General features: G+C 66.2%; 49 protein-coding genes (2 of these 49 running past the window's edge). 6 read left to right on the forward strand and 43 right to left on the reverse strand.

The window, feature by feature from the left end; translation table 11 throughout:
* The 17 genes from ACCQ01_RS18640 to ACCQ01_RS18720 form a co-directional block, all read right to left on the reverse strand.
* Positions 1-1518, reverse strand: the 5' portion of a protein-coding gene (locus ACCQ01_RS18640; RefSeq protein WP_228431290.1) for an alpha-N-acetylglucosaminidase. It extends 858 nt beyond the left edge of the window; only the first 1518 of its 2376 coding nucleotides appear in the window; the start codon lies at positions 1516-1518; the stop codon falls past the left edge of the window.
* Entirely contained in the window at positions 1515-4409 is a 2895-nt protein-coding gene (gene galA / locus ACCQ01_RS18645; RefSeq protein ID WP_228431292.1) for a beta-galactosidase GalA, read from the reverse strand. The genes ACCQ01_RS18640 and galA overlap by 4 nt, the downstream gene beginning before the upstream one ends.
* A 165-nt stretch (positions 4410-4574) precedes the next feature.
* A complete protein-coding gene (locus ACCQ01_RS18650; RefSeq protein WP_228431295.1) occupies positions 4575-7283 on the reverse strand; it encodes a TonB-dependent receptor in 2709 nt (902 codons plus the stop codon).
* Positions 7284-8014: 731 nt separating this feature from the next.
* Complete coding sequence (gene gspN, locus ACCQ01_RS18655; protein WP_228431297.1) at positions 8015-8734, reverse strand: type II secretion system protein N; 720 nt, start codon at positions 8732-8734, stop codon at positions 8015-8017.
* A complete protein-coding gene (locus ACCQ01_RS18660) occupies positions 8731-9183 on the reverse strand; it encodes a type II secretion system protein M (RefSeq protein ID WP_228431299.1) in 453 nt (150 codons plus the stop codon). The genes gspN and ACCQ01_RS18660 overlap by 4 nt, the downstream gene beginning before the upstream one ends.
* Positions 9180-10244, reverse strand: a complete 1065-nt coding sequence (gene gspL, locus ACCQ01_RS18665) for a type II secretion system protein GspL (RefSeq protein ID WP_228431301.1) — start codon at positions 10242-10244, stop codon at positions 9180-9182. The genes ACCQ01_RS18660 and gspL overlap by 4 nt, the downstream gene beginning before the upstream one ends.
* Positions 10241-11233, reverse strand: coding sequence for a type II secretion system minor pseudopilin GspK (gene gspK / locus ACCQ01_RS18670; protein ID WP_228431303.1), 993 nt, complete (start codon positions 11231-11233; stop codon positions 10241-10243). The genes gspL and gspK overlap by 4 nt, the downstream gene beginning before the upstream one ends.
* Complete coding sequence (gspJ, locus tag ACCQ01_RS18675) at positions 11230-11829, reverse strand: type II secretion system minor pseudopilin GspJ (protein WP_014508972.1); 600 nt, start codon at positions 11827-11829, stop codon at positions 11230-11232. The genes gspK and gspJ overlap by 4 nt, the downstream gene beginning before the upstream one ends.
* The gene (gspI, locus tag ACCQ01_RS18680) at positions 11829-12200 is read right to left on the reverse strand and encodes a type II secretion system minor pseudopilin GspI (RefSeq protein ID WP_228431305.1); all 372 of its coding nucleotides are present in this window, start codon (positions 12198-12200) and stop codon (positions 11829-11831) included. Before gspI ends, gspJ begins: the two co-directional genes overlap by 1 nt.
* Positions 12184-12657: a GspH/FimT family pseudopilin gene (locus ACCQ01_RS18685; RefSeq protein WP_228431307.1), complete on the reverse strand. Its 474-nt coding sequence runs from the start codon at positions 12655-12657 to the stop codon at positions 12184-12186. Before ACCQ01_RS18685 ends, gspI begins: the two co-directional genes overlap by 17 nt.
* Before the next feature lie 60 nt (positions 12658-12717).
* Positions 12718-13182, reverse strand: a complete 465-nt coding sequence (gspG, locus tag ACCQ01_RS18690) for a type II secretion system major pseudopilin GspG (RefSeq protein ID WP_119960521.1) — start codon at positions 13180-13182, stop codon at positions 12718-12720.
* Positions 13183-13208: 26 nt separating this feature from the next.
* Positions 13209-14405, reverse strand: coding sequence for a type II secretion system inner membrane protein GspF (gspF, locus tag ACCQ01_RS18695; protein WP_228431309.1), 1197 nt, complete (start codon positions 14403-14405; stop codon positions 13209-13211).
* Entirely contained in the window at positions 14392-15891 is a 1500-nt protein-coding gene (gene gspE, locus ACCQ01_RS18700; RefSeq protein ID WP_228431311.1) for a type II secretion system ATPase GspE, read from the reverse strand. The genes gspF and gspE overlap by 14 nt, the downstream gene beginning before the upstream one ends.
* 4 nt (positions 15892-15895) lie before the next feature.
* The gene (gspD, locus tag ACCQ01_RS18705) at positions 15896-17977 is read right to left on the reverse strand and encodes a type II secretion system secretin GspD (RefSeq protein WP_228431313.1); all 2082 of its coding nucleotides are present in this window, start codon (positions 17975-17977) and stop codon (positions 15896-15898) included.
* Positions 17974-18786, reverse strand: a complete 813-nt coding sequence (locus tag ACCQ01_RS18710) for a type II secretion system protein N (RefSeq protein ID WP_228431315.1) — start codon at positions 18784-18786, stop codon at positions 17974-17976. Before ACCQ01_RS18710 ends, gspD begins: the two co-directional genes overlap by 4 nt.
* Positions 18787-18944: 158 nt before the next feature.
* On the reverse strand, positions 18945-21599 hold the full coding sequence (locus ACCQ01_RS18715; protein ID WP_103700246.1) for a TonB-dependent receptor domain-containing protein: 2655 nt from the start codon (positions 21597-21599) through the stop codon (positions 18945-18947).
* 79 nt (positions 21600-21678) lie between these two features.
* Positions 21679-23157 carry a beta-helix domain-containing protein gene (locus tag ACCQ01_RS18720; protein ID WP_228431317.1) on the reverse strand — a complete coding sequence of 493 codons (1479 nt, stop codon included), beginning with the start codon at positions 23155-23157 and terminating at the stop codon, positions 21679-21681.
* 186 nt (positions 23158-23343) lie between these two features.
* Between ACCQ01_RS18720 and ACCQ01_RS18725 the strand changes: the two genes are divergently transcribed.
* A complete protein-coding gene (locus ACCQ01_RS18725) occupies positions 23344-24204 on the forward strand; it encodes a 2OG-Fe(II) oxygenase (protein WP_228431319.1) in 861 nt (286 codons plus the stop codon).
* 44 nt (positions 24205-24248) lie between these two features.
* On the opposite strand, the gene ACCQ01_RS18730 is transcribed toward ACCQ01_RS18725, so the two are convergent.
* Entirely contained in the window at positions 24249-24653 is a 405-nt protein-coding gene (locus ACCQ01_RS18730; RefSeq protein WP_267130633.1) for a VanZ family protein, read from the reverse strand.
* Positions 24650-25903 carry a class I SAM-dependent methyltransferase gene (locus ACCQ01_RS18735; RefSeq protein ID WP_228431321.1) on the reverse strand — a complete coding sequence of 418 codons (1254 nt, stop codon included), beginning with the start codon at positions 25901-25903 and terminating at the stop codon, positions 24650-24652. The genes ACCQ01_RS18730 and ACCQ01_RS18735 overlap by 4 nt, the downstream gene beginning before the upstream one ends.
* Between ACCQ01_RS18735 and ACCQ01_RS18740 the strand changes: the two genes are divergently transcribed.
* Complete coding sequence (locus tag ACCQ01_RS18740; RefSeq protein ID WP_228431323.1) at positions 25902-26639, forward strand: pteridine reductase; 738 nt, start codon at positions 25902-25904, stop codon at positions 26637-26639. The genes ACCQ01_RS18735 and ACCQ01_RS18740 overlap by 2 nt on opposite strands.
* A gap of 6 nt (positions 26640-26645) precedes the next feature.
* On the opposite strand, the gene folK is transcribed toward ACCQ01_RS18740, so the two are convergent.
* The 5 genes from folK to ACCQ01_RS18765 all read right to left on the reverse strand — a co-directional run bounded on the left by folK (position 26646) and on the right by ACCQ01_RS18765 (position 31914).
* The gene (folK, locus tag ACCQ01_RS18745) at positions 26646-27152 is read right to left on the reverse strand and encodes a 2-amino-4-hydroxy-6-hydroxymethyldihydropteridine diphosphokinase (protein WP_115530372.1); all 507 of its coding nucleotides are present in this window, start codon (positions 27150-27152) and stop codon (positions 26646-26648) included.
* A 92-nt stretch (positions 27153-27244) separates the two neighbouring features.
* Positions 27245-28747: a hybrid sensor histidine kinase/response regulator gene (locus tag ACCQ01_RS18750; RefSeq protein ID WP_011038532.1), complete on the reverse strand. Its 1503-nt coding sequence runs from the start codon at positions 28745-28747 to the stop codon at positions 27245-27247.
* Between the two features lie 3 nt (positions 28748-28750).
* The gene (locus ACCQ01_RS18755) at positions 28751-29191 is read right to left on the reverse strand and encodes a response regulator (RefSeq protein ID WP_011038533.1); all 441 of its coding nucleotides are present in this window, start codon (positions 29189-29191) and stop codon (positions 28751-28753) included.
* Positions 29188-30999 (reverse strand): CHASE3 domain-containing sensor histidine kinase, encoded by a 1812-nt coding sequence (locus tag ACCQ01_RS18760; protein WP_228431325.1) that lies wholly within the window; start codon positions 30997-30999, stop codon positions 29188-29190. Before ACCQ01_RS18760 ends, ACCQ01_RS18755 begins: the two co-directional genes overlap by 4 nt.
* Before the next feature lie 543 nt (positions 31000-31542).
* Positions 31543-31914, reverse strand: coding sequence for a BON domain-containing protein (locus ACCQ01_RS18765; protein ID WP_014508988.1), 372 nt, complete (start codon positions 31912-31914; stop codon positions 31543-31545).
* Positions 31915-32063: 149 nt separating this feature from the next.
* Here ACCQ01_RS18765 and ACCQ01_RS18770 point away from each other — a divergent pair, with 149 nt between their 5' ends.
* A complete protein-coding gene (locus ACCQ01_RS18770; protein ID WP_014508989.1) occupies positions 32064-33122 on the forward strand; it encodes an oxidoreductase in 1059 nt (352 codons plus the stop codon).
* Positions 33123-33243: 121 nt separating this feature from the next.
* On the opposite strand, the gene gnd is transcribed toward ACCQ01_RS18770, so the two are convergent.
* The 8 genes from gnd to ACCQ01_RS18810 form a co-directional block, all read right to left on the reverse strand.
* Positions 33244-34185 carry a phosphogluconate dehydrogenase (NAD(+)-dependent, decarboxylating) gene (gene gnd, locus ACCQ01_RS18775; RefSeq protein WP_228431327.1) on the reverse strand — a complete coding sequence of 314 codons (942 nt, stop codon included), beginning with the start codon at positions 34183-34185 and terminating at the stop codon, positions 33244-33246.
* 22 nt (positions 34186-34207) lie between these two features.
* Positions 34208-35581: a hypothetical protein gene (locus ACCQ01_RS18780; RefSeq protein WP_228431329.1), complete on the reverse strand. Its 1374-nt coding sequence runs from the start codon at positions 35579-35581 to the stop codon at positions 34208-34210.
* 83 nt (positions 35582-35664) lie between these two features.
* Positions 35665-36042, reverse strand: a complete 378-nt coding sequence (locus tag ACCQ01_RS18785) for a glycine zipper 2TM domain-containing protein (RefSeq protein ID WP_011038539.1) — start codon at positions 36040-36042, stop codon at positions 35665-35667.
* 125 nt (positions 36043-36167) lie between these two features.
* The gene (locus tag ACCQ01_RS18790; protein ID WP_228431331.1) at positions 36168-36935 is read right to left on the reverse strand and encodes a DUF2242 domain-containing protein; all 768 of its coding nucleotides are present in this window, start codon (positions 36933-36935) and stop codon (positions 36168-36170) included.
* 74 nt (positions 36936-37009) lie between these two features.
* Positions 37010-38074 (reverse strand): DNA methyltransferase, encoded by a 1065-nt coding sequence (locus ACCQ01_RS18795; protein ID WP_228431333.1) that lies wholly within the window; start codon positions 38072-38074, stop codon positions 37010-37012.
* A complete protein-coding gene (locus tag ACCQ01_RS18800; RefSeq protein ID WP_161960586.1) occupies positions 38067-39212 on the reverse strand; it encodes a hypothetical protein in 1146 nt (381 codons plus the stop codon). The genes ACCQ01_RS18795 and ACCQ01_RS18800 overlap by 8 nt, the downstream gene beginning before the upstream one ends.
* Positions 39190-40596, reverse strand: a complete 1407-nt coding sequence (locus ACCQ01_RS18805; RefSeq protein ID WP_115575876.1) for a nicotinate phosphoribosyltransferase — start codon at positions 40594-40596, stop codon at positions 39190-39192. Before ACCQ01_RS18805 ends, ACCQ01_RS18800 begins: the two co-directional genes overlap by 23 nt.
* Before the next feature lie 60 nt (positions 40597-40656).
* Positions 40657-41712: a bifunctional nicotinamide-nucleotide adenylyltransferase/Nudix hydroxylase gene (locus ACCQ01_RS18810; RefSeq protein WP_011038544.1), complete on the reverse strand. Its 1056-nt coding sequence runs from the start codon at positions 41710-41712 to the stop codon at positions 40657-40659.
* Between the two features lie 181 nt (positions 41713-41893).
* Here ACCQ01_RS18810 and ACCQ01_RS18815 point away from each other — a divergent pair, with 181 nt between their 5' ends.
* The gene (locus ACCQ01_RS18815) at positions 41894-42760 is read left to right on the forward strand and encodes an endonuclease/exonuclease/phosphatase family protein (RefSeq protein ID WP_228431336.1); all 867 of its coding nucleotides are present in this window, start codon (positions 41894-41896) and stop codon (positions 42758-42760) included.
* A gap of 81 nt (positions 42761-42841) precedes the next feature.
* Here ACCQ01_RS18815 and ACCQ01_RS18820 read toward each other — a convergent pair whose 3' ends face one another.
* Positions 42842-43747: a LysR family transcriptional regulator gene (locus ACCQ01_RS18820; protein WP_228431428.1), complete on the reverse strand. Its 906-nt coding sequence runs from the start codon at positions 43745-43747 to the stop codon at positions 42842-42844.
* Positions 43748-43835: 88 nt separating this feature from the next.
* Here ACCQ01_RS18820 and ACCQ01_RS18825 point away from each other — a divergent pair, with 88 nt between their 5' ends.
* A complete protein-coding gene (locus tag ACCQ01_RS18825; RefSeq protein WP_228431338.1) occupies positions 43836-44579 on the forward strand; it encodes a sulfite exporter TauE/SafE family protein in 744 nt (247 codons plus the stop codon).
* Between the two features lie 109 nt (positions 44580-44688).
* Here the strand turns inward: ACCQ01_RS18825 and ACCQ01_RS18830 are convergent, their stop codons facing one another.
* From ACCQ01_RS18830 to ACCQ01_RS18845, 4 genes are all read right to left on the reverse strand, one after another.
* On the reverse strand, positions 44689-46872 hold the full coding sequence (locus ACCQ01_RS18830) for a carboxy terminal-processing peptidase (protein ID WP_011038548.1): 2184 nt from the start codon (positions 46870-46872) through the stop codon (positions 44689-44691).
* 223 nt (positions 46873-47095) lie between these two features.
* Positions 47096-48109 (reverse strand): lipoyl synthase, encoded by a 1014-nt coding sequence (gene lipA / locus ACCQ01_RS18835; protein WP_040940637.1) that lies wholly within the window; start codon positions 48107-48109, stop codon positions 47096-47098.
* Positions 48110-48123: 14 nt separating this feature from the next.
* The gene (gene lipB, locus ACCQ01_RS18840) at positions 48124-48822 is read right to left on the reverse strand and encodes a lipoyl(octanoyl) transferase LipB (protein ID WP_228431340.1); all 699 of its coding nucleotides are present in this window, start codon (positions 48820-48822) and stop codon (positions 48124-48126) included.
* Positions 48810-49088 (reverse strand): YbeD family protein, encoded by a 279-nt coding sequence (locus tag ACCQ01_RS18845; RefSeq protein ID WP_016944387.1) that lies wholly within the window; start codon positions 49086-49088, stop codon positions 48810-48812. The genes lipB and ACCQ01_RS18845 overlap by 13 nt, the downstream gene beginning before the upstream one ends.
* A 243-nt stretch (positions 49089-49331) precedes the next feature.
* Here ACCQ01_RS18845 and ACCQ01_RS18850 point away from each other — a divergent pair, with 243 nt between their 5' ends.
* Positions 49332-50393 (forward strand): lipid A deacylase LpxR family protein, encoded by a 1062-nt coding sequence (locus tag ACCQ01_RS18850; protein WP_228431342.1) that lies wholly within the window; start codon positions 49332-49334, stop codon positions 50391-50393.
* Positions 50394-50522: 129 nt separating this feature from the next.
* On the opposite strand, the gene ACCQ01_RS18855 is transcribed toward ACCQ01_RS18850, so the two are convergent.
* From ACCQ01_RS18855 to mrdA, 6 genes are all read right to left on the reverse strand, one after another.
* Positions 50523-51734, reverse strand: coding sequence for a D-alanyl-D-alanine carboxypeptidase family protein (locus ACCQ01_RS18855; protein WP_014509007.1), 1212 nt, complete (start codon positions 51732-51734; stop codon positions 50523-50525).
* 128 nt (positions 51735-51862) lie between these two features.
* A complete protein-coding gene (locus ACCQ01_RS18860; RefSeq protein WP_228431344.1) occupies positions 51863-53209 on the reverse strand; it encodes a septal ring lytic transglycosylase RlpA family protein in 1347 nt (448 codons plus the stop codon).
* Positions 53206-54345 carry a lytic murein transglycosylase B gene (gene mltB / locus ACCQ01_RS18865; protein WP_228431346.1) on the reverse strand — a complete coding sequence of 380 codons (1140 nt, stop codon included), beginning with the start codon at positions 54343-54345 and terminating at the stop codon, positions 53206-53208. Before mltB ends, ACCQ01_RS18860 begins: the two co-directional genes overlap by 4 nt.
* Positions 54346-54699: 354 nt before the next feature.
* Positions 54700-56100, reverse strand: a complete 1401-nt coding sequence (locus ACCQ01_RS18870; protein WP_228431348.1) for a glycoside hydrolase family 28 protein — start codon at positions 56098-56100, stop codon at positions 54700-54702.
* Between the two features lie 406 nt (positions 56101-56506).
* A complete protein-coding gene (gene rodA, locus ACCQ01_RS18875) occupies positions 56507-57625 on the reverse strand; it encodes a rod shape-determining protein RodA (protein WP_042597087.1) in 1119 nt (372 codons plus the stop codon).
* Positions 57622-57671, reverse strand: the 3' end of a protein-coding gene (gene mrdA / locus ACCQ01_RS18880) for a penicillin-binding protein 2 (protein ID WP_115541047.1). The gene runs 2011 nt beyond the window's last position; only the last 50 of its 2061 coding nucleotides appear in the window; the start codon falls outside the window, past its right edge; its stop codon occupies positions 57622-57624. Before mrdA ends, rodA begins: the two co-directional genes overlap by 4 nt.

Here is a 57671-nt window from a genome sequence, read left to right on the forward strand (position 1 = left end):
CGCACGCATGTACTGCGCAAGCCATTGCGACCAGGACTGCTGCCGCCCTTCCCAAGCCAGCGCGTAGAGATATTCATAGACCACCGAGTTGCTGTGCAGGCCCTCCGGGAATACCCCAAAACCGCGCAGATTGCGCTTGTCCGGATCGGCCAGCAACGCCTGCAGATCCTGCCGATAAAACGCAAAGTCGCCGTACAACGGATTGCTGGCGCCGTAGTTGTGCACGTAGCCGTAGATCCACTGCTTGTTGTCGAAGGCCTGGGAGGCCTTCCAGGTACCGGGATAGCGATCATTGCCAATGTCCAGCACCATCAACCGCGCGTCCGGCACCTTTCCGAGAAACGCGGCAATCGCCTGCGGTTGCCAGAAGTCGCGGTCGGCCCCGAATAGCCAGCCCTGCATCACCCAGGTGGCCTGCGGGTTGACCTGCGCGATGGAGCGGTACAACGCCTGCCCATACTCGGCCAGGCGTGCATCGCGTTGCGCTGGCGGCACCGCTTTGGCGCGTGCGGCATCGGAGTTGGCGGTGCTGTCGCCGTACTTGGCGGCGGCCACGTCGCTGCCATCGTCGGCTACTGGCGGCAACATCTCGTTGAAGGCATCGGCCAGATAGAATTCGCCTGCGCCATAGGTCTGCGTGTACAGCTCCAGGAAGCGGCGTGCGACTTTAGCGAACAGCGGATCGCGCGGATCCAGCCAATAGGTTTCGTGAAACCCCTCCCAGGCGCGCATCCGGTAGATGCGCGCCTTCGGATGCGCCTGTGCGAACGCCTTGGGCACATAGCCGGCAAACGCCGGCAGCACCGGGTGCATGCCCAGTTCGCGCATGCGGGTGAGGATCTGCCCCTGCAGCACGCGTTTACTGTCGATCCATTGCTGCGGCAACGGCGCACGATAGCCTTCGATATTGCCCATGCGCTGCCACGGGGTGAATGCCGGACCGGAGAAATACTCCGCCAGCGCAGCATCGTCTACATCGAACTCGCGCCACAGCGCCTGCCAGATGGCTTCCTGCCCTTCCATCGCCAACGGCATGTCGATGCCGTGCAGCGCCATCCAGTCGATCTCGCGCTGCCAGCGCGGCCAGTCCCAGAACGGTGTGGTGTACCCGTAGGTGCAGGTGTTGAGATAGGCGCGATGGGCAAACGGCGTGCGCACCTGGCCGCTGGTGTAGGCAGGCCATTGCGCCGGCAGTGCAACGCGGTCGCCCTCCCAACTCATCGAGGCCGCACCAGCCTGGCCGAGATACGCGTAGGCGCCACGCGCCAAAGCCACCTGCGAGGAACCGGCAATGCGCACCGTGTCGCCACCGGCGTCGATGCGATACCAGTCTGCACCGTCTCCGCGCGGTGCCAGGGTCATTTCGAACTGTGCGGCGCGCGCGCCGATCAGGCGCTGCAGCACCGCCTGTGCAGGCGGTGCGGCCAGCACGGTGACGGGAATGGCGAGCAACGCGCTCAGCACTGTGCCGGCGAACAGGCGCGCAAGCGACGACAAGGAAAATGGTGTGGCAATCATGGCGAGTTCCGATAATGCACGGTGACAACGTCGTGGAATCCAAACGGTTGATCGGCAGCGACCTGCAGGATCACCGCCAGCGTGCGTGCGCCGCTTGCCGGCCCGAGTGCCAATTGGATCGGCATGCCGGCCGCTGCCTGCGCGACTGCGCGACCATCCAGAAACACCTGCGCCGGCCCGCTGAGCCGGCCCAGATCGAGCATGCCGCCGTGGGCCTGCACGCCTTGCCAGGGCGTGAACTGGGTGCGGTACAACACATAGCCAGCGCGTTCGGGTGCCGTTTCCAAGGTGCCGGGCAGCGTGTTGCTCCAGCTGTTGTTGTCATTGGGACGACGCGACAGATCCGGTGCCGGCGGCTGCGCAAACGCGGCGGTATGGCGCCAGCTTTCGACCACCATCACTGGTGCGGTCACTGCCACAGTCGCTGGTAGCGGCACCGCCGTGCAGGTGATCTCGGCCACCGCTTGTTGCAGTCCTGATGCACGCGCCTGCAGGCGCAGTACGCCCGCGCCACGGCCGGCCTGCACGATGGCCTGCGCCAGCCCGTTGAACAAGGCCACCTGCGTGGCCTGATCGGGTGCATGCGCATTCGGGTCGCCATTGCCCACGCCCAGCAGACGTCCGCCACTGATGTGCAGTGTCAGCGTTGCATCGCAATCGGGCACGTGGCGGCCTTGCGCATCCACCGCTTCCAAGGTCACCGGCTGCGCGTCGCGGCCATCGCCGCGCAGCTGTGTGCGGTCAGGCGTCAATCGCAGCGCGACCGCTGCGCCGGTAGTCGCCACGCGCGTACGCGCCACCTCGTGGCCATCGCGCCAAGCCACCGCTTCAACGACGCCCGGCACGTACTCCACCTGCCATTGATTCATCTGCGCGCGATCCACTGCCTGTCTGCCAAGCGAGCGGCCGTTGAGCCACAGTTCCACCTGCGCGGCATTGCAGAACGCCATCACCTTGATCGGCTGGCCTTCGCGGCCCGGCCAGTTCCAGTGCGGAAGCAGGTGCAGCACCGGCGCATCATCGATCCACAACGCGCGGCGCAGCCAGTAGGCACCTTTGGGAAATCCGCACTGGTCCATGATGCCGAAGAACGAGCCCACCGACGGCCACTCGAACGGCGTGGGTTCGCCGCGATAATCGAAACCGGTCCATACGAAACCGCCGGCAACGAACGGCCGCTCGGCAATCAGCTGCCAGGCGCGGCGATGGGTATTGCCCCAGTCGGCGGCTAGGCTGTCGTCTTCGGCCACCACGTGCGCGCCCAGGTCGGTGAACCATGCCCCGCGGGTCTGAAAGGCGCTGGTGTCCTCGCTGGACAACATCGCCGTGCGCGGGCGCGCGGCATGCACACGGTCGTAGTTGTATTGGCGATAGTTGAAGCCGAGCACATCCACCACATCGGCCGCGCCACGCGTGGCGAACATGCCATCGTTCATGCCGGCGGTGATCGGGCGGGTGTCGTCGAGCGCGCGCACGGCGCTGGCGGCGCGCGCCATGATCGCGTAGCCGGTGGCGGTGCCCTGCAGCGGCTCTTCGTTGAGTAGCGACCACGCAAACACGCTAGGATGGTTGCGCTGGCGCCGCACCATGTTGCGCAGCAGCGCCACGTAATCGGGCGCAGGATTGAACAAGCGGTTCTCCGCCATCACCAGCATGCCGAGCCGGTCGCAGGCCTGCAGCAGTTCCGGCGCCACTGCATGATGTAGACGGATGGCATTGCAGCCCATCGATTTCAGGCGCCGCAGTCGAAATGCGTGCAAGGCATCGGGTAGCGCCACGCCAACGCCGGCATGGTCCTGGTGCAGGCAAACGCCCTTGATCTTGAGTGCGCGTCCATTGAGAAAGAAGCCGTGGTCGGCATCGAACCGCAAGCTGCGAAAGCCGATGTCGCATTCGGCACGATCTCTGCGGCCGTCTGCGCCGCGCACGCTGGCCTGCACGTGATACAGCACCGGCGTGTCTACACTCCAGCGCTGCGGCTGCGGCACCGACAGGTTGATCGCGGCCTGCGCGTTACCGAATGCAGCGACGCGCACTTGCGTCGCGCCGTGCGCCACCACCACACCGCCTGCGTCACGCATCGCGACGTCCACCCACGCATCGGCAGGCTGTTCGCTGCTGTTGACCAGGTCCAGCTGGACCGGCACCTGCCAGACGTCGCCCGGCCCCTCGCGCGGCACCGCCGCCAGGCCATCGCCAGCGATATGCAAGGGTGTACGCACCACCAGCCACGTGTGCCGATAGATGCCGCCACCTTCGTACCACCAACCGTCCATCGCTTCGGCATCGACACGGATGGCGATGCTGTTGACGGCATTGCCGTAGCGCGCGACCGGCGTGAGGTCGATGACCAGCCCGTTGTAGCCGCTCCAACTGCGTGCCATCAGCATGCCGTTGACCCACACGGTGGCATGGCTGGCGATGCCATCCAGACGCAATTCCACCGCCTGGCCGCGCGCGGACTCTTCCAGCCGCAGTGTGCGCCGATACCAGGCAATCCCGCGCGGGCGATAGCCCTGCGCGATATTGGCGTTGGCGCGCACCGCTTGTTCCACCACAAAATCGTGCGGCAGTTGCAGCTGCCGCCAGCCGGTGTCGTCGAAGTCCGGGGCCGCCGCGCCCCAGGCACGCCCGGCCTTGGCGTTGTCGTAGGTCTCATCTTGCGCAAGCAGGCGCGGAAACGGGAGATCGCCGGCATGGAAACGCCAGCCTTCGTCCAGATCCAGACATTGGCCACTGCCATCTTCAACCGATGGCGGCGGCGTGGGACGCGGCGTTCCGGTAACACCGGTGCGCGCAGTTGCGGCGCCCGCCATGCCTGGAGTCAGCGCCGGCACACCGAGCAATGAGGAGGCGCAGACGCTGCTGGCGAGAAAGTCACGTCTGCGCATGGCAGCGCCCGATCGACAGCGTTGCATACGTGCGCTCCAACAGGCGCAGAGCCGCAACTCCCGCAGCGCCTTTAAACTGCGCTTCCACAACATCGACAGCAGGGCATTCACTGTGTGCCGCAGCGCGCAGCCATGCGCCCTGGCGCCGCGCCGAATCTCCCGCCATCAGAGCATGTCCCACTGCATCGACAGGTAGTAGCTGCGGCCGGTGACGCCAGTCATCTGCCAGCGGCTGGCGATGTCCTTGTACGCCTTTTCGGTGCGGTTGGTGAGGTTCAAACCACCTAGCTGGAAGCTCAGCTTGTCATTGACCTGATAGCCAAGCACTGCATCCAGCTGGGTGCGCGCCTTCATGGTGTGGCCTTCGCGAGCGAAGAAGCTGTCGCTACTGTCCTGTTCGTACTCGCTGCGGTGGTTGAGTGAAATACGCGCCGAATAATGCTTGCTCTCCCAGTATGCGGTGGCGTTCCAGGTCTGTTCGGACAGGTTGCGGATCTGGAACGCGGTGCCGCGCTGCGGAATCACCCGGGTGAAATTGGTGGTCACGCCGAAGCCGTCGATCGGCAGCCAGGCATCCAGCGATTGCGTCCAGCCCAGTTCGTAACCGCGGATCTTGACCTTGCTCGGATCGTTGGTGGTGGCGGTGATCTCGTAAATGTCGCCTCCACTGTCCACACAATCGCCGGCCGCATTGCTGGACAGCGCAGTGCCGTTGAAGGTCGTCGGGCAGACGATGCTGTTGAACGTGCCGTTCTTGATGTTCTTCCAGAACCCGGCCACGGTCAGCGCACCGCCGTTACCGTAGTACCACTCCAGGCTCAGGTCGGCCTGGTCGGCGGTCAGTGCCTTCAGATCGGTCTGCCCCTGGGCGACGATATACGTGGTGGTGCCGCCGGTATTGGTGCCCGCGGAGATGGTCGAGGCGATGGCGGTATTGCTGTCCAGAATTGGCCGCACCAGCACTTTGGCCGCGGCAAACCGCAGCAGCAGGTCCTCGCGCATGTCCAGCACCAGATTCATGCTGGGCAACCAGTTGGAATAGTCATACGGCGCACGCGCGGTGCCGATCACCAGGTTGGCGTCGTCGCTGGCCTCCTGCGTCTGGGTCAGGTAGGTGTCGGTGGTGCGCTTGGTGTTCTCGTAGCGCATGCCGACATTGCCGCGCAGGCGCATGCTGCCGAGATCGGTATCGATGCGCGCCATCACATACGCAGACGTAATATCGTTTTCGATGCTGTAACTGCTTTGCGGCGCGAACAAGATCGGCACGGTGATGCCGGCGGCCGCCAGCGAACGCGCATAGGCGCCGATGTCCGGAGTGACCCAGCTGTCCTGCGAGGCAAGCTGCCCGTCAAGGAAATTGCTCACTGTGCTATTGGCGGCCGACAGTTCCGGGAACATGTCGAACCCCGACACGGCACCGGTCCTGATCAGATACAGAAAATCGCGCCGGCGCACGTCGCGCTCGAACGTTTCGCGGCGGTATTTGGCACCGAAGCGCACCGCATTCAACGCGCCCATCTCCAGATACCGTTCGGCATCCAGTTGCAGCGACCATTCCTTGTTGCTGAGCGACTGGATGGAGCCATTGGGATACTCGCTACGCACCAGATTGGCCTTGTCCCAGGCGCTGGCATCGTTGGCGTCGGCATCGGTGGTCAGCGAGATCGCGTCGGGATTGGAGGTATCCAACAGCGTCGCCGAGGGAATACGCCCCAAAATTGCGGCGCGTTCGTTCTCGTCGGTCTTGCCCTGGGTGTAGTTGGCCGCGCCACTGAGCGTCCAGGCATCGCCCTTCCATTTGAAGTCGTAGGTGAGCAATTGCGTCGACAGATCGTGTTGTTCAATCTGGCGATTGTTTTCCAGCCAATAGTCCGATGCCGACACCTGGGTGGCGGTCAGCCCGTTGGTTTGCAGCACCGTCAGCGGATTACGCTCGAATGAATACACCAGCTGATTCATGTCGTTGGCGGTCTTGTCCTGCGAATACAGCGCCGTGAGGTTCATTTCCACACTGTCGTTGGGCTTCCACTGCAGGCCGCCGTTGAACATCTTGCGCGTGGTTTCACGTTCGATCGAGCGATAGCGCGGGCGGCGCGGGATATACAACGTCCCGGCATCGGTTTCCTGCGTGTACCACCGGTCGATCCACAGATAATCGGCGCGGTCCTTGAGCTTCTGATAGCCGGCACTGAGGAACACGCCCACATCGCCGCCGCCGACCTTGAACTGGTCGATATAGGTCAGCACGCCCTTGGGCGTGGGCGCGCCACCGGCGAATTCGGCGTATTGGGTCTTGGCCGAGAACAGCAGCTTGGTCTGTTGATAGTCCAGCGGTTTGGTGGTGTTGATGTTGACCGTGCCGGACAAGCCGCCGGCGTCCATGTCGGCCGAGGGCGACTTAATCACCTCGATCCCGGCAGCCACTTCCGGCTGGATGATGTCGTAGCGGAAACCATCGGTGAAATCGGCGCTCTTGATCACCTGGCCGTTGATGGTGGTGGCCGAGTACTGCGGCCCCAGGCCGCGCACGCTGATGGTGGAGCCACGCCCGTTGATGGTGGAGATCTGCACGCCGGGAATGCGCTGGATCGCCTCGGCGATATTTTCAGCGGGAAATTTGCCGATGTCCTGCGCCGAGATGCCATCGGTCATGCGCACGTCGTCGCGCTTGTTGTCCATCGCGGTGATCAGGCTCTTCTGGTACGAGCTGGTGACCTTGACTGTGTCGAGCTGGGAGATGGCCGCAGGATCTGCAGGCGGCGACTCCTGCGCCTGTGCGGCGCCACCGCAGGCCAGCAGCGACAGTGCAATGGCAATGGACAGCGAGGAGGGAGAGCAACGGCGCATGGCGGCACGGGACACGGACGGCATAGGAGTTCCTGGTTGGAATGGCTGGGCGACAACGCGACTGGCATTCCGATTGACCAGCAATCAACAGACCCACGCGGCAGCAGGCGCTACCCAACACGCACAGCTCTGCGTCCCGGATATCCGAAAAGTACCTGCGATCTGTTGTTTGCAAACACCCCGTACGGCCCCCCGTGGGTGCCGATGCCACGCCCCCTCCCAGGACAGGGCACCGCAAACCGTTGCTGATCAACGGTCCTGATTGGCAAATACCAATTCAGTGGTTTCGAGTTTTATGGTCTTTAAAAGATCGTGTCAACAGTCACTGATGAAAACGTCTTTCTAAAAACTGGACGCACGCTAATGGTGCATCTTTCTGCGGATTTATCGCCAAGGCGCCTACGAGAAGGCAAATCGACGCGGGCACCGTTGTCATGGGACCAGTCAGCGACCAATCGCCGTGGACCAGACCAATCGTGGCGTCGCGACCGGCGCCAAGCACGCCGTGGTTGAGGCAGGCAAAACCAAACTGCACGCATTACATGCATCAGCACGCTTGAATCGGATGCGCATGCCTCGCTGCCGGAGCGCGCCTGAGAACGGATGACTCAAGCGCATCAGTCCCCCGACAACGTTGTCGGCGGTCGCGCCGGTGCGTGGCCGTTGCAGACCACCGGCAAGCTCCATCCCGGCGCAGCGGGCGCTTACTGCAGGCAGCGACGGCAGTGCACAGTGGCGCACCACGCAAGCTCGCCTCAGTAGAGCTGCCCTAGATCGGTGCGCACCAGCACGCGTTCGGGCGTAGCGGCAAAGCCGAGCAATTGCAGGCCCATGCCCAGCGCTGCGTCCTGGCCCGGGTCCACGCGCGACTGCAACTGCCAGCGGCCATCGCGCTGCAGGCGCAACTCGGCGTTGAGCTGCATGCCGTCGGGCATCCCTCCATCGGGCTGCAGTGCAAGCTCCACCGCAGCGTCATTGCAGCGCGGGCTGCCGCGCAGGCGCAGCGGCAGCAGGCCGACCGCTTCGCCAGCGCTGGTTGGCACGATCTGCACGGTCACCTCTCCTGCGGCCTGTACGCAGCGGGTGGCGTCGAACAAGGCTTGCACCTGCCGCAGGTCCACTGCCAGATCCAGCAAGGTGATGCCACCGGGTTGGCGCAGCAGTACGCGCCCATTGCCTTGGTCGATGCCATGGCGCGCACCTTGCAGGGCGATGAGCGCTGCCGTAGACGTGGCGAGCCGCACGTGCTGCTCGCCGCGCACCAGCGGCCACGGCTGCAGGGCCACCTGCACATCGCCGATGGGCTGCGCCTTCCAGGTGACGCCGCGCAAGCTGCCGTTCCAGATCGAGCCTTGTGCCTCCAACACCGCGATCGGCAGCGACTGCGCAGGCAGCATCCACCGCAACGGCAAGGTGGCAATGACAATGGCGATCAGCACACCGAGCACCAGCAACGACCAGCCCAGCAGCCTCATGGCGTGATGCCCTCGAAGCGACAGCGAACCTGCAACTGCTGCGCGTGGCGGTTGATCTGCAGTTGCGTGGGGGCTAAGCCATGCGCAGTGCGCAGGCGTTCCAGCCAGGCGAATAACGCCGGGCTGTTGACAGCATCGATCTGCAGTTCGACTGCGCCGGCGACCGCACGCGGCGCCGGGACAATGGCCACGCCGGCATCGCGCGCGGCCTGCAGGATGTCCGCCAAGGTCACCACCGCGCTGCGTTGCCGGCCCTGTGCGTCGAGCAGGGCTTGTGCGGCGGTGTCATAGCGCGCCTGCGCTGCACTGCGCCACTGCCGCAGCGGCATGAGGATGGCGTACCACGCGATGAAGGCGGCGATTGCCGCGCCCATCACGGCCAGCATCACGCGCTCGCGCGGTGCGCGCTGTTGCCACCAACGATGGCTGCGGTGTCGCAAGGCGGTCATCGGGGTGGCTCCAATTCCAAGGGGGTCTGCAGCCTGGTCTCGACCGCCTGGCTGCTGGCCGGGCGCACCTGCCAGCCGGCGCTGCGCAAGCGTGCCAGCAATTGCTGCAATTGCGCGTCATCGTCATGCACCAGCATTGCGCGCACTGGCTGCGCTTGCTGATACGCCAGCATGTCGAGCTCGGCGCCGGGCACGCTATCGACCGCGGCGATCACCGCGGCGAGCTGCGCTGCGAATGCATCGGCCAACACCGGCGTTGCGCCGGTGGCTTGCACGCCCTGCACCGCCACAGCGCGGCGCTGCAACAGCTGCGCGCCGATCTCATAACGCAGTGCCTGTGCACCCAGCAACAGCATCGGCGAGATCAGCAGCAACACGCCAAGCCATGCGAGCCTGCGCGGCGTCAGCCCGCGCCGCTGCGGCGTGACGCGTGCGAAGGCGTGCTGACGCAGTTCGATCGGTGCCTGCTCCACATGGCGGGCGAAGACGGCGATGACTTGCGCTGGATCCTCCAGAGGCGGGTCAGACGGCGGATGGCCTTGTGCATCGAGCACCAGCTGCGCGGTCTCCGGCTCCAGGCTGCAGGCCAGGCGTGCGCCACGCACCAGCCAACGCCCGTCCCACTGCACAACCGTCGGTGGCGCATCGGCGTCCACCGTGGGCAGCAGCAGACACTCCGGCACCACGCTATCGGGCACGAAGCCGAGCTGCGCGGCACGCTCCAACCACTGGTGCAGGGTTGCCTGCTCCACTGCGGCCACCAGGCGCGTGCCATCGGCCTGCGCGTTGGCGGCAATCACCACATGCAGCGTGCTGACATCGCTGGCCAGATGCTCAGCCAGTTGCAGCCGCGCAGCTGCCAACGATTGCGCCGGGCTGCGCCCGGGCAGGGCCAGCCAGCGCAAGTGCACCTGCGTGCCCGGCACCACCAGCACCGTGCGCGCCGCGGGTGGGATCGACGCAGCTGTGCCATGGACGCGCACATGCCCCTGCGCATCCACATGCACGGCGGTGGCGGCTGCGCCTGCATCGGCCGGCAGCAACAGCAAGGTGGTACTCATTGATCGGAACTCCATTGGCGCGCCACCAGGCGGATCCGCCCGGCTGGCGCTTGTTGCAGCAACGCTTCCAGCATGACCTCGGCACCCGCGTAGTCGACCTGGCTGTAGAGCGCAAAATATTCAGTACGCAGCACGATCTGTTCGTACATCGCATCAGGCACGGTGACCTGCAGCAATGCCGGCTGGCGGAAGAACGCCTGCACGTCGCGCCACCCGCCGGCCGGGCGCGCGGCAATGAGGCGGCGCGCCGCGCCCAGGTCCAGCGTGCCTTCGGCGATGGCCACCAGCACGGCCGCATCGGTGGCGCGCAGCGTGTTGATGTTCACCTGCGACAGGCGCCCGCTCGGCAGCGCGCACACATGCGGCTGCACGCGCGTCAGCAACGCAGGTGTGTAGCCGGCGATGGCGCGTAGTTCGCTCACGCCCGCCAGCAAGGTGTCGCCGGTGCGCAGCGGCAGCGCAGACTGCAGATATGCGGCGTCCTCTGCGCCCCGTGCGCCGGGTTGCTGGTCGCTGTCGATCCAGTCCACGAGTGCATCGGCCAGCGCATCTGCCTGCGCGGGCGCGATGCCGAGCGTGCGCAACAAGGCCACGTACTGGCGCACGCCTTCTTCGCTGCGTTGCCATTGCTCGGCCGCGCCGAACACCACGCTGTTGAGGTTGAAGCAGCTGCCGCGGTCGCGCAGGCGCAGTTGCACGCTGCCGCCCTCCAGCGGAAAACTGAGCGGTTGGTTGTCCCACCCGCCGTCCAGCGTGGTGCGCAGCGGGTCGCGCCTGGACAGGGTCTGCAGTCGCTGGCGCGCAAACGCTTCGCTGCCCAGCGCGTACCACTGCGCCTGCGTCATGGCCTCGCCGTTGCCGCTGCGGCGCAAGCCAAAGCGCAAGTCATCCAGCACCGCAACCATCAGCACGGTCATCACTGCCACCAACAGCAACACGGTGAGCAAGGCCACGCCGCGCTGCCGGTGAGCCCCCCCAAACCTGCTCATTCGCGCCCCTCCGGCACCAGGAACAATTGCCGCACGCGGCCCCAGTCCTGCATTTCCAGCTCCAGTGCCACCGCATCCGGCAGCGCCGCTACACCACCGCTCCAGCCATCGCTCCATTGCGCGCGGTAATGAAACCCCACGGTGGCCGCACGCACGCCACGCAGCAGCACCTGTGGTGCGCCGGTCACTGCACCGTCCAGCGCTGGACGTGCGCTGCGCTCGAGCCGGTCCTCCACCAGCCGGTATTCCACGTACTGCAGCGACGCACGCGGCGCCTGGTCCGGATTGCTCCAGCCGCGCCGCACGAATGCCAGCAACGGGCCTTGCGCGCCGGGTGGTGTGGCCACAAAGGCAGTCCGCGCAGGCACGCCATCACTGCCACGGGTGCGCCGCACCGCAGCCTGTTGCAGATCACTGCGTAGCAGGCCGTGCGCAATCTGGAAATCGCGCAGCTGCTGCAGCCGCGCCTGCACCGCAGCGCGCTGCTCGATGCTTTGCCGCAACACCCCTACTGCCGCGGCAGCCACCAACGCAAACACCGCCAACGCCACCAGCAGTTCGATCAATGTGAAACCAGCGGCGCGGCGCAGGCGCATCACTCGGTACTCCGCACGACTTGCAGGCTGGCCAATTCCTGCGCCTGCCCGGCCGCGTGCACGCTGATGGCGATGCGCAGCATGCCCTGCCCGGCGGGTGTTGCCGTGCGCTTCCAGTCCCAGTCGCGTGCACCGGCCGATTCCTGCCCTGCGGCAGGTACCGCGGCAACGGCCGCCGGTACAAGCAGTGCTTCAATCGCCTGATTTTCCGCTACCACGGCCGCGAGCGCGCGCTCTTCCAGAATCACCGCGGTGCGGGTGCTCTCGCCAGACAGATTCAACAGCCCTACCACCGCCATGCCGAAGATCGCCAACGCGACCAGCAATTCCAGCAGCGAGAACCCTGCCTGGGTGTCAGCGCGCCGCTGCATCGACCCGCACCGTGCCCACTGCATCCACTACCACCTGCACGCGTTGCTGGCCCTGCCCCAACGCCAGGCGCTGCGGCGTGGCAGCGCCAGTCGGGTCGAAACGCACGCTCACCTGCGTCGCACCCTCCGGCAGCTGCGTGCGCACCCCTTCCGGCCACTGCACGGGCGTAAACGGCACCTGGTCCAGCGCCACCCAGCGCTCACGTGTCTGGCGGCGGAAGGCATAGCCCCTGGCGCTGAGCACCACCTCGGTCATGCGCAGACTCAGGATGGCCTCATCGCGCGCATGCGACAGCGCGGTGGCCAGCGCATCGGCCTGGCCGGGCAGCGTGCGCCGCGTGTCGGGCAGGGTCAGCAGCACCACGGTGCTGGCCAGCGCGGTGATCACCAGCACGGCCAGCACTTCGAGCAAGGTGAAGCCCCGTGCATTGCACGCGCACGGCAGCGTGGCGCGCATGCGTGTTTGCGGCGCACGGGAGCCACTCGATGCCAGGACGCGCGCGGCCATCCCTGCGACTCAGCGCCAGTTGCCGATATCGGCGTTGTCGGCATCGCCGCCTTCGGCACCATCGGCGCCGAACGAATACACATCGAAACCGCCGCTGCGCCCGGGACGGCGGTACTGGTAAGCGTGACCCCACGGGTCTTCCGGCAGCCGGCGGATGTAGCCGCCCTGGCGGTAGCGTTCCGGCCGGCTCAGGCCGCCGGGCGCGCTCAACAAGGCCTGCAGGCCCTGCTCGGTGCTGGGATAGGTGAGGTTGTCCAGGCGATAGGTTTCCAGCGCCTGCTCCAGCACGGCGACATCGGCGCGCGCCTTTTCCACCATGGCGCGGTCCTGGCTGGGCATTACGTTGATCATCACCACCGTGGCCAGCAAGCCGATGATGACGATGACCACCATCAACTCGACCAGGGTGAACCCGCGCGCCGTACGGCGTGAGGCAGTGCAGGGGGAAACGCGGCGAAACGACATACGCGACATGAGACTCTCCGAATACGCGGCTGCCATCAGCCGAGTGCCAAGGTGTTGAATTGCAAAATGGGCAACAGGATGGACAACACGATCACTGCCACTACGCCGCCCAGCAGCACGATGATCAGCGGCTCCAGCAGGCTCATCGCCGCAGTGGTGAACGACTCGAATTCGCGCTCCAGATAGTCGGCGGCACGTTCCAGCATCGGCGCCAGACGCCCGCTGTTTTCACCGCTGGAGGCCATGTACAACAAGGTGGGTGGAAACACGCCCGCGCGCTTCATCGCCGCGCCCAGGCTGCCGCCTTCGCGGATGGCGGTGACCATGCTGTCGGTGGCCAGGCGCAGCGCACGGTTGTCCACGGTGCGTGCGGCGATCATCAGCCCTTCCATCAACGGCAAGCCGCTGTTGACCATGATCGCCAGAGTGCGCGCCATGCGCGCGGCATGCAGGTCGCGCAGCAAGCGCCCCAGCAGCGGCGCGCGCAGGATTGCCCGGTCGATCGCCAGCCGTACCGGCGGGCGCTTGCGCAACTGCATGGCAACCACCGCCGCGATCACGCCGGCCACCAGCAGTGGAATGCCGGCATGCAACAGAAACTGCGAGAGCGCGATGACCGCGCGCGTGAGCCACGGCAGTGCGCGGCCCATCGAATCGAACTGGTCCAGCACCTTGGGCACCACAAAGGTCATCAGCACGATGACCACCACGCCGGCGGTCATTGCCAACGCTGCCGGGTACACCAGTGCGGATTGCAGCTTGCTACGCACCTGCGCCTGGCGCTCGAGCAGGTCGGCCAGACGCTCGAGCACCTGCGGCAAGGCTCCGGCGCTTTCGCCGGCCGCCACCATCGCGCGGTACAGCGGCGGGAAGGCAGTGCCCTGGCGCGCCATCGCATCGGAGAGGCGGAAACCTTCGACCACCAATGCATGCGTCTGCCCGGTCACCGCGCGCACGCCGCGGCGCTCGGACTGGGTGCCGATGGTGCGCAGCGCTTCTTCCAGCGGGGCGGTGTCCACCAACGTGGCGAGCTGGCGGGTGAACAACACCAGATCCTTGCCGCTGAAGCGCGCTGCGCGCATCGGCGTGGTGGCCGCTGCCGGCTCCACCCGCAACGGCACCCATTGGCGCTGCTCCAGCAAGCTGCGCGCACTGCGCACGCTGTCGGCGCTGATCACGCCGTGGCGATTGCGGCCGTGCAGATCCAGCACGGTGTAATCAAACTTCGCCATGCGCCTCGTCCTGCTGACGGGTGACGCGCAAGGCTTCTTCCAGCGTGGTCACGCCTTGCAGCACGGCCGCGCGCGCGGCGTCGCCCAGGCGTGGCGCACGTACGAAGGCTGCGGCGGCCAATGCGTCTTCGTCGGCGTTGTCGCCGATCAGCCGGCGCAAGGTGTCGTCGACGGTGATGGCTTCGTAGATCCCCACGCGCCCGGCATAGCCACTGTGGTGACAGGCCGCACAGCCGGCGGCGCTGTAGATCACCGCATCGGTAGACGCGCCCAGCATCTGCGTGGTGGCCGCATCCAGCGGCCGTGGCGTGCGGCACTGCGTGCACAACCGGCGCACCAGCCGCTGTGCCAGGATCAGGCGCAGGCTGGAGGCCAGCAGGAATGGTTCGATGCCCATGTCGCGCAAGCGCGTGACCGCGCCCACCGCATCGTTGGTGTGCACGGTAGACAGCACCAGGTGGCCGGTGAGGCTGGCCTGCACGGCGATCTGCGCGGTTTCGGTATCGCGGATCTCGCCGATCATCACCACGTCCGGGTCCTGACGCAGGATTGCGCGCAGGCCGGCGGCAAAGGTCATGCCCACGCGTGCATTGACCTGGGTCTGGCCAACGCCGTCGATGGCGTATTCCACCGGGTCTTCGACAGTAAGGATGTTGCGCGAACCGTCGTTGAGCAGGCTCAGCCCGGCATACAGCGTGGTGGTCTTGCCCGAGCCGGTGGGCCCGGTCACCAGCACGATGCCATTGGGCACCTGCAGCGCACGTTGCACTGCGCCCATCACACCGGCTGGCATGCCCAGCTGGGCCAGCGACAAGGTGCCCTGCTCCTTGTCCAGGATACGCAGCACCACGCGTTCGCTGCCACGGGTGGGCAAGGTAGAGACGCGCACATCCAGCGCCTTGGCACCCATGGCCAACGACACCCGGCCATCTTGCGGGATGCGTTTTTCGGCGATATCCAGGCGCGCCATCACCTTGACGCGCGAGACCAGCAACGGCGCGATCCGCCCCGGCAAGGTGGCCGCTTCGCGCATCACCCCGTCCACGCGCAAGCGCACGCGCAGGCGCGACTCGTACGATTCCAGATGCACGTCGGACGCGCCCAGGCGTGCGGCCTCGGCGATGATGCCGTTGATCAGGCGGATGATCGGCGCATCGTCCTGGCTGTCGAGCAGATCGGCAGTGGGGATGTCTTCGATCAGCGAATCCAGGCTGCCGTGCAGGTCCAGCGCTTCCACCGGCATGCCCTGCTCCAGCCCGGCATCGGCGTAGATTTCCGACACGTGCCGGTCGAACACCGCCGGTGCCAATGTGCGCACCTGCAACGGCACGCCAAGCACGCGGCGCACTTCGATCAAGGCCTGCACGTCGCCACCTGCGCGCAGGCCGACCTGTGCCTGCGCGGTGCTCTCGCCGCCGAGCAGCACCACGCCGTGGCGCTTGGCAAACGCGTACGACAGCGTGGCCGTGGGTGTGGTGGTCGACATGGTGTCAGCGTGTGCGCGGCGCGGCGGTGGGAGCCGGCGGCTGCGGCGCGGGCTTGGCGGGCGCGGACGCCGGCAGCTGTGGCGGCTGTGCACGCAGGTAGTCGCGCACCAACGCATCCAGGGCCGCTTCCGGGTCGCCATCGGCCAGCTGCCGGTCGCGCAGGTAGTTGTAGCGTGGCGCGGTCATGCGCTGCGCATCGGCGGCGTCGCGGATGATGGTGGGGCGGATGAACACCATCAGGTTGGTCTTGTCGCGGTTACGCGACTTGTGCCGGAACAACGCGCCCAACCCGGGCACATCGCCCAGCAGCGGCACCTTCTCCACGGTCTGCCGGTCGTTCTGATCCAGCAAGCCGCCCAGCGCGACGATGGCACCGTTCTCCACCACCACGCGGGTTTCGATCTGGCGCTTGTTGAACACCAGCTCGGAGGATTGCGTGCTCACCGGCCCGGCAATGGCCGAGACTTCCTGCTTGATCGCCAGCGTGATGCCACCGGCGGTATTGATCTGCGGGCGTACTTCCAGCTCCACGCCCACATCCTGGCGCTGGATGGTGCGGAACGGATTGTCGTTGGCCGCGCCCAGTACCTCGCCGGTGGTGATCGGCACTTCCTGGCCCACCAGGATGCGTGCCTGCTCGTTGTCCAGGGTCATGATCGACGGCGTGGACAACAGGTTGGAGCCGGTGTCGCTCTTGACCGCATCGATGATCATGCCGAACACCGCATCGTTGCTTTGCCCGGCCAGGCCGATCAGCCCGCCGCTCAATCCGAGCAGCGATTGCGCGGCCACGTTGCGCGCCTGCTCCAGTACCGAATCGTCTTCCCCGTTATTGCTGCGCGTGCCGGCGGCCGCGGCGGCCAGCGGCACGATGCCCGGCGCTGCGCCGCTGTACTGCGTGGCCAGTAACGGCACGGTGCCATTGCGGCCGGCCAGCAGCAGCTGCACGCCCAGACGCTTGGCGGCGGTGTCCGAGATCTCCACCACGATCGCTTCCACCAGCACCTGCTCGCGGTGCACGTCGAGCTGGCGGATCACGTCCATCAAGGCACGCTGGGTTTCCGGGTCGGCATTGATGATCAGGGCATTGGAACCGGGGTAGCGCACGATCACCGGGCGCTTGCCGGCGGCCGGTGCAATCACTTGCGTCTGCGCAGCGCCAGCACTCGCGGCCACATCCACGGCGGTGGGGCGCGCCTCTTGCCCGGGCTGCGCCTCGTTACCCGGGGTTTGCCCGACCAGTTGCTGCAGCACCGGCAGCAGTTGTTCGGCGCTGGCGTGCTGCAGGCGCACCACGCTGACATCGCCACGGCGCTCGGCCCGCCCATCCAGATCCAGTGCGGTGCGCACCACACGCTGCACCAATGCCGGGTCGCCGCGCACGATCAACGAATTGCTGCTCTCCACCGGCAACACCGACAACACTGCGCTGCGCTCGCCGGCCTGGCCAAACAGCGTGGTGAGCGTGCGTGCCAGTTCCTGCGCGGAGCTGTTGCGCAGCGTCACGGTGTCGATGGCGGCGCGGTCGGTGTCGATCTGCGCCACCAGGCCACGGATGCGGCGCAGGTTGTCGGCGTAGTCGGCGATCAACAGGCTATTGCCCTGCGGCATCGCCATGATCACCCCGCCGCGTCCCACCAGCGGCTTGAGGATCTCTGCCGCACTGCGCGCATCCACGCGCTGCAGCGTGAACACCTGGGTGGCGAAGCCGAGATTGCCGCTGGCCGCGCTGCCGGGCTGCTGCGCGGCGGTGTCGTCGGGGATGATGCGGTAGGTCGATGGCCCGCTGGAGACTGCAATCAAGCCATTCGCACGCAGCACCGCCAGCAGCATTCCCAGCAGGTCGGCTTCGGACATGGCCTGCGCACGCGCCACGTTCACAGACCCCTGCACGCGCGTGTCGACGATGAAGGTGATGCCGGTGGCACGCGAGACATCCTGGATGAAGGCGCGCAGGTCCACGTCCTGCATGCGCACCGCCGATGCATCGGCGGCGTGCAGCGGCAGCAGCGGCAGCATCGTCAACGACAGCAGCGCAAGCAACAAGGTGGCGGACAACAGCCAGGGGCGACGGACGACGATCATTGCGGGCGCTTCAAGGTCATGGTGTGGGTCTGGCCGTCACGGCGGTAGGTCAGCGTGGCGGTCTGGCCATCGCGCAGTTCGTCCTGCAGCTCGCGCAGGTGTTCGGCGTCGAGCGTGCGGCCATTGAGTTGGGTAAGCACATCGCCGGGCGCCAGGCCGGCCTGGCGCAACAGCGCATCATCGCCGCGCGGCATCACCGTGAAGCCGCCGCCATCGGCATTGGCACGCAAGCCGGTGGTGCGCAGCAGCTGTTGCGGGTCGACCGCCGTGGTGCCGGCCGCTGCCGTGCGCGCGCCGACATTGGACGCCACCGCCGCGGCTGCTGCGGGAGCGCCACTCGCCGGCAATGGTGCCGTTATTGCTGCGCTCGCCGCAGCGTGTTCGATCAACGGCAGCCGGCGCAGTGCACTGCCTGCACGCACCATCACGTGGTCGGCTGCGATCGCCTGCAGCGTCAGCCCTGGGGCCACCGCATCGCCAGTGCGATACGCGCCCTGCCGGCCATCGCCAGTACTGAGGTACGCCGCTGAGTCCGCACCGCCCACACGCACACCATGCAGCACCAGGCCGAGGTCGCCGCTGTCGGCTGGCGCGCGAAAAAACACGTCGCGCTGCAATGCAGGCAAGGGTGCAGCAGTGGTTGCGCCTTGTGCGGTGCCCAGCGGGCCCAGCGGCGTCACCAGCAGCCACACCAGGCGCACGCCCTGCACGGCAAGCAGCACGAGCAACACACAGACAGCGGCAGTGCGCACGGCGCGCGCCGACATCAGGTCATTCAACGAGGGCGAAACGCGCTGCAAAGCGGACATCCGTCTCAGGATTGCTGTCGGATGACAGAATGCGGCGGAATTGTGTCAGTTCGAAGAAAGTGATGACACGCATTGCCACACGCTGCCAACACGCCCATGCAAAACGCCCGCCGTGCGAGGCAGGGCGGGCGTTTGCGTTCATCGGCACTTGGCGCAGATCAGAAGCGCGCTGTCACACTGATGTCATAGGTGATGCCCGGCTGATACTCGTACAGGTCCACGCGGTTGCCACCGCGCGATTGATATTCCTGGTACTTGGTCTTGAGCAGATTGCGCGCGGCAAAGTTCAGCGAGAGCTTGTTGCCCGACCACACCAGTCCCTTCTTGATCACCAGATCCAGCTGCGTGCCCGGCTTGTCGATGTAGTCCGGCTGGCCCGGGCGGCCACGTGCGGAAATCCGCTCGCCCACGTAGTTGGCAATCAACGTGGCCTGGCTGTTGGTGCTTTCGCTTTCCACACCGATCTGCAGGTTGGCGATGTCGTCGGACTGCCCCTGCAGCGTGCTGCCATCGCGCACGAACAACGTCGCCTGCACCGGTGCGGCAAACCCGAACGGCTGTACCGTATCGCCGTCGCTGGCACTGACCTCGGACTTGGTACGCGTGTAGTTGCCCGAGACGAACATGCGGTTGTCGCCCCACCAGTTGGCAGCGATCGGCAGGTCCAGATACTTCTTGGCTTCCAGCTCGATGCCGTACAAGGTGGCTTCCGGTGCATTGATGAAGCTCTGTACGATGCCGCCGCCGGGCGCGTCATTGACGATGGCTTCGATCGGCTTGTCGATCTGCTTGTAGAACAGGCCGGCGGTGACGTACTCGCCCGGTTCGAAGAACCACTCGTAGCGCGCATCCAGATTGACCAGTTTGCTGTCGACCAAGAACGGGTTACCGAAGAACTGGCGGTCGATGTCCGGGTCCAGATACTGCTGCGGCGCCATCTCGCGGAACTGCGGCCGCGCGATGGTCTTGGACGCACCGAAGCGCAGCTGCTGGTTTTCGGCGAAATTCCAGGTCACCGTGGCCGAGGGCAGCGCGTAGCTGTTCTCCAACGGTGCCACGCTGTCCTGGCGCGTGCCGCTGAAGATGTCGTACGGATGCACTGCCTGGGTGGCGTCTTCATAACGCACGCCAACGGTGGCACGCAGGGTCGGCACGATCTCGCCTTCCATCTGCAGGTAGGCGGCCTTGACCTTGAGCGTGGCGTCGTAGGCGGCCGCACCGAAGCTGCCAGTGGTCTCGCGCAGGCGCAGGAAATCGTTGCTGAGGTTGTAGTCGGAGATCAGGTAGTCCACGCGCTGGTACTGGTTGTAGAACGGCAGCGGGCCGTCCAGCGCCAGGAAGCGGAACTCGCGATTCCATGCGGTACGGTCGTTGTCCAGATACGCCAGGCCACCCTTGACGGTGAGGTCGTGCTCGATCGGCAGGCGCCAGGTCACGTCCACGCCGCCGCTGGCCACCTTGTCGTCGACCTTGCTGAAACGCGTGTAGTTCTGCACGCGCGAGGCATCGTGCGCCCAGTAGCCGTCCAGCAGTTCGTAACGGATGCCGGTTTCGTACGGCACATCGCGGCTGGCGTTGGCCAGCGCTGCACGCCATTCGATCTTCAGATCGTCGTACTCGCCAAACGCATGCGTGCCGCGCAGTTGGTTGTTGATCAGTTGGCGCTCGTACCACTCAGTGTTGTCGTCGCGCACATCGAAGCCGGCCAGTTCATCGCGGCCGGCACGGCTGCGCGCCACCTTCAAGGTGTCGTGCACGTACAAGGTGGTCCAGCCGATGGTGTGGCGGCCATATTCCCAGCCCAGGCCCAGCATGCCGTTGCTGCGCACGTTGTTGCGGGTGGTGGCAAAGTCGTAGTTGGAATTGAACTCCACCGTGTCGCCGGTGAAAATGCCGTCCTGCTGCTTGCCGGTCCGCGTGCGCCATTCATTGTCGTAACTGGCCACGGCCAGGATGCCCAGCTTGGCCTCGCCAATGTCCATGCTGTAGCCGGCGCTGGCGCCGACATTGACGTCCGGGTCGATGCTGTCCTTCTCCTGCAGCACATACAGGTTGGCGTTGTTCATGCTGCGGCCAATGCGGCGGATGTCCTCGCGCGAGAAGCTGCCCAGGTCCACGCGCCGGCCGGTGGCGATGGCATCACGCAGCGCGCCCGGTTGCTTGCGCGCGCCATCGTCGAAGCCCCACTCGTCATCGCCGGAGCCGTAGTAGGTCAGGCCCTTTTCACCGGTACTGACACTGTTGGCGCCGCCACCGACGGTGAGCGAAAAGAACGGTTTTTCCGGCACCGCCATCGATTGCAGATCGATCACGCCGCCGCCGAATTCGCCGGGATAATCGGCCGAATAGGTCTTCTGCACGGTCACGCTTTGCAGCACGTCGCTGGGAAACAGATCCAGCGGCACCACGCGCTGCATCGGCTCGGGGCTGGGCAATGGCGAGCCATTGAACAGTGCCGAGGAATAGCGCTCGCCCAGGCCGCGCACATAGACATATTTACCGCGCGACAGGCTCAGGCCGGTGACACGCGTCAGCGCGACCGCGGCACTGCTGTCGCCGGTGCGCTCCATGTCCTCGCGGGTGACGAACGACGCCACTTCGGAGGTCTGCAGCATCGGTTCGGGAATGTATTCACCGCGCACCACGACCTGGTCGAGTTGCTTGGGCGCAATGGCGGCAGCACTGGAGCTGCTGGTGCCGCCGGCGGCATCGGTGGTGGTGGACTGCGCCATTGCTGCACCGGAGGCGAGCAAAGCGGAAATGGAAAGAGACAAGCCCGTCCGCGAGAGACGGGCAACAGCGAAGGTTCGCATCGTGGGAGCCCTGGCAACAGAAAAATGAAGGCGTGGATGCAGCGCGGAGCGGCCGGATGCCGCTCCGCGCTGCCCGGCCTCAGCAGGGGCGGTCGGCGGTCAGGCCGCAGGTCCAGCCCTGCCACCAGGTGTCGTTGGCATCACGCACGCCACCGATGTAATTGACCTGCTGGAAGAAGCTACTCACCCCGGTCAGGCCCTGGAACGCCGGCACTGCAGACTCGTTGGCGCCGTTGATGAAGGTGTTCTGCAAGGTGGACACACCGTTAGTCACGTTGTTGGTGCCGGCCGCGAACGAGGTCGCTGCACGCGGGTCGCTGCCGAAGGCGGTCGGGCAGGCAAAGAACACCGACTGGAACACGCCGGCGGTATCAGCATCGGCCATGTTCAAGCACACCAGGCCATCGCCGGTGCCGCCTGCAGGACGGGTGAACACCGAGTTGTAGAACGCCGCCTGGGTGCCCTGGTTGAGCATGATCGCCGCACCGGCACGCGCATTGCCCACGTAGGTGAAGTTGGCCACCTTCGGGCGCGAATACGGCTGCCGACGCAGGCTGCTCCACTCGTTCATGCGGTCGCCGCCGCCGGCGCGCTGCACCACGATGCCGAACTGCAATGCACCGCTCCAGCCGGCATCGGTATCCAGCGAATCGTCGTCGGCGCCGGTGATCACCACGTGGCTACCGTTGACCGTGCCACCGAACCATTCGATGCCGTCGTCGGAGCTGTTGTGGATCTGCACATAATCCATCCGCGTGCCGCTGCCCACGCCGGCCATGGTGATGCCCTGCAGCTCGTTGTTGGGCGAGATTTCAAAGCCCGAATACATCACGCGCAGGTAGCGCAGCGTGCCGCTGTTGTCGGTGGCGTTATTGCCGCCGTAGAACGCGTTGGTGCCTTCCACCTGTGCCTGGCATTCCGGCGTACCGGACACCGTGGCGGCCGGGCAGTTATTGATCGCTGCGCGACCCAGCACCACGATGCCGCCCCACAGACCGATGGTGTTGGCACTGACCTGGCCTTCCAGCGCCTGGCGTGCGGTGAACACGATCGGTGCGGTGGCGCTGCCTTCGGCAAAGATCTGCGAGCCACGGTTGACCACGATGTAGTCGCTACCCGACGAGCCGTACAAGGTCACGCCCGGCTCGATGGTCAGCACGCCCTGCACGCTGCCGGCGGCCGGCGCGGTGGCGTTACCGCCACGGTCGGTGCCGACATTGACGCGGCCGCTGATTGAATACGCCGTGCCGACGCGCGCAGGCACCACCAAGTTGCCACTGACGGTTTCCGGCAACTGGCAGGCGCGCAGCGTGTTGTTGGCGATGGTGCCGACGTTGGAAAAACCGGTGGGGCAATCCGCAGCCGGGCCGGTCGGCGCCGGGGTTGGTGTCGGAGCCGGCGTTGGTGCGGGCGTGGGCGCCGGGGTCGGTGCCGGTGCGGGTGGAAACGCGCCTTCGCCCGGCGACGCAACACGGTCGGCACCGCCACCGCAGGCGGACAACGCCAGCGCGGTGCCGAAGGTCATGAGAAGGGTTTTACTGCTATTGCGAACGGACATGCGGCTGATCTCCAGGTCAAAGGGTCCGGTATGAAGAGGAGTCGTCAAGAATGGTTGCGTTCCGCTCACTGCAGTGGCGAGCACGTTCAAGATCCCCGTCACTTTTATAGAGGGCGTGTGTTGCATTTGTCTTACGCGACACACGCTGACACACAGCTGCCACATGTCGGCATGCACTGTAGCGGGATGACAAACACCTCCATTCCCGCCGATTTGGGCGGCTGGATCATTGCCCAGGCCATCGCCGGACACCCGCCCGAGCACACGCTGCAACCGCTGCTGGAAGCGGGCTGGAGCGAGCAGGACGCCATCGATGCGGTGGAAGCGCTGGTACGCGCGCATGTGCAGGCACACGCGCAGGCGCACGGCCTGCCGGTGCCGGTGCGCGTGCCCGCACCGCTGCAGGCCGACGCGTCGTCGCTGCTGGATCTGGGCGATCGTCAGGTGCAAGTACTGGTCAGCCTGATGCTGCCGCGCGTGGTGGTGCTGGGCGGCCTGCTCGCCGATGACGAATGCGATGCATTGATCGCACTGGCACGCCCACAGCTGGCGCGCTCGCGCACCGTGGACAACCGCGACGGCAGCGAGATCGTGCATGCTGCGCGCACCAGCCACAGCATGGCCCTGCAACCGGGCCAGGATGCGTTATGTCAACGCATCGAAGCGCGCATTGCGCGGCTGCTGGAATGGCCGGTGGAGCACGGCGAAGGGCTGCAGGTACTGCGCTATGCCACCGGTGCGCAGTACGCGCCGCATTACGATTACTTCGAACCGGATGCCCCCGGCACGCCAGTGCTGTTGCAGCACGGCGGGCAACGCGTCGCCTCGCTGGTGATGTACCTCAACACGCCCGAACGCGGCGGCGCCACGCGCTTTCCCGATGTACATCTGGACGTGGCCGCGGTGAAAGGCAATGCGGTGTTCTTCAGCTACGACCGCCCACATCCGATGACACGCACCCTGCACGCCGGCGCACCGGTGCTGGCCGGCGAAAAATGGGTGGCCACCAAATGGCTGCGCGAACGCCCGCTGCACGCACCGAACTGATCGGTGCTGCAGCGTGCCGGCATGCGTGGGCTTTCGTGGCGGTGTTAGCGGCTGCCGAACACGCGTTGGTCGATGCGCAGCATCACCAGGCGCAGCGGCGTCCACGCCAGGCACAGGCCGGCCAGGATGCCCAAGGTGTCGGCCAACGCGTCGTACGGATCGGCGCTGCGATTGGTGGTGAGCGCGCCCTGTGCAATCTCGATCCCGATGCCGAGCAACACCAGGCCTGATGCCGCGAACACCAGCGCACGCCGTGTGGCGAACAACTGCACCGCGCCCCAGCACAGCAACGCGAAGGTCAAAAAATGCTCGGCCTTGTCGCTATTGGACGGCAGCTCTGGGAAGTCCGGCGGCGGTCCCAGGCACACGCCGATCACCACCAGGATTGCCAGAACCCACAGCCCCACCCACAGCGCTGGCCGCCGAAACGGCCGCAACGCCTGCGTCATAGCCGCCACGTCAGGTCGCCCGCCAGAAACGCCGGCGCAAAATCCACGTCCCGTGCAAAGCCCATCACCTGGAAACGCTCGCCCATCTCGCTGGGCAAGGTGAGCTGTTTGACCTGCTGACGCAGGCGCATGCGGCCGACCTCGTCGGTGCGCGCATCGGCCTGGGTCAGCAACGCATCCAGCCCGTTGCCGAGCAGGAAGTTGGCCTGCGTGCAGTAGCCCGCCAATTCGAAACCGGCGCCGGTGCCGGCTTCGGCCAGCGCGGTGAAATCCACCGATGCGGTGAGGTCCTGCAGGCCCGGCCAGCGGTACAGATCGGTGTGCATGCGATGGCGATAGAACGCGCGCAAGGTGCCGTCTTCGCGCTGCGCACGGTAGAACTCGCCACGCGGATAACCGTAGTCGACAAACAGCATCGCGCCACGCTTCAAGCCACCGGCCACGGCCTGGATCCAGTACGGCAACTGCGGCAGCAACTCCGAGCGGTAACCATCGGCAAACGGTTGTTCCAGGTAACGCTCCAGATGCCGCACCGCCGCGCCCAGCAGCGCATCGGCCGGCTGCTCGCCACGCGCGAAGTGTTGCTGCGCATCCAGCACCACGGTTTCTTCATACACCTCGCCATCGCGCAGGGTGAAACGCGGCGTGGGCAATGCGTCGATGACTTCGTTGGCGAACAGCACGCCGTCCCAATCGTCCGGGAACGGGCCATCCAGCCACTCCACCAGGTCGAACACCGGCGGGATCAGGCTGCGTCCCAACCGTTCGCGCTGGCGCTCGCGTAGATCGGCGCTGGGCTCCAGGATGGCGTAGCGCTCGGGCAAGGCATCCAGTTCGAGCAGGCGCTTGAGCGTGACCTCGGCAAACGCGCCGCTGCCGCCACCGACCTCCAGCACACGTGCCTGCGGCCCGAGCTGCTGCAGCACCGGCGCCAGCGCACCGGATACGGTGGCGGCAAACAACGGGCCCAGCTCCGGCGCGGTGACGAAGTCGCCGCTCTCACCGAACTTGCTCGCGCCGGCGCTGTAGTAGCCCAGGCCCGGCGCGTACAACGCCAGCTCCATGAAACGCGAGAACGGAATCGCGCCACCGGCAGCGGTGATTTCGGCGCGCAGATGCGCGGCCAGTTGATCGCTGTGGGCCAGTGCGTCCTGATCGGGAACGGGAAGGTCGGCGTGCATGCGGGCACCGGTTGCGGAGACAATGCACAGGATAGCCGAGCATTTCGCAACGCCGAGCGAGTACGCCATGACAGACAGTTCCAAGGTGGTCCTGATCACCGGTGCCGCCCGCCGCATCGGCGCGCAGATCGCCACCACCCTGCACGGCGCCGGCTACCGCGTGGCCCTGCACGCGCACCGCTCCGGCGATGCATTGGCCGCGCGCGTGGAAGCGCTGTGCGCCCAGCGCGCGGGCAGCGCCTGTGCACTGCAGGCCGACCTGCGCACGCCCGAGGCACCGGCCCAGCTGGTGGACGCCTGTGTGGCTGCATTCGGCCGCCTGGACGCGGTGGTCAACAATGCCAGCGCGTTTTATCCCACCGTGCTGGGCGAGGCCACGGCGGCGCAATGGGACGAGTTGTTCGCGGTGAACGCACGCGCGCCGTTCTTCATTGCACAGGCCGCTGCGGCGCAGTTGCGCGCGCACCACGGCGCCATCGTCAACCTCACCGATCTGCATGCCGAACAACCCATGCGCCAGCACCCGCTGTATGGCGCCTCCAAGAGCGCGCTGGAAATGTTGACCCGCTCGCTGGCGCTGGAGCTGGCGCCGCAAGTCCGCGTCAATGCGGTGGCACCGGGCGCAATCCTGTGGCCGGAAGACGGCAAGGCCGACGCCGCCAAGCAGGCGCTGCTCGCGCGCACGCCGCTGGCGCGCATCGGCACGCCCGAAGAAGTGGCCGAGGCCGTGCGCTGGTTGCTGGACGATGCCAGCTTCATCACCGGCCACACCTTGCGCGTGGACGGCGGCCGCCGCCTTAGCTGAGCGCGGTTACTGCGGCAATGCCACCGCGTTGTCCAGTTCCACCGTGGTGAACGCGCTGCCGTATTGCGGATGCGCCTGCCACAACGCCGCCAGGGTCTTGCCGCTCAGCGGGTCGACGAATGCCGGCGCAATGTCAGCCAACGGCTTGAGCACGAACGCATGCTTGAGCTCGGGCCGTGGCACGCGCAGGTGGCCCGGCCCTTCCACGATGCGCTCGCCGAAAAACACCACGTCCACATCCAGCGTGCGGTCGCTGAAACGCGGCCCGCTGCGATCACGGCCGTGGCGGTCTTCCAGCGCATGCAACCAGTCGTCCAGCGCCTGCAACTCCCAATCGGTCTGCAGTTGCACGCCGTTGTTGACGAAGTCCGGGCCATCGAAACCAACCGCCGCGGTGCGATACGCCGGCGAGACGTCGATCGGGCCAAAACGCGCGCGCAAGGCCTCGACGGCCAGACGCAGGTAATGGGTTGGCTGGACGTTGCTGCCCAGGCTGAGGAGCACGGTGGTCATGCGATATTCGCGCATGCGGGCGGCGTCAGCGTCAACTGTCTTGCGCGCATGCCAGCTATTCGCTGCGCGCACGCCGCCACGTGCAACGCGGCTCAGGCCACTTCGAGTGCGTGCGCCACGGCGCGGAACACGCGGCGCATCTCGAGCGGTTTGCGCAGCACGTGCACCGGGATATCGTGGGGAAGATGCGCACGCTGCAGCGGCGCGCCAACATCTTCCAGCACGATCGCCGGGCCCTGGTAGCCCAGTTCCTGCATGCTCAACAGCACGCTCACCGCCGACAGCAGGATGATGTCGCTGTCGATGATCACCAGATCCGGCATGGCGTGCTGCTGCACCAGTTGCAACGCCGCAGCGCCATCGGTGGCCAGCTGCGGCTGGTAGCCCTGGCTGGAGAGCGCATTGCCCAGCAGCGACAGCCGCGTGGCTTCGCCGTCCACCAGCAGGATGCGCTGGCCGTGCCCAAGCGCCAGCGGCGGCTCGCTCTCGGTGGTGGGCGTCACCGCCGCGCGCATCGGCACGATCATGTCAAAGCGCGTGCCCTCGCCCAGGCGGCTGTCGACCAGGATCGTGCCACCGTAGCTTTCGATGATGCGCTTGCACGAAATCAGCCCCAGCCCGGTGCCATCGGTCTTGGTGGTGAAGAACGGGCTGAACAAGCGCGCGCGGGTATCATCGCTCATGCCCACGCCGGTATCGGCCACGCTCATGCGCACGCGGGTGCCGTCGTGCTGCTCGGCCGACAAGGTGAGCGTACCGCCACCGGGCATCGCCTGGATCGCGTTCAAGCCCAGGTTGAGCAGGCACTGCTGCAGCTCGGTGTAGTTGGCTTCGATGGTGAGGTCGGAGACCACCATGTCCATCTTCAGGCGCACGCCATCGGGCAGGCTGCTCTTGAGCAGCATCTGCACGGCCTGGAACAGGTTGGCCACCGACACCTGCTCGCGCGGCTTGTTGGAGCCGCGCACGAACGACAGCATCGACTCGGCCATCTCATGGCCCCGGCGGCCGCATTCGGCCACCACGTTGGCCAGCTGGCGCAGTTGGGGGTCGTCGGTACGCCCGGCCAACAGGTCGGGCACGATCAGCAGCGGCTGCAGGATATTGCGCAGGTCGTGACTCAGACCGGCCGCCAGCATCGCCAGGCTTTCCAGGCGCTGCGCACGCATCAATTCGCTTTCAACGCGCTGGCGCTCGATCTCGGCGCGTGCCTCGCGGATGGCGCGCAAGACCGCGCTCGGCAAGCGGGTGGGGTTGTGCTTGATGATGTAGTCGTTGGCACCGTCCTGCAGCGCCTTGACCGCGGTCTCCTCACCCATGGTGCCGGAGACGAAGATGAAGGGCGTGGCGCCGCTCTGCCGCACCAGGCGCAAAGCCTGGTGGCCGGAGAACCCGGGCATGCTCAGGTCAGACAGCACGATATCCGGCTGAAACCGCTCCATCGCCGCACGCAGCGACGGCTCGCTGTCCACGCGCTCGAACGCGGCATCGATGCCCGCGTCCAGCAGTTGATCGGACAACAGCTCGGCGTCTTCCGGTGAATCCTCCACCAGAAGAATCTTCAACTGTTCGTGCTGGCCACCCTCATGCGGCATCGGTCAGTCCAGCTCCGGTGCCTGATTGATCACTGCCCAGAAGGTGCCCAGCGTCTTGACCGCGTTGAAGAACTGGTCAACGTCCACCGGCTTGACCACATAGGCATTCACGCCCAGGTCCCAGCTGCGCGCCAGGTCGCTCTCTTCGCGCGAGGACGACAGGATCACCACCGGCAGGCGCTTGAGCGATTCTTCGTTGCGAATCTGCTTGAGCACTTCCAGCCCATCCAGGCGCGGCATCTTGATGTCCAGCAGCAACACGGCAGGCAGGCCTTCCTCGCGGTTGGCGAAGGCGCCGCGCCGCAACAGGTAATCCATGGTTTCCACACCGTCTTCCACATGCACGATGGGATTGGCCAGACGGGCATCACGCAGCGCGTCGACGGCCATCTCCGCGTCGGCCGGGCTGTCTTCTGCCAGAAGAATGGTACGGATGGCGGTCATACGGTGGACTCTTGGTTGGGCGCTTCAAGCGCAGGGGGAAGGACAAAATGGAAGGTGGCGCCCTCGTCCACGACGCCTTCGGCCCAGACGCGGCCGCCATGGCGCGCGAGGACGCGGCGCACGCTGGCCAGGCCAATGCCGGTGCCGGGATATTCGCTGACCTTGTGCAGCCGCTGGAACACGCCGAACAGCTTGCCGCTGTAGTCCATGTCGAAACCGGCGCCGTTGTCGCGCACGGTGAAATAGTGGCCACCGTCGGGCATGGGCTCGTAGCCGATCTCGATCTTCGCCACCTCGCGCTTGGTGCTGTACTTGACGGCATTGCCCATCAGGTTCATCCACAGCTGGCGCATCATGTTTTCGTCGGCGATCAGCACCGGCAGCGGCGCGATGTGCCAGTCCACACGGTGGCCGGTGTTTTCGCTCTGTACGTTGGCATCCAGGATCGCGCGCGTCTCGGCCACCAGCGATTGCATGTCCACGGCCTGCAGACGCAAGGCGCTGCGGCCCAGGCGTGAATACACCAGCAGGTCGTCGATCAGCGAGGCCATCCGCCGCGCCGAGCTGCTGATCACTTCCATGTAGTGGCGCGATTTCTCGTCGGCTGCATCGCCCAGATGACGGGCCAGCTTGTCGGAGAAGCCGGCCACGTGCCGCAGCGGCGCGCGCAGATCGTGCGAGACCGAATAACTGAAGGCCTCCAGTTCGCGGTTGACCTCCGAGACCTGCTCCACCTTGCCTTCCAGCTGCCGGTTGAGCTCCTGGATGCGCTGCTGCGAGACCTTCTGCAGGCTGATGTCGCTGACCGTCATCAGCACCACTTCTTCCTCGCCATCATCGGGCAGCGGCATGCGGCGCGCGTTGATCAGCATGGTGCGCAGCACGCCATCGGCGCCGCGCTGCTCATGTTCGAAATCCCACAGCTCGCGGTCGCGCAGCAACACGTCGGCCAGGCGCTGGTGGATCTGCGGATCGCGCCAGGCGCCATCACCCACATCGTCCAGCAACATCAATTCATTGCCGCGCTCTTCCAGGCCATACAGCTCGGCAAACGCCGGGTTGTGCAGCACGATGCGCTGGCGTGCGTCGAGCAACACGATCGGCTCGCGCACGGTCTGCAGCACCGAGCCGGCACGGCCGCTGGCGCGCAGGTATTCCTGTTCGGCCGCCAGGCGGCGCCGGATCTGCCGCTGCAGCAACCAGATCACCGTGCCCAGCAACAACAACTGCACCGCCAGCGTGGCCCAGCTCAGCACCTTGTAATGCAGGCGTTCGCGTTCGGCGCGCGCATTGCGCACGCTCAGCAACCGGCTTTCGGCGGTCTGCAGATCGCCGATCAATTCGCGGATCGGGTTGCTGACCGTCATCTCTTCGATCAGTGCACGGATCTGCTCCGGCGCGCGTGTCACCGCGATACGCTCGGCCAGCAACAGGCGGCGCTCGATGGTGCTCTGGATACGCCCCATGCGCACCTGCTGGCCAGGGTTGTCCTTGGTCAGCGCGATCAGATGCGTGATGGCCTTCATGGCCTCGGTGCGGCCCTGGCGCATGCGCTCAACCAGCACCGGGCGATCCACGCCGTGCGAGCGCATCATCGCCGCCGACTCGGTATCGCGCATCGACGCTTCCAACCGCTGCGCGGTCTCCTGCACGTCCTGGCTATGCGACACCCACTCCGCCGCCTGATTGGCGTTGGCGGCCATCTGCTGCAACAGCAGCGACGGCACCACCACGATCAGGAACACGGCAACCGCCAGTAACGGCAGGCGCCAGCGATCCCAAACGTCTTCTCGGACCGGTGTTTGCATTACGGGGTCTGTGTCCGCTCGCGGCAGTGGGCTAGGCAGGGCGTATTGTCCCCGATCAGACCCGCATTGGAATGAATGCTTCAGGCTCAGCTGCGCCGGTCCATGACATAGCTGAATGGGCATATCATAAGTGCAGCGCGCGTGAAAACGGCGCGAGAACTGGCCCAGCCGACCGGCGGTATTCGAGGTGCTCTACGCCCTGCTACCAACCGCCCCAGACCTGCCCTGACGAGCGATCAGGCGCCAGCACCCGTGGCGCTGCTCCACGGTTGCGCGTGCAGATTGCCTTCAGGGCACCCGTGTGCGTGGCGGCCCCAGCGCCCCGCCCTCACCGAGCACAGGCGGCCATCGGACGTTGGCAACTTCACATCGAGCAACGCGAAGGCCGTCACGCAATGTCGATGCGTGCGCTGCCTGTCAGCAGGCATGGCCCGCCCTCAGCCTTCGACATCCCACGCACAAAAAAAGGCGCACTCCCGTAAGAGTGCGCCTCGTGTCGGGCAGCCGCCTCGCCTCGGCCGGCCCGGCATGCGTGCCTGCTGCTTACATCTTTGCAGCAGTGACCTTCAGGCCGGTCGACTTGACGCTCTTGACGCCCTCGATGCCCTTGGCAACAGCCACGGCCTTGTCATGCTCGGCCTTGGTGGCGACGCTACCGGTCAGGGTCACGATGCCGTTCTTGGTCTCGACCTTGACGTCGGTGCCGGACACATTGTCGGTGGCCAGCAGATCGGCCTTCACCTTGGTGGTGATCCAGGTGTCGGTGACCGGCTTCTTGGACTCGTTCATGCCGGCGGCATGGTCCTTGTGGTCTGCGTGTTCCTGCGGTGCGGCAAATGCCTGCGACGCGCCAAGCGTCAGACCGAGCGACAGCGACAGAGCCAACAACTTGCGTGCATGCGTCATGGTGTTCATCCGATTACCCTCCGTTGGGTGTGGGGCGAGTCTGCGAGCCCAGCCGTCGCGCGGATGTGACCGCTGGATGCAGAGTTCGTGAACCCGGCGCACACGGGTGGGTGCAATACCATGCAGGTCTTCCCCAGCGTTGCGGTGAATCGTTTTCAATGCCTAAACCATTCAATCTGGCCGTCGTCGGCTATGGCTATGTTGGCCGCACCTTCCACGCACCGCTGATCGCCAGCACGCCTGGTCTGCAGTTGCACAGCGTGGTGTCGTCCAAGCCGCAGCAGCCGCAGGCCGACTTCCCCGAGGTGCGCGTGCTGCCCGACCTGGAGGCCGCACTGGCCGACCCGGCACTGGATGCGGTGGTCATCGCCACGCCGAACCAGACCCATGCGCCGATGGCGCTGCAGGCGCTGGCCGCCGGCAAGCACGTGCTGGTGGATAAACCCTTCGCCCTGGATGCCGCGCAGGCCCGCACCGTGGTGGACGCCGCCGCAGAGGCCGGCAAGATCGTCAGCGTGTTCCAGAACCGCCGTTGGGATGCGGACTTCCTCACCGTGCGGCGCTTGATCGAAGACGGCCAGCTGGGCGAGGTAGTGGAGTTCCATTCGCACTTCGATCGGTATCGCCCGCAGGTACGCGACCGCTGGCGCGAAAGCGATATCCCCGGCGCCGGGCTGTGGTACGACCTGGGGCCGCATCTGCTGGACCAGGCGTTGCAGTTGTTCGGCATGCCGCAGGCGATCAGCGCAGACCTGCAGCGCCAGCGCACGCAGGCGCGCAGCGACGATTACTTCAACGTGGTGCTGCGCTATCCCCGCTTGCGGGTGATCCTGCACGCCGGCTCGCTGGTGGCCGACGGCAGCCTGCGCTTTGCCGTGCACGGCACGCGCGGCAGCTATCTCAAGCATGGCGCCGATACGCAGGAAGACCAGTTGCGTGCCGGCCGCCGGCCCGGCACCGCCGGCTGGGGCATGGACCCACTGCCCGGCACGCTCACCCGCGTGGACGACGAAGGCCGTGTGCACACGCATCAGCCCGATGGCGTGCCCGGCGACTACCGCCATTGCTATGCGGCCTTCCGCGACGCAATGGCCGGCACCGCACCGCCGCCGGTCAGTGCAGCGGATGCGGTGCGGCTGATGGAGCTGCTGGAGCTGGCGCAACGCAGTGCCGCGCTGGGCCAGGTGCTCTGGCTGGAAGGCAACAGTAGCGACTGAGCGCCAAGGCCCGGCAGAGGCGGTGCGGCGCTCACCGCGCGCGGCTGCTGCCACGCGCACACGCTGTTGTTGAGCAGACATGCATGCCACGCCAAGCGTGGCGCGCACGTTCGTGGCCGGATCAGGCGTCCTTGCTGCCGATCGGCGGCGGGGTTGGCGTAGTGGTCAGCACCGCATGCCCACCGAACTGATTGCGCATCGCCGCCAGCAGTTTGTCGGTAAACGAATCCTTGTCGCGCGACCGCAACCGCTCCATCAGCGACAAGGTGATCACCGGCGCGGAGACTTCCAGGTCGATGGCCTCTGCCACCGTCCAACGGCCTTCGCCAGAATCGGCCACATACGGCGCAATGCCGCCCATGGTCGGGTTGTGCGCCAGCGCATCGGCGGTGAGGTCCAGCAGCCACGAACGCACCACGCTGCCATCGCGCCAGATCTCGGCAACCTGGTGCAGGTCCAGCGCGAAATCGGTCTTGTGCTGCAGCAGCGCGAAGCCTTCGGCATAGGCCTGCATCATTCCGTACTCGATGCCGTTGTGGACCATCTTGGTGAAGTGGCCGGCACCGCTCGGGCCCACCCGTCCCCAGCCCTTGTCCGGCGCCGGTGCCAACGTGGCCAGCACCGAATGCAACGTGGCCACCGCCGCTTCGTCGCCGCCCACCATCAGGCTGTAGCCTTCCTGCAGGCCCCACACGCCACCGCTGGTGCCGCAGTCGACAAACGCAATGCCGCTGGACTGCAGCTGCGCGGCGCGGCGCTGCGAATCCTTGTAATACGAATTACCGCCGTCGATGACGATGTCGCCGGCCTGCAGCAACGGCAGCAGTTGCGCCAGCGTGTCGTCGACGATCTTGCCGGCCGGCACCATCAGCCACACCACACGCGGACTCGGCAGTGCGGAGACCAGCGTGGCCAGCGCGTCGGTTGTCTGGATGCCCTTGGATTGCGCACTGGTGCGTGCCGCAGCGCCCAGATCGAACCCATGCACGCGATGCCCGCCGCGCACCAGCCGCTCGGCCATGTTGGCGCCCATGCGGCCCAGTCCCACCATACCCAGTTCCATAGTCACTCCTCGTGTCATCTGATCAGTGCAGGGTGCCACGCGGCGCGTAGAACGGCGTGGCGGAATTCTCAATGGATTGTTCCAGCGCGTGACCGGCCGCGCACTGCTGCAGCTGCCAATCGATCCAGCGCCAGTACAGGGTGCTGCGCAGGTTGTGCAGGGTCAGGTCGATGGCATACGGCGTGCGCGGGTTACGGTCGAGCAGGCGCGCCACGTGGTAGCCGATCGGCTTGACGCCCTTGGGGTGCACGTAAACCTGAAACCCCTGGTAGAACGGGTCGTCCAGCAGCGCAAGCAGCTCCTGCAGACGGGCCTGCTGATGCGCATCCAGGCTGGCGCGCAGCGCGGCGTCGCGTTCGTACAACAGCCGCTCGAAACGCCGCCGGCCGGGCCCGCGCAACTCTTTGGCCAACTCCCAGATCTGACGGTTGCGCGCGTCGTAGTACGCAAAGCCACCGCGGCGTGCCAGCACCTGCGCAGCCGCATCGCTGACATCCACCACCACGAAGTTTTCGGCCTGGTTGTGGATGTCGTCCAGATACGCCTTGTCGAACACATGCGCGATGAAGCCAGGCGCCCCCACGAAGGCTTGGCGCCCCAGTTGCGCAGTCTTGACCGCCTTGCCATCGGCGAAAAACTCGCCGGCGTGCGCACCCAGCAAAATGCTGTCGGTGTCGTGCAAGGTCAAAAATGTGCCGATCGACAGCTCGCCCGCGCTAAAGACCGTATCGAAGCCTGCATCGCCATAGAGTTCGCGTTGCGTGGCCAGCTGCGCCACTTGCCGGCCCACCCCGCATTCGGAGCGCACCTGGCCGCGATAGAACGCATCCAGCGCCTGCGCGTTGCTCCCGCTTGGCTGATAGCCGCGACCGAAGCTCTTGAATCCACTCCATCCCTGCACGGCAGCGCCACGCCAGCCAAAACCGATCCAGCCCAGTTGCACTGCCGAAAAGCGATAACGCGGGTTGTCCTGCAGTTTGCGCACTGCACGTTGCGTGGCCGCACCCAGCTCGAACGCGTACGCGCACTGCGTGGCGGGATCGTCCAGCAGCGCCCGCAAGGCATCGCCGCGTTGCTGCGCGTTCCACTGCGCCGGCAGCACGGCGTGCAAATCGCCTGCCTGCTGCGCCTGCACCAAGGTGCCGCGCGTACACGGCAGGCCACGTGCGATCACCGGTGCCGCGATGGATGCCTGCTCGATCCGCCAGCCCATCCGCCGCAACAACACCTCCACGCAATCGGCATCGGCCCCGGCGGCTGTTGGACTGGGCGCCGCCAACACGCTTTGCAGCAGCTGCGCACCCAACAAGACCGCCGCACAGACAACGCGCGCGCTGCGCCGTGCGTGCAGGCGTCGCTCAACGGGAGTGGGAGACAAAGTCATGCGAGGCGGCATTGATCGAGCGTAGATCCGCACGGCGGCACGGGCAAAAGAAAGCCCCGGCAGGGCCGGGGCTCGTGGCGTTCAGTCGCTCAGCCTCAACGACGCTCGCAGACGCGTTCAACCCGGCGATCGCCATTATTTTGCTGGCTGTTGCCCTGGATCGTGCGGCCTGCCGCGCCGCCTGCTACCGCACCCAGCACGGTTGCGGCCTTCTTGCCGTTACCACCGCCTACCTGGTTGCCGAGCAGACCGCCGACGATGGCGCCAGTTGCAGTGCCGGCGATGCGGTTCGGGTCACGCGAATTCTTCTGCACTTCGACGTTCTTGCAGCGCACGCGGGTACCGTCATTGAACCTGCGGCCTTCGTCTGCCGTCGTGTACCGGTGCTGCGAGTAGTTTTGCGCCTGCGCGAAGGTGCTCGTCGCCATCAGAGCGATCAGGGACATACCCATCAGGGAAGTGTGCATTTTCATCGTACGTCTCCATCGTTCTCGCCCATTCGGCGAGCCATGGCTGCACTCTGGCCAGTCGCTCGAGAACAGTACGTGAAGCGAACACCCCGCTATTCAGGCTTCAGCGCGGAGCGTGAAATGCACCGTCACGGCTGCGTTGCGGGCTCGCCCTGCGGCACCGGGGCTGGTGCGGGCGGCGGGTCCTGCGCTTCAACCGGCAGCGGCGCGACAGGCGGCTGCGCAACGCTGGTCGGCATTGCTGCCGGCGGCGACGCAGTGGTTGCCGGCGCTGTCGTGGTGGGCACTGGCTGCGTTGCTGGCGCTGGCGCCGGAGACGCAGCTGCATGCGCTGGTGCAGGTGCCGCCGAAGCCGGCGTGGATTCGGCCACCTTCGGCAGGTACGAATTCAACCGCTCGAAGAAGCGCTTGTAGAAGGCCGCGTCCTGCACGGTGGTGCTGGACACACGCACCAGCGAATCGCCGCTGCTGCCGACCGGCACCGACAGCGAGCCCAGCACGCCCACGCCCACGCTGGCGGAGGTCGAGCTCTTCTTCAGTGCATAGCGGTCCTGCAGCGCGCTGACAAACACCTGCGCGGTGCCACCGTCCTGCCCGGCGCAGGAAATGCGCAGATTGAGCTGCTCGCTCTGGTCGGCTTCCTTGAGCTGGAAGTTCTTGCTGCCCTCCACGGCGGCGGCATCGGCGCGCGTGACCGCACAGCCTTGGCTCAACAGCACCCGCCGCGCCGCCTCGCACGCCTGCGGCGAGGTCGCGCTGACGTTGCGCGAATAGGTGTCGTCGGAATTGAACGACTCGCGCATCAGCATGGTGTCGCCTTTGCTGCCACCGCAACCGGCGAGAGCCGCCAATGCGCCAAGCAACGCGCCGCGCGCAATCAGGGAAGAACAAGACATGGGTAAATTCCGGCATCCAAAACCGGCACAGAGCATAGCCGCAACCCATGTGCGCGCGGTGTCGCGTCCGCCGCTCAGGGCTGCGCGGGTTCATCCATCGGCAGTTGCAGGTCCACCTGCAGGCGGCGGCCATCGGCGTCCAGGCGTTCGGCGCGCAGATAGTGGTGCGCCGCCACCATCGCCAACGGCACGGCGGGCAGACATGGCGCGCCCCACAGGCTCAGCGCGAAGCCCTGCGCGTGCAGCCAGTGGGTCAGCCGGTCCCAGACCGCCTGCTCGCCGGGCACGATCAGGTCCAGATCGGCCGGGCCATCGGGCACCTGTTCGGGCGCCTGCAGCCAACGTGCGTAGCTGCCATGCGGGGTGACGGACATGCATTGGTCGCGCAGCGCCTGCAGCAGCTGCGCGGCGGCCTGCAGATCCAGGCGGCTGCGGCAGTGCTGGAAGATCAGCGCATATTCGTGGCTGCGGTTGCTGGCGGTGTCGCCCTGCGCCAGCACCCCGCCGGCGCGTGGATAGCACAGCACCCGCTCCTCGGGCAGCGTAAACAGGCTGGACAGGATGCGCCCCAGGTCCCAGGCCTGCGGCACCAGCTGCCCGTCCAGCACCACGTTCTCCACCATCGCCACGCCGAAGCCGCCTGGCCGCAGCTGGCGACGCAGCGCATGGAACACCGCACGCAAGCCGGCCAGATAACTGGCGTAATCGGTGCTGGCATACAGCTGGCCGGGCGCTACCTGCCCGGACCAGTGGCAGCCGAAATACGGCACGTTGGTCAGGCACAGGTCCACTGGCGCGGCGGGCGGCACCTGCGCCAGCCCGCCCACCACGACCGGCGCCTGCACCGCGTGCCGCCGCAAGCGCTCGCGTGCCACTACGGCACGTGCCGGGTCGATCTCCATGCCATGCGCCTGGCGGCCTTCCAACGCGGCCGCGAGCAAGGTGCTGCCGAACCCGCAGAACGGGTCGAACACCTGCTGCCCCGGCGCACTGAAATGGCGCACGAACGGGCGCATCTGATTGACCCAGCCGCAGTCGCGCCCGTGCAAGGGATCGGTGGCGCGCAGGTCGTCCGGCAGCGCCCAGGCCGGATCGTCCGGCGCTGGCGTCCACCAGCTGCGCTGATCGAATTCATCCATGGCCTGGCTCCCACAGGATGTCTGCATCCGGGTCCCAGCCTGCGCACAGCCGGCCATTGGCGAAGAACACCAACTTGTACAGATCGCCGCTGGCGTGGCGGGCATGCATGGCGGCGTAGTCCGCGCTTTCGAACACCACGTGCATGCCGTGCGCATCGCGCAGCCGCACGTTCCAGAAGTAGTAGCCCTGGGTCATGCCGTCCAGCGTCCAGCCCGGCCACCACGGCTGTTGCATGCACTCGGCCAGCAAGGTCTCCACGCCGATGCGCCGTTGCTCGATGTAACGCACGGTACCGTTGGTGCGGTAGCCGGCATCCAGCCGCGACAGCTCACGGAAGATCACCTGGCTGGCGCCGCAGCGTCGCGCGAACTCCAGATAACGGGCGATCTCCTGCGCGGTATCCACACCGCCCTGTTGCACGATGCACACCAAGCGCACCGGCACGCGCAGTGCCAACCGATTGGCGGTGTGCACGAACGTGTCCACCTGTGCGATCGGCTCGTCCGGGCGGAAGCGCATGATCGCGTCGTTGCCGGCCTGCAGCGGATGATGGCGCGACAGCTCGATCCACGACAGATCAAAGTCCACCAACGCATCGATCAACGCCTGCCCGTGGCTGCGCGCCAACCCGGCGCCATTGCTGTAGAGCACCCGCTGCGCGACCTGCGGCCCGTTGCGCGTGTGCGCCAGCGTCTGCAGCAGGGTCTGCAGCCATGCCGCATCGTCGGTCATTTCCAGACCCGACAACGAATACGACAACGGCACCCCAGCCAGCAGCTGCAGCACCTGCTGCAAGTGGTCGAAGTACGCCGGCCCTGGCCGCAGCTGCGCGGCCGCCACACCGCCGGACTGCGAGCGCAGATTCTCCGAGCAGAAGCCGCAGCGCGCCGAACACGGCCGCACCGAGGCGTAGGGCGTCAACGTGATCGGCAGCGCCGCGCGATACCGGCGCCCGCCGATCTCCAGTGCATGCCAACGGTCGGCATCGTGGGCAGCCGGCACCCGCTGCTCGATCGCCGGTGCGGCAGCCCGCAGGGTGGCCAGCACCGACGCCGCTGTCACCTGCGTGCTGGGCTGCTCCGGTGTCAGCGCCGCGCTGGCCTGCGCACCTGCCTCACAACCGGGCAGCGTCTGCATGTGCACGCACCTGCTCCAGCGTCCATTCCTGCAGCATCCGGCCGTTCTCCCACACCGTGACCAATGCATCGTCGCTGTCGCCCGCGTGCGTGGCGACCTCGTCGAGCAAGGCGCTGCGGTACTGGCCCGTTGCACGGTCGCGCAGCAGCGTCAGCCGGCCACGCTTGCTCTGCTTGCCCTGATCGGTGATCGGGTCCTTGTAGACATCGATCCATGCGCCATCCACGCGCACCGCCGAGCACTTCAGTGCGAACTTCTGCGTGTCGCGGTCCACCTTCTGCAGCAACGCACCGCCCATGCCGAAGGCGACATTGTCGGCCGCATATCCGGCAGCGGTGATGCGCTCGAGGATGGCGCGCAGCGACTGCGGATTGATGCCATCGCCCTGGATCACCCGCACGTGGTTGAGCACCTTGTAGCCCTTGCCGTTGACCTGATGGCCGAACGCCTCGTCCAGCAATAACAGACACTGCTCGACCACATCCACCGGGTCGCCCGAATCCGGGCGGATCACCACGGTCGCACCGGAGGCGATGATCTCCTCGCGCAGCGTGGTGCCCCAATGCTCGCGAATGGCACGGTAGATGTCGTAGCTGTCCGACACCACCGCCACGATCGCGCCCGGCCGCGCAAACTGCGTGAGCATGTTGCGGTATGCATCGACTTCGCGCTCGCGCCCCCAGCTGGTGATGGTGCTGTGCTCGGCCGCGGGGATCGAATAACCGGCCACCGGCGTGTGGTAATGCGCGCGCGCCAGCAACAACGCCGATAAAGTATCGGTGCCGAGGAAGTTCACCAGGTGCGCCGCGCCACCCAGCGCGGCCGAGCCCAGGCTGGACACGCCACGCGCACCGAAGTCATGCAGCTTGAACGGCAACTGGCCTTCGGGATCGTCGCTGGTGCGTTGCAGGAAATCGCGCACGATCTGCTTCACCTGCCAGCTCACCGTGGCCACGGTCACCGGATACCACACGCGCAGCAGCAGGGTTTCCAGATACGACGGCACCCAGAACGCCTTGGCGTCGGTGGATTCGATCGTCATCAGCACGTTGTGCGTGGGCACCACGCAGCCTTCGGGCACCGCACGGATGCGGATCGGCAACTGCCCACCCAAGCGGTCGACGATATCGCGCCAGCCGGCCTCGTTGAACGGCTCGCCATGCGCCGCCAGCAACGCCTTGGCATCGTCGATGTCGGCGTGCGTCACCGGGCGGTTGATCGCTTCTTTCAGGATCGACTGCAGGCCGAAGAACACGGTCTGGTCGTACACGCCGCCGCGCGATTCCACGTAGAAAAACGAGGCATCGGTGCCGGGCGGATATTGCAGCCAGTGGCTGGCCTTGTAGCTGTCGGTGTTGAGCAGCAGGTTGTCGAGATAATGCATGACGGAAGCTCCTTCGCGTCGGGAGGGCCGGCGGTCTGTCCGCCAGCGGGAGGTCATGGCTCAGCCATGGCCCAGAAAGAATTCAAGGATATGCAGATGGTCTTCGTAGAGCCGCGGCCCCATCGCCATCACCTCGGCGATCGGGATCCAGCGCGCCTTGTCGGCATCGTCGCCGCCACGCACCGCCGGCAATTCGCCCGCGGCAAATTCGAAGTGGAACGCATGGGTGATGGTGCGCCCGCGCAGGCTGCGCTCGGGGTGATCGAACACCTGCCGCGCACGCAACGAACCCTTGATGACCGGTAGCGGCACCTTGAGCCGGGTTTCCTCGCGCAACTCGCGCAGGCAGCTGTCCAGCAGGCCTTCGTCCTGCCCCACAAACCCGCCCGGCAACGCCCACAAGCCCTTGCCTGGCTCGGCGCGACGACGCACCAGCAACACGTGGCCGGCCTGCACCACCACCGCATCGGTGGTGACGAAGGTGGGCGCATACGGCGCGTCCTTCCAGGCAGCGCGGTACTGTTCGATGAAGCGGAATTCGGCCACCAGCTGCGCGTAGCTCGGTGAGCTGCGACGGAAGGCTTCGAGCATGTCGTACACCGGCGCCGGCACATTGCCGCGCAACATCAACAGCCCACCATGGAAGCCGATATCGCCGGCTTCGAACAGATAGCGGCGCAGTTCAGTAGCCGACAACGTGGCGGTGTGCTGCACATCCTCCAGCGGCCATTGCGGAAATTCGCGCAGGTAATAGCTGCTGGCGTCCTTGTCCATGCCGATCAGGCCCACACGTGCATCGGCACTGCCGCCATCGGCCTGCACGGCTTCGGCCACCTGCCGTTGCACTTCGGCAATCCACAGACTTTCGTTGTACAGATGGTCGCGCAGCGGGCGCAGGATCAGGCGTTCGGCATCGTCGGGCAATGCCGCCTGGATCATGACCGCGCGTTCGGCGACGGTCCACGGATTGCGAATGGTGCGGGGGGTATCGGCAGAACCGATCAGCACGATCAGCTTGCGGGCCTTGCCCAGCGCGTGGCGGGCGACGGCGGCGTGGCCGTTATGAAAGGGCTCGAAACGCCCGATAAAGACGAGATAGTCGTACGGTGTTGCCATGAGAATCCCTCACGGTTGCGTGGTCAGCCAGCGGTCTGTCCGCTGGCTTGCGGCAAATGCTACGCCGATGCGCAGCGACGTCAAGCGCGCGATTGCATCGGCAAACACCGGCGTTGCCATGACACAGCGGTCATCATTGCTGACTAGACTTGGCGACTCTGTTCTTCAGGAATTCGCCTGCATGCCACGCCTGACCACGCGCGCGCTGACGCGCTGCCTGCTTGCCACCCTTGCACTGCTGTGCATCGCCTTTCCGGCACTTGCCGCAGCGCCAATCACGCCGTTGCGTGTGATGTCATTCAATGTGCGCGTGCCCGTCGATACCGATGGCGACAAACGCTGGCAGGCGCGTCGCGGTGCGATGGTCAGCGTGATCAAGCAGACGCATCCGGATGTGTTCGGCACCCAGGAACTGGTCAGCGAGCAAGCCGGCTATCTCACCGCGCAGTTACCTAACTACCGCTGGTTCGGCCAGGGACGGCGCGGCGATGACAGCGACGAACACATGGGCGTGTTCTACGACACGCGCACGCTCAACGTGGTGGAATCGGGCAACTTCTGGCTGTCCGATACGCCCGAGGTGGCCGGCAGCATCACCTGGGGCAACGTGTTGCCGCGCATGGTCACCTGGGCCTTGTTCGAGCGCCGTAGCGACAAGCGCCGCTTCTACCTGTTCAACACGCATTTCCCATACCGCGACGAAGACGAACCCGCGCGCGAACACAGCGCGCGGCTGATCCTGTCGCGCATCGCGCAATTGCCGGCCGATATTCCGGTGGTGCTGACCGGCGACTTCAACAGCGACCCGGACAAGATCACCTACCCCACGCTCACCGCCGTGCTAGGCGACGCACGCGCGAAGGCGCCCAAGCGCAGCGGGCCGGAGAATACCTTCCAGGATTTCAGCACCCACCCCACCCGGCGGATCGACTGGATCCTGTTCCGCGGGCTGACCCCAACGCAGTTCACCACTCTGGATGACCGGCCCGGCGGCGTGTTGCCGTCGGATCATTATCCGGTGCTCGCCGAGTTTGCCTGGCCGCGCTGAAAGCACGCGCTTCAATCAAATGCTTCGCAGGCATCGGCGCGCACGGAGCGATCGCACCGATGCCTGCGAAGCAGCCGGCAATCACGGTGGCCGGATGCCCGCCTGCGCCGCGCCTGCCTGCAGCCATTCCAGCAACGCCTGCAAGGCAGCCGATGGCGTATCGCGCCAGACAATGGACAACTCACGCCGTGCCCAGGGTTCGTCCAGCGGCACGGCCACCAGTTGCTGGCGGACGCTGGAACACGCCAGCGCCGCGTGCGGCACGATCGCCACGCCGACGCCGCGCGCCAACATGCGGCACAGCGTTTCGATCCCCGGTACGCGCGCGCGAATGCGCAGGTGCACGCCAGCCCGCGCCAGGTGCGTACGCAGATGACGCTGCAAGGCGTTGTCGGCCGATAACGCCAACAACTGCATGTCCTGGATATCGGCCAGGCGCAGCGTGTCCGCGCCGGCAAGCGGATGGAGGGCCGCCACCGCAACCACCAATTGATCGTGGCGGAACGGGCGCCGCTGCAAGCCAGTGAAATCCGCATGCCCGGCGACCACCGCCAGATCGGCGCGCTCCTCGCGCACCGCATCGGCGGCCCCCTCACTGCCCCACTCGGCCAGGGTCAGGTCCACGCGGGGATGCGCCAACAGAAAGTCGGCCACGCACTCGGGCAGCCATTCCGACAGCGCGGCCGTGTTGGCAGCCAGCCGCAGGGTGACCTGCCCACCCGCACCGTAGTCGCCCAGCTCGGTGCGCATCGCCTGCTCCTGTCGGGCCAGCACCCGCGCGTGTCGCAGCAGCACCTGCCCGGCGGCGGTGAGCGTCACGCCACGTCGGCCACGCTCGAACAGCGCAGCGCCCACCTGCAGCTCCAGCGCGCGAATGCGGGCGCTGGCGGCGGCCAGCGACAGCGCCACGCGCTCGGCACCGGCGGTGATGCTGCCGGTGTCGGCCACTGCCACGAAAATCCGCAGATCGACGAACTCCACTTGCATCGCGCAGCCCCAGCCTTCGGTGTGGACGAAGTCTGCCTCAAACAAAGACAGCTTGCCGCCTCGCCCCGGCGGCAGGATCCTGCCCGGCATGAATGACGATGCATTGCACTGGCTCTTGATCGCGGGCGTGTTCCTGCTGGCTGGCGGGGTCAAGGGTGTGGCCGGCATGGGCCTGCCGACCGTGGCCATGGGCCTGCTCGGGCTGTGGCTGCCACCCAGCCAGGCCGCCGCGTTGTTGGTGCTGCCTTCGCTGGTGACGAATCTGCAGCAGGCCTGGGGGCCGGCACCGGGTGCACTGTTGCGGCGACTATGGCCCCTGCTGGCACTGATGAGCGTGGGCACCTGGCTAACTGCCGGGTTGATCATCGGTGGCGACCCGCGCACCCTGCGTGCCGCGCTCGGCGTGTTGTTGGTGGCTTATGCGTTGCTGGGGCTTTCCCGCTGGCAGTGGACGTTGCCACCACGCCATGAACGCTGGGCCAGCCCATTGACCGGCCTGATCAGCGGCCTGCTCAACGGCGCCATTGGCGTGGTGGTGCTGCCGATAGCGCCGTATTTCGCCGCGCTGGGGTTGCCACGCGAACTGTTGATCCGCGCACTGGCCACCTGTTTTGGTACCGCAACGCTTGCCCTGGCCATCGCGCTGGTCTGGCAGGGCGGCGTGCCGCTATCGGCGGGCGTGCCGTCGCTACTGGCGCTGCTGCCAACAGCGCTGGGCGTGTGGGCCGGCACCCGGGTGCGGCGACGCATCTCCACCGAGATGTTCCGGCGCGTGTTCTTCGGCACTTTGCTGCTGCTCGGCCTGCAGGCCTGCTGGCAGGCGCTGACCTGATCTGCTGCGAACAGTCGGTGCGTGCATGTATCGCTAACCGATGCGCCGCCTCAAAAACAAACGCCACCGACAAGCGGTGGCGTTGCTCACCCATCAATGACGCAGGCAATCAGTCAGCCCAGCGACCCGGTGCCGTCGATTGCGGCAGCACCTGCGCCGACAGCGGCTGGTCCTTGGACAACAACCCCAGCGCATCGGCCAGGATGGCCGCCGATTCGTGCAGCAGGGGATCCGGACGCTTTTCAGCGGCCTTCTCGCGTGCGGTGTCCTTGACGATGTCGCGCTCGTTGCCGGTCAGGCCGTCGTCGCTGTCGTCGGCCAGCGGGTCCAGCGGCAGACCCAGCTGCTTGCGCACCTGCTGGCGGTCCTTGCGCTGCTGATCCTGCTTCTGCCGTTCGGCCACGCGCTCGGCTTCGTTCAACGAAATGTACTTCTTGGCCTTCTCGTCACGGAACTGCTTGACGTCCTCTTCCCACCACTGGAATTCCTTGTCGCTGGCGATGCGCGTGGCGTGCAAGGTCTGCAGCTTTGGCAGCAGCGGGGCGAAGTTGCCGTACTGGGTGTGCGGCACGGCGGCAATGCGCGTCCACGGCAGCGCGTTGTCGTAGGTGCTTTCGCCGAATTCGGTGGCATCCACGCTGGCCGGGAATGCGATGTCCGGCACCACGCCCTTGTGCTGGGTGCTGGAGCCGCTGACGCGGAAGAACTGCGCAATGGTCAGCTTGACCTGCCCATAACGCTGCCCTTCGGCGGCCGGCCAGCGGTCCAGGTCAACGATGTTCTGCACCGTGCCCTTGCCGAAGGTGGTTTCACCAATGACCAGGCCGCGGCCGTAGTCCTGGATGGCACCAGCAAAAATTTCCGACGCCGAAGCCGAGCCGCGGTTGATCAGCACGCCCAGCGGGCCATCCCAGGCCACCTTCGGGTTGCTGTCGCCATTGACGGTGACCCGGCCACCGGATTCGCGCACCTGCACCACCGGGCCCTGCTCGATAAACAGCCCGGTGAGCTCGATCGCTTCGTCCAGCGAACCGCCACCGTTGTTGCGTAGATCCAGCACCACGCCGTCGACCTTGTCGGACTTGAAGCCCGCCAGCAGCTTGGCGACATCTCGGGTGGCCGAGGCATAGTCGGCCGCGTTACGGCGACGGCCTTCGAAATCCTGGTAGAAGCCCGGCAGTTTGATGATGCCAATCCGGCGCTGCGGCACGTCGCCACTGGCCGGCAGCGTGATGGTCTCGCCCTTGGCGGCCTGTTCGGCCAGGCGCACCTTCTGACGCGTCAGAGTTACGGTGCGGTGCGTGCCGTCGATGCCCAGCTCGGCCGGAATGTACTCCAGGCGCACCTGGGTGTCCTTGCTGCCGCGGATCTTGGCCACCACGTCATCGATGCGCCAGCCGATCACATCTTCGATGGCGCCGCTCTTGGCCTGGCCAACGCCAACGATGCGGTCGCCCGGCTTGAGCGTGCCGTCCACCGCGGCCGGACCACCCGGGATCACCTCGCGGATCACCACCATGTCGTCCTGCTTCTGCAGCTGCGCGCCGATGCCTTCCAGCGACAGCGACATCTGCTGATTGAAGGTTTCGGCCGTGCGCGGCGTGAAGTAATCGGTGTGCGGGTCAACTGCATTGGTATAAGCGTTGAGGAAGAACTGGAACGCGTCTTCTCCCTTCAGTTCATTGACCGAATCGGCCAGCGTGGCATAGCGCTTGTCCAGCGTCTTGCGGATGTCGTCCGACTTCTTGCCGGCCAGCTTCAGGCGCAGCCAGTCGTTCATCACCGACTGCCGCCACAGCACGTCCAGTTGCTTGTCGTCGGCCGCCCATGGCACGTCCTTGCGGTCGTACTCGAACTTCTCGCTGCCAGTGAAATCGAAATCCTGCTTGAGCAGTTCGCGCGCGTATTTGACGCGCTGATCGACACGCTTCTTGTAGACCGAAAACACCTGGAACGCCGGCTCCAGATTGCCGCCGCGCAGCGCGTCACCGACGCCGGCCTGCAGCGGCGCGAACGCATCCACATCGGCCTGGGTGAAGAATTGCTTGCCGCCGTCCAGCGTCTCCAGATACCGCTTGAAGACGTCCTTGGACATCGCCTCGTCGAGGGTACGCGGGCGATACGCATACCGGCTGTCCGAGAGCAGCCCGTAGACCAGTTTGGTCGCCGTCGCCTGTTCGGGCGTGGCCGCGGCAGGCAGCGCCGTGTCCGCACGCGCCAGCAATGCCATCGGAGTGGTGAGCACCAGTGCCAGCAGGCCGGCCTTCAGGGACGCAGAAACGTTGTAGGTCATCGAATGGCTCTCGGCACGGGGCCGATGAAAGAAGGGCTGTGATCGGATGTGACAGCATGACAGTGCCGAAAGTTGCTGGCGTTGTCATCCGCTGGCTGAATCAGCCTAGCTCCGGGCATGTAGCAGATTGTGAACGCGCCCGTACCCTCGGCGCGCTGGCCCGGATACGACACGGCCCCGCGCACTGCGCAGGGCCGTGATGCACACACCAATGCGGTTGGGCTCAGGCGGCGACGCCGGCACCGGCAGCCTGGCGGTCGGCGTGGTACGAAGAACGCACCATCGGGCCGGACGCCACATGGCTGAAGCCCAGCGCATTGCCGTAGTCCTCCAGCGCCTTGTATTCCTCCGGCGTCCAGTAGCGCATCACCGGGTGGTGGTGCGGCGTGGGCTGCAGATACTGCCCGATCGTGATCATGTCCACATCGTGCGCACGCAGATCGCGCAGGGTGGCCTGCACCTGCTCCATCGTTTCGCCCAGGCCGAGCATGATGCCGGACTTGGTGGCGATGGTCGGGTGCTGCGCCTTGAAGCGCTGCAGCAGCGTCAGCGACCACTGGTAATCGGCACCGGGGCGCACGTTCGGGTACAGGTCCGGCACGGTTTCGATGTTGTGGTTGAACACGTCCGGCGGGCTGGTGGCCAGGATCTCCAGCGCGCGGTCCATGCGGCCCTTGCCACGGAAGTCCGGGGTCAGGATCTCGATCCGGGTCTTGGGCGCGCTGGCGCGGATCGCCGAGATGCAGTCGACGAAGTGCTGGGCACCCCCGTCGCGAAGGTCGTCGCGGTCCACGCTGGTCACCACCACGTACTTCAGGCCCATGTCGGCCACGGTGGTGGCCAGGCTGGCCGGCTCGCTCGCATCCGGCGGCTTGGGCCGGCCATGCGCCACGTCGCAGAACGAGCAGCGCCGCGTGCACACCTCACCCAGGATCATGAAGGTGGCGGTGCCGTGGCTGAAGCACTCGTGGATGTTCGGGCAGCTGGCTTCTTCGCAGACCGTGACCAGGCGGTTTTCACGCAGCTTGGCCTTGAGGTTCTGCACCGCGTTGCCGGACGGGATCCGTACCCGGATCCACGACGGCTTGCGCAGCACCGGCGCGTCGACGAACTGCACCGGCGAGCGGTTGATCTTGTCGCCACCGATCTGCTTGACGCCGGTCTGCAGCGACGCAGGTGCGGCAGTGTCGCCGGAGACGACCTGCAAGGGAATGGAACGGGCGATAGGCTGGGTCATGACGGTACGGGCGCTCAGGCCGGAAGCGAAAGGTCGGGCAATGCGGAGGTGGGCTGCAACACGAGGCCGAACTGGCGCGCCAGCTGGTCGAGCAGCACCGCCTTGACGGCGTCCATCCCGGAGGGGCCGCCCAAGTCTAGCACCGAGGTCACCTGCAGACCCTGGTAGCCACACGGGTTGATGCGGTGGAACGGTTCCAGGTCCATCGCCACGTTGAACGACAGCCCATGGAAGGTACAGCCGCGGCGTACGCGGATGCCGAGCGCGGCGATCTTCGCCCCGCCCACATACACGCCAGGCGCGCCATCGCGGCGCTCGGCCACAATGTTCCACTCGTCCAGCGTATCGATCAGCGCCTGCTCGATCTTGCACACATAGTCGCGCACACCGATCTTGAGCCGGCGCAGATCCAGCAGCGGATACACCACCAGCTGGCCAGGGCCGTGGTAGGTCACCTGCCCGCCGCGATCCACTTGCAGCACCGGAATCTCGCCCGGAGCCAGAACATGCTCGGGCTTGCCGGCCTGCCCCAGGGTAAACACCGGCGCATGCTCGACTACCCACAGCTCCTCGCCGGTGTGCTCGTCACGTGTATCGGTGAAACGCTGCATTGCACGCCAGACCGGGGCGTAGTCCTGCATGCCCAGGTCGCGGACCTGCGCCGGCAAGGGCAACACCGGGGCCACGACAGGCTCGGCCGCTACAGCGTCCACTTCACTTCCGGATGCTCCCGCAGCGCTTGATGCGCGGCGTCGAACTGCTCGCGGGTGTCGGCCCGAAAGCCGATCCGGACCGAGACGTATTTGCCACTGGAGGAGTGCTTCCAGCTGATGCTTTCTTCCAGCAGTTCAACGCCGGTGGCGGCAAGCAGGCGCGGGAGTTCGGTTTCCAGCCCGCGCTCGGCCGTGCCCATGGCGCTGAGCTCGAAGGTGCCGGGAAACTGGAAGCCGTGATCGGGGTTGTCGGAGCTGATTTCCATCCGCCCATTATCGGGCCGCCTGGCGGCAAACCCAACCCCGCCGGCCCCGCTGAGCGAGTTTCGCAATCCCGCTTGCATGCCATTGCGGAGATTGGTCTGCCAGAGCGAACACATCTATCCAGTCCTGATGCTTGTGGCATGGGTATCCACCTCCACCTTTGCGTCATTAGCCCATGTTCACGCGGCGCAGCAGTGGCCGCAGGCACCTTTGCCGCATCCTGTCCCTCTTGCTCCGGGTCCTCCATGCTCCGACCGCGCGCGCTGTCCGCTGCCTTGTTGCTTTCCCTCACCGGCTTGGCGCTGCCCGCGCTGGCGGCCGACCAGTGCGATTCCAGCCGACTGGGTCGTACGCCGCCGGCAGTGAATTTCCGGGTCGACAACGACCTGTTCGGTGGCGAAGACCAGGACCAGGGCTATTCCAACGGCGCGTTGCTGACGCTGGTTTCGCCGAACCTGGTCGACTACACCGACGACCCTTGTCTGCCGCGCACTGCGCGCTGGGTCAACAGCTATCTGGAGCGCCTGCACCCGGGCGAGTTCGATCAGCAGAACATGGTGTTCTCGGTCGGCCAGGCGATCTTTACCCCGACCGACTACACCCGCCGCGACGTGATTCCGGACGACCGCCCGTACGCGGGCATCCTGCTCGCCAGCTTCGGCTACAACGCGCGTAACGACGCGCATCTGCGTACCACGCAGCTGCAGATCGGCGTGGTCGGCCCGTGGGCCTTCGCGCAGGAAGCGCAGGACGCCATCCACGACGCGCTGGGCGACGAGAAATTCCAGGGCTGGGACAACCAGCTGCACAACGAGCTGCTGATCAACCTCGTGCACGAGCGCATGCGCCGCTGGCCAGGCGACGCCACGGTCAACGCCGACGGCTGGGGCTGGGACGCGATTTCGCATTGGGGCGGGTCGCTGGGCAACATGTCGACCCATCTCAATGCCGGCGGCGAAGTGCGCTTCGGCTGGAAGCTGCCGGATGACTTCGGCAGCACGCCTACCCGCCCGGCCGGCGAGAACACCGCACCCAGCCGCCTGGGCCGCGCGAGTGGCTGGTCCGGGCATCTGTTCCTGACCACCGATGCGCGCTGGGTGATCCGCGACATCACCCTGGACGGCAACACCTTCCGCAACAGCCACAGCGTGGACAAGCGCCCGTTCGTCGGCGATGTCGGCTACGGTCTGGCGGTGATGTACGGCCGCTGGAAGTTCGCCATCGCCCGCTACCACCGCACCCGCGAGTTCGAGACCCAGCGCGAGACCCCGGTGTATGGCAGTTTCACGATCAGCCGGATGCTTTGAGGGCTGGGAATAGAGAATCGGGAATCGGGAATCGGGAATGGGAACAGCAGGAGCGGCGCGCCGCTTTTGCGATTCCCGATTCCCCACTCCCGATTCAACAAAAAAGCCGGCTTTCGCCGGCTTTTTTTGTTATTCGGATTCCCACCACATCCAGAAGGCATCCCAGAGGCGCTTGAAGAACCCGCCCTCTTCCACCGCGTTGATCGCCACCAGCGGTGCCTGCGCGATGACCTTGCCTTCCAGGCTGACCTTGACGGTGCCGACCTGCTGGCCCTTCTTGATCGGCGCCTGCAGGTTCTTGGCCACTTCCATGCTGGGCTTGAGGTCGTTGTAGCGGCCGCGCTGCAGGCTGACCAGCAGCGGCTGGGCCACGCCCAGTTGTACTTCGTCCTGCTCGCCCTTCCAGACCTTCTGCTTGGTCACGACCTTGCCCGGTGCGTACAGGCTGTGGGTCTCGAAGAAGCGGAAGCCCCAGTTGAGCAGCGCCAGGCTGTCATCGGCGCGTTGGCGCTCGGAGGTGTCGCCCATGACCACGGCCACCAGCCGCTGGTCGCCACGCTTGGCCGAGCTGAGCAGGCAGTAGCCGGCTTCGGAGGTGTGGCCGGTCTTGATGCCGTCCACGGCCGGGTCGCGCCACAACAGCAGATTGCGGTTGTTCTGCTTGATGGTGCCGACCTGGAACTCCTTGATCTTGTTGTAGGCGTAGGTCTCGGGGTAATCGCGCACCATCGCACGGCCGAGCATGGCCAGATCGTAGGCGCTGGAATGGTGGCCCTCGGCGCTCAACCCATGTGCGTTGACGAAGTAGGAGTTCTTCATGCCGATCTTGGCGGCATAGCTGTTCATCAGCGAGGCGAAGGCTTCTTCGCTGCCGGCGACATGCTCGGCCAGCGCAATCGCGGCATCGTTGCCGGACTGGATCGCCATGCCCTTTTCCATGTCTTCCAGACGCGCGGTCTGGTTGACCGGGAAGCCGCTGTAGCTGCCGTCGGTACCGGCACCGCCCTCGCGCCAGGCGCGCTCGCTCATCATGACCTGGTCGTCGCGGCTGATCTTGCCGTTCTTGATCTCGGCCGCCACCACGTAGGAGGTCATCACCTTGGTGATGCTGGCCGGCGCCAGTTCCTGGTGGATGTTCTCACCGGCGAGCACCTGCCCGGTGGCGTAGTCCATCAGGATCCAGGACTTGGACACGGCCGGTGCCGGTGCCGGCGGAACCGGCAATGCCGCCGGAGCGGTCGGCGCGGCAGCGGCGGGGGTCGGCTGCGGCGCAGGGGTCTGTGCGCAGACCAGGCCGAACGCGAACGTGGCCACGGCAGCGGCGGCGAAGCGGAATTTCATTGAAGAACGACTCCTGACGGGCCCGAAGGCTGGGTAATACGAAATTGTAAGGGGCCACAGCGATCAGGGCGATGCGCACCGGCGTCGCGCCTGACCGAAGTTCAGCCCCGCTCAGGCGCGCAGGGCGCTCAGTTGGCCACGATTTGCGGGCGGCCAAAGCCCAGCCCGGCAATGCGCTGCGCGATTTCCGAGGCATTGGCGTGGTCGCGTGCGTTCACGCGTAGGCGCCACAGGGTGCGCCCGCCGCTGACGATGTCGCTGACGCTGGCACCGGCAATGCCGGCCGAGGCCAGCTGCGACAGCGCGCGGTTGGCGTTCTCGCGGCTGGCGAAGCTGGCGACCTGCAACAGGATGTCGCCCAGCGCGGCTTCGGCGGCGGTCGGCGGCTTGGCAACGACGACCGGAGCGGCGGGAGGCGGCGCTGGCGGAGCATCCGGCGTCCTGGCCACCGCCACCGTGGTTGCCACGGCGGCGGCAGCGACCGGGCGCGGCGTGGCCGCTGTCGGTTTGCCGGTGGCCACGCGCACACCTTGCGACTTCATCCACGCATCGAAATTGTCGGCATTACCGGGCTGCCGCGAATCGGCCACCCGGTAACGCCAGCGCTCGCCCATCGGCACCGGCGCGGCGGCCGTGCCGGTGGCGGGCGCACGCGCTGGGGTGCCGCGGGCGGGCAGCTGCTGCACCAGGCTGTCGATCTGGCTGCTGGCAGCCGGTTTGGCCGCGGCCACGGTGGCGATCGGCGCGATGCCGCTGCGACGCTTGGCCAGCAGATTGGCGTTGTCGGCCTCGGTCAGGCCGCGTACCTCGACATTACCGGTGCCCTTGCCGGTGATGCCCAGCTTCACCGCAGCGGCGTAACTCAGGTCGATGACCCGGCCATCGTGGAACGGGCCGCGGTCATTGACGCGCACCACCACCGAGTCGCCGGTGTCGGTATTGGTCACCAGCGCGAAGCTGGGCAGCGGCAGGGTCTTGTGCGCAGCGGTGAAGGCGTACATGTCGTACACCTCCTTGTTGGAGGTCAGCCGGCCGTGGAACTTGCTGCCGTAGTACGAGGCGGTGCCGCGTTCGACATAGTCGCCGGGGTTGTCCATCACCACGTAGCGCTTGCCCAGCACTTCATACGGCGAGCGATTTCCCACCGCCGAGCGCGGCTCGTTGCTGACCAGCGGCTCGGGAATGCAGGCCACGTTGGGCACGTGGTCCGGGGTGGAGTCCTTGACGCCGGGTTTGTACAGGCCGCCGGCGGTGTAGTCGCCGCGCGTGGAGGGGTCTTCCTTGGCGGCGGCGTACGGCGAGGTGGACGGGCAGCCGGTGGCGACATGCGCCGGCCCCTTGCCCTCTACCTTGATGCCCTTGATCGCGCCATTGCCGGCGCTACCGGCGGTTTTCTTCGGTGCACTGCTACAGGCCGCCAGCCCGAGCATCAATGCCATCGGGATCAGCCACTTGGGACCTGTGCTGCTGTTCATGCCGGGGGTAACTCCTTGCCGGCGATGGCCTCGGACAGCTGGAACACGGCCATCGCATACATCTTGGAAATGTTGTATCGGGTGATCGCGTAGAAATTCTGGAAGCCCAACCAGTACTGCTTGCCGTTGGCATCGTCCAGCGTGATCGGCGTGGCGGTGCTGCCGGCAACCACCGGCGCGTTGGGCTGGTAGCCGCGCGCGGATAGATCGGCCAGCGTGTACACCGGCGACCAGTCGGTGGGGTTGAACTCCTCGCGCCCCGCAGCCAACGTGGCCGGCACCGCGACCTGACCATCGCGCACCCAGCCGCCCTTCTTGACGAAATAATTGGCGATCGAAGCGAAGACGTCGTTGTGATCGGTGAACAGATTGCGCTTGCCGTCGGCATCGCCGTCGACCGCGAACTGGCGGTAGCTGGACGGCATGAACTGGCCCATGCCCATGGCGCCGGCATAGCTGCCGATCAGGCTGGTGACGTCGAGTTGCTCTTCCTTGCCGAGTGCGAACAGCTGGCCGAGTTCATCGCGGAAGAACAGCTCGCGGCGCACTTCACGTTCGAGCTTGGCCGGGTCGCCGCTGCGCGGGTAGCGGAAGGCCAGCGTGTACAGCGCGTCCAGCACACGGTATTTGCCGGCGTTGCTGCCGTAGCTGGTTTCCACCCCGATGATGGCCACAATCACCTGCGCTGGAACACCGGTGGCGGCTTCGACTTTGCTCAGCTCGGCGCGATGCTCGGCCAGGAACTTGCGGCCGCCGTCGATGCGCGCCTGGGTGATGAACATCGGCCGGTATTCGTTCCACGGCTTGACCCGCTCGGCCGGGCGCGACATCGCGGTGACGATCGCATCCTTGAATTGGGCTTGTGCCAGCACCGCTTCGATCTGCGCCGCGTCGATGCCGTACTTGGCCGAGGTGTCACGCACGAAGTTGGCGCGTGCGATCTCGAACGGCACCGGGGTCAGGTCCACCGGCGGCAAGGCCGGCGCTTCGGCCGCCGCACTGGCGGGCGAAGCCGGAGCAAGCGGCGGCTTGGCCGGCGGCGCGCTGGCGGCCGGCGGCGCAGGTGGAGGGCTGGGCTGGGTCGCGCAAGCGACTAGGCCGAGGGTGAGCAGGCAGGTCAGTGTGCGTCGAATCATCGGCCGAGGGTAACAGAGACCAGATGAACTTCTGGCAATAAGGCCATGAAACGCAAGAACTTTAGGTCTTGTCAAGGCAGGGCGCAGCACTGGCACACCTCGCTGCGACTGCAGGCGAGCGGTCATGGGCATGGACGAACTGGGAAAGCGAACAAATGGGCCTGGTTGCTGCGAATGCCGGTCGCGGCTGCCGCGTGCGGCGTCTGGCATCACCCTGCCCCGTACATCACCAGGTGCGGCCAGCTCCCGGGCGTACCTGGCTGGGCTACATCGTCTGAAAGCAGTACGTCCAGGCAGGGCGGCGTGCCGCCGGCCGGTTGCACAATCCCCGTGACCCGGCCGCGGCTTGTCCGATTACAACGCAGGAAAGTGCGGTGCGCTTGAGCAGGTCGGGATGCTGCCGGCAAGCTGCACGGCGCTGGTGGTGACATTGGTGCCGGTCGGCACGAGCTCGCTGTTGCTCAGCCCGATCCGCGCATTGCTGGCGGTGACGGCCTTGTTGCCTGTCGCGACATTGGCAAGCACCAGGTCCAGCGGTGTCTGCGCGTTATAGCCTTCCAGGATCCAGCCCTTGCCCTTGAGGCCCGCATCGCCGGTGGTCCGCAAGCCATCGACAACGATCTGGCTGAAGGTGGGCGCGGTGCCGCTGCCGCCGCTGGAATAGAACGGGTTGATCACCAGTGGGCTGGTGACGCCGTACAGGCAGGTATTGCGATAGGTAATCAGACTGACCGGGCCACCCTTGGTAATGCTGGTCTTGATGCGCAGACCGTTGTTGTCGGTGCTGCGGTTGCCGGCATCGTCGCTGGCGGTGATGGCAGTGGAATCGACCAACACATTGCTGACGCCGGACATCACCTCGCTGCCAATCGAGATGCCGTGCGTGCCGTAGCAACGATTGTTGCGCAAGGTGATGTTGCCGGACTTGGAGGCGATGGTCTTGATCGCCACGCAATCGTCACCGCCCATCACATCGTTATCGAATACGGTGGCGTTGACCACGCTATCCAGGTCCAGACCATCGGTGTTGGGGCTGGTCGCCGGCGACTTCACCCGCGTGCCCCAGATGGTCAGGCCATCGACGATATGCGCGAAGAAATGGAAGTACGCCGCATTGATCAGATTGACGTTGTAGAGCGTAAACGCGCTGGAATTCTGCACCTTGATCAGGTCCGGGCTGTTCTGCACCTGGTTGGCCTTCTTGGCGTTCTCGCCGAACTCCCACCACGTGGTGCTCTTGCCGAGCATAGTCAGATCACCACGGCCATCGATGGTGCCCTGGCGCCCACCGATGCGCACACCCATCACACCGGACCTGGCGCCCTTGACGCTGATCAACGGCAGGCATCCGCCACTCTTGGAACCGGCCGTGCCGCAGCCACTGCCGTAATCGGCGGGGTTACGCGAGCCGTACACGGTGACGCCCTGATCGACCACCAACGTCACGCCAGTAGGAATCGACAGCGGCCCGGTCAGGAAGGCGTTGCCCGCGCCCGCCGTCAGCAGCACGCTGCCGTTCTTCCCCGCACACGCGGTCAGTGCGGCCTGGATATTTTTGGTATCGGGCGGCGCACTTTCCAATGCCGCCGCGAACTGGCGCGTGCTAGCCGTGTGCTCGGCCTTTACCGCCTGGCAGGTCGCCGGAATACCAGGCTCGGAGACCGCACGGCTATCACCGGTTGCCTGGGTGATGGCGCTCGCCTGTGAGGCAAGCGAAAGACAAAGACCGCCGATGGCGGCAGCAAGCAGTTTCATGACGTAGTCACCCGAAGAAGAAGAGACGCATGCCGTTCGAGTGCGACGCAGCACCCAGGGAACCAATACGGTGAATGGTGCACTCTACGGCGCGTCGACCGGGGGCGATGACAGCGCGCGAACCGGCTGCCGCCCGAACGAAGCGGCACTGCGCCGATGTGTCTGGTTGCGATGCAAGGCGCAAACATGTGCACGGTCCGCATGCTGTCAACTGCGCGACATCACCGTGTCGCATGCAACACGGCGTTGCTGCACAGCGCACTGCAAGCATTGCTCAACCGCAGGATGTTGGACCGCATGAGGCCGCGCTGTGCATTAGGCGGGTCACCACGTGCGCATGAGCCATGCGTGACCTGCACGCCGCACTCATACACATGGCACGCGCTGCTGCGCGTAACCCACAGCCTCAGTACCCGTGCACCGGTCGGTGCGATTTCACCGCCATCACCAGGCCCAGCCCTGCTAGCAGCGAGACGGCCGAGGTGCCGCCGTAGCTCATCAGCGGCATCGGCACACCGACCACCGGCAGCAGGCCGGAGATCATGCCGCCGTTGACCAGCACGTAGACGAAGAACGCTAGGCCGGTGGCGCCGGCGATCAGGCGCGAATAGGTGTCGCGTGCCTGCGAGGCGATCCACAGGCAGCGGCCGATCACTACCAGGTAGAGCGTCAGCACCGTGGCCACGCCGATCCAGCCGAATTCCTCGCTGAGCACCGAGAACGCAAAGTCGGTGGTCTGTTCGGGGATGAAGTTCAGGTGCGACTGCGAGCCCAGGCCCCAGCCCTTGCCGTCCAACCCACCAGACCCAATCGCGATCTTGGACTGGATGATGTTCCAGCCGGCGCCGAGCGCATCGTTTTCCGGGTTGAGGAACATCATGATGCGGTCCTTCTGGTACGGCCGCAGCAGCCAGAACCAGGCCACCGGCGCCGCGGCCGAGACGCCGCCGACGCCCACCGCCACCCACCACCACGGCAGGCCGGCCAGCAGCAGCACGAACACGCCGCTGGCGGCGATCAGCACGCCGGTGCCGAAGTCCGGCTGCAACATGATCAAGGCGGTAGGCACGCCGATGATCACGCAGGTGACCAGCACGGTGGAAATGCGCGGCGGCAATGGCATGCGATGCAGATACCAGGCCGCCATCATCGGCAGGCTGATCTTGAGCAGCTCGGCCGGCTGCAGGTAGAATAGCTTGAGATCCAGCCACTGGCGGCCGTATTTACCGGTACCCAGCGCGAACACCGCCAGCAGCGGCAGCATCGACAAGCCATACACCCACGGCGTCCAGGCGCGCAGGCGCAGCACCGACATGCGCGAGATGCCCCACATTGCCGCCGCGCCGATGGCAAAGCGCACGCCCTGCGCCATCACCAGATGATCGCCGTTGGCGGTGCCGCCGGCGCTCTTGAGCACCGACAGGCCGATCACCATCAGCGCGGCCAGCGCCAGGCACAGCACCCAGTCCAGGCTGCGGGCGAAGCGTGCGGCCAGGTCCACCAGCCAGCGCAGGATGTCGCTCACCGGTCGGTCTCCGAGACAGTGTCCGGCACGTCCGGAATCACCGGTT

Source organism: Xanthomonas sp. NCPPB 4037 (assembly GCF_041475695.2).
GTDB classification, from domain to species: domain Bacteria; phylum Pseudomonadota; class Gammaproteobacteria; order Xanthomonadales; family Xanthomonadaceae; genus Xanthomonas; species Xanthomonas campestris.

Bases quoted from the DNA above. Each gene is read 5' to 3' on its own strand.
- galA (WP_228431292.1), bottom strand. From the start codon at position 4,409: ATGCGCAGACGTGACTTTCTCGCCAGCAGCGTCTGCGCCTCCTCATTG.
- ACCQ01_RS18650 (WP_228431295.1), bottom strand. From the start codon at position 7,283: ATGCCGTCCGTGTCCCGTGCCGCCATGCGCCGTTGCTCTCCCTCCTCG.
- gspN (WP_228431297.1), bottom strand. From the start codon at position 8,734: ATGAGGCTGCTGGGCTGGTCGTTGCTGGTGCTCGGTGTGCTGATCGCC.
- ACCQ01_RS18660 (WP_228431299.1), bottom strand. From the start codon at position 9,183: ATGACCGCCTTGCGACACCGCAGCCATCGTTGGTGGCAACAGCGCGCA.
- gspL (WP_228431301.1), bottom strand. From the start codon at position 10,244: ATGAGTACCACCTTGCTGTTGCTGCCGGCCGATGCAGGCGCAGCCGCC.
- gspK (WP_228431303.1), bottom strand. From the start codon at position 11,233: ATGAGCAGGTTTGGGGGGGCTCACCGGCAGCGCGGCGTGGCCTTGCTC.
- gspJ (WP_014508972.1), bottom strand. From the start codon at position 11,829: ATGCGCCTGCGCCGCGCCGCTGGTTTCACATTGATCGAACTGCTGGTG.
- gspI (WP_228431305.1), bottom strand. From the start codon at position 12,200: ATGCAGCGGCGCGCTGACACCCAGGCAGGGTTCTCGCTGCTGGAATTG.
- ACCQ01_RS18685 (WP_228431307.1), bottom strand. From the start codon at position 12,657: ATGCGCGCCACGCTGCCGTGCGCGTGCAATGCACGGGGCTTCACCTTG.
- gspG (WP_119960521.1), bottom strand. From the start codon at position 13,182: ATGTCGCGTATGTCGTTTCGCCGCGTTTCCCCCTGCACTGCCTCACGC.
- gspF (WP_228431309.1), bottom strand. From the start codon at position 14,405: ATGGCGAAGTTTGATTACACCGTGCTGGATCTGCACGGCCGCAATCGC.
- gspE (WP_228431311.1), bottom strand. From the start codon at position 15,891: ATGTCGACCACCACACCCACGGCCACGCTGTCGTACGCGTTTGCCAAG.
- gspD (WP_228431313.1), bottom strand. From the start codon at position 17,977: ATGATCGTCGTCCGTCGCCCCTGGCTGTTGTCCGCCACCTTGTTGCTT.
- ACCQ01_RS18710 (WP_228431315.1), bottom strand. From the start codon at position 18,786: ATGTCCGCTTTGCAGCGCGTTTCGCCCTCGTTGAATGACCTGATGTCG.
- ACCQ01_RS18715 (WP_103700246.1), bottom strand. From the start codon at position 21,599: ATGCGAACCTTCGCTGTTGCCCGTCTCTCGCGGACGGGCTTGTCTCTT.
- ACCQ01_RS18720 (WP_228431317.1), bottom strand. From the start codon at position 23,157: ATGTCCGTTCGCAATAGCAGTAAAACCCTTCTCATGACCTTCGGCACC.
- ACCQ01_RS18725 (WP_228431319.1), top strand. From the start codon at position 23,344: ATGACAAACACCTCCATTCCCGCCGATTTGGGCGGCTGGATCATTGCC.
- ACCQ01_RS18730 (WP_267130633.1), bottom strand. From the start codon at position 24,653: ATGACGCAGGCGTTGCGGCCGTTTCGGCGGCCAGCGCTGTGGGTGGGG.
- ACCQ01_RS18740 (WP_228431323.1), top strand. From the start codon at position 25,902: ATGACAGACAGTTCCAAGGTGGTCCTGATCACCGGTGCCGCCCGCCGC.
- ACCQ01_RS18735 (WP_228431321.1), bottom strand. From the start codon at position 25,903: ATGGCGTACTCGCTCGGCGTTGCGAAATGCTCGGCTATCCTGTGCATT.
- folK (WP_115530372.1), bottom strand. From the start codon at position 27,152: ATGACCACCGTGCTCCTCAGCCTGGGCAGCAACGTCCAGCCAACCCAT.
- ACCQ01_RS18750 (WP_011038532.1), bottom strand. From the start codon at position 28,747: ATGCCGCATGAGGGTGGCCAGCACGAACAGTTGAAGATTCTTCTGGTG.
- ACCQ01_RS18755 (WP_011038533.1), bottom strand. From the start codon at position 29,191: ATGACCGCCATCCGTACCATTCTTCTGGCAGAAGACAGCCCGGCCGAC.
- ACCQ01_RS18760 (WP_228431325.1), bottom strand. From the start codon at position 30,999: ATGCAAACACCGGTCCGAGAAGACGTTTGGGATCGCTGGCGCCTGCCG.
- ACCQ01_RS18765 (WP_014508988.1), bottom strand. From the start codon at position 31,914: ATGAACACCATGACGCATGCACGCAAGTTGTTGGCTCTGTCGCTGTCG.
- ACCQ01_RS18770 (WP_014508989.1), top strand. From the start codon at position 32,064: ATGCCTAAACCATTCAATCTGGCCGTCGTCGGCTATGGCTATGTTGGC.
- gnd (WP_228431327.1), bottom strand. From the start codon at position 34,185: ATGGAACTGGGTATGGTGGGACTGGGCCGCATGGGCGCCAACATGGCC.
- ACCQ01_RS18780 (WP_228431329.1), bottom strand. From the start codon at position 35,581: ATGCCGCCTCGCATGACTTTGTCTCCCACTCCCGTTGAGCGACGCCTG.
- ACCQ01_RS18785 (WP_011038539.1), bottom strand. From the start codon at position 36,042: ATGAAAATGCACACTTCCCTGATGGGTATGTCCCTGATCGCTCTGATG.
- ACCQ01_RS18790 (WP_228431331.1), bottom strand. From the start codon at position 36,935: ATGTCTTGTTCTTCCCTGATTGCGCGCGGCGCGTTGCTTGGCGCATTG.
- ACCQ01_RS18795 (WP_228431333.1), bottom strand. From the start codon at position 38,074: ATGGATGAATTCGATCAGCGCAGCTGGTGGACGCCAGCGCCGGACGAT.
- ACCQ01_RS18800 (WP_161960586.1), bottom strand. From the start codon at position 39,212: ATGCAGACGCTGCCCGGTTGTGAGGCAGGTGCGCAGGCCAGCGCGGCG.
- ACCQ01_RS18805 (WP_115575876.1), bottom strand. From the start codon at position 40,596: ATGCATTATCTCGACAACCTGCTGCTCAACACCGACAGCTACAAGGCC.
- ACCQ01_RS18810 (WP_011038544.1), bottom strand. From the start codon at position 41,712: ATGGCAACACCGTACGACTATCTCGTCTTTATCGGGCGTTTCGAGCCC.
- ACCQ01_RS18815 (WP_228431336.1), top strand. From the start codon at position 41,894: ATGCCACGCCTGACCACGCGCGCGCTGACGCGCTGCCTGCTTGCCACC.
- ACCQ01_RS18820 (WP_228431428.1), bottom strand. From the start codon at position 43,747: ATGCAAGTGGAGTTCGTCGATCTGCGGATTTTCGTGGCAGTGGCCGAC.
- ACCQ01_RS18825 (WP_228431338.1), top strand. From the start codon at position 43,836: ATGAATGACGATGCATTGCACTGGCTCTTGATCGCGGGCGTGTTCCTG.
- ACCQ01_RS18830 (WP_011038548.1), bottom strand. From the start codon at position 46,872: ATGACCTACAACGTTTCTGCGTCCCTGAAGGCCGGCCTGCTGGCACTG.
- lipA (WP_040940637.1), bottom strand. From the start codon at position 48,109: ATGACCCAGCCTATCGCCCGTTCCATTCCCTTGCAGGTCGTCTCCGGC.
- ACCQ01_RS18845 (WP_016944387.1), bottom strand. From the start codon at position 49,088: ATGGAAATCAGCTCCGACAACCCCGATCACGGCTTCCAGTTTCCCGGC.
- ACCQ01_RS18850 (WP_228431342.1), top strand. From the start codon at position 49,332: ATGCTCCGACCGCGCGCGCTGTCCGCTGCCTTGTTGCTTTCCCTCACC.
- ACCQ01_RS18855 (WP_014509007.1), bottom strand. From the start codon at position 51,734: ATGAAATTCCGCTTCGCCGCCGCTGCCGTGGCCACGTTCGCGTTCGGC.
- ACCQ01_RS18860 (WP_228431344.1), bottom strand. From the start codon at position 53,209: ATGAACAGCAGCACAGGTCCCAAGTGGCTGATCCCGATGGCATTGATG.
- mltB (WP_228431346.1), bottom strand. From the start codon at position 54,345: ATGATTCGACGCACACTGACCTGCCTGCTCACCCTCGGCCTAGTCGCT.
- ACCQ01_RS18870 (WP_228431348.1), bottom strand. From the start codon at position 56,100: ATGAAACTGCTTGCTGCCGCCATCGGCGGTCTTTGTCTTTCGCTTGCC.